This window comes from Enterobacter cloacae complex sp. BZL2005, assembly GCF_049238885.1.
GTDB classification, from domain to species: Bacteria; Pseudomonadota; Gammaproteobacteria; order Enterobacterales; family Enterobacteriaceae; genus Enterobacter; species Enterobacter roggenkampii.
The window spans coordinates 112,925-170,595 of record NZ_JBMKGI010000004.1 but is presented as its reverse complement, the minus strand read 5'-3'; the positions used below and the strand labels follow the sequence as shown (position 1 = coordinate 170,595).

Sequence of the window (57,671 nt, the reverse complement as noted above, 5' to 3'; positions counted from 1 at the left end):
ATGCTTGCGCTGGGTCATCCGATTCTGGGCGACCGCTTTTACGCGCCGCCTGAAGCGCTGGCCTTAGCGCCACGTCTGCAGCTGCACGCGCAGACGCTTACCATCACCCATCCGGCCTTCGGTAACGCGATGACGTTTAAAGCCCCGGTCGATTTTTAAATTCCTGATGTGAATATTTACTGTCAGCTCACTGTCGACGGTAAATATTCACACAGCATATATATCTCCCCTGCTCATCTGAAAACCCGCCCAAGTTCATTCACGATAATTATCTCTTCCTTAAATAACACTCAGTATTTTTAGAAAGACTAAGGTTTGGATTAAAAAATATTAAATTGAACACGATGCAATTTATTACTGATAATCCAGCTCATTTTAAGGAAATACTAACTCTACCCTATCCAAACGGAGTTATTTTTCTACTCAACAGCCACACTTAGTTTACTCATTGATTCACAAGGAAGTGTATGAACCGTTCGTATAACATCGTCTGGAATTGCGCCAGAAATATGTACATCGTTGCCTCGGAGTTTTCAAAAGGGGACAGCAAAGTTAAATCCTGCGTACGCGCCGGAAGCGCGATCGCAACGTTTATCTTGTCAGGTGTTGTGAGTACCGCACACGCCAGTGACACGACGTTTGTTGCAGCCCCGGGTAATAACACCATCAGTGGTGAATATTCAACGACGAGCCCTAATACCTCGGCGGTATCCGCCTCTGGCTCTGATGTCATCGTCACCGATAACGGCGCCTTAACGATATCCACAACCGGGGATGCAGGCATGGGGCTATCCGTGTCGAATGGAGCGAAAATCACGCTCGATGATTCGGGATCCACAATCCGCACTTCCGGGGAAGGCAGTCATGCGATAACCATTGTCGGTGATAACTCAGAAGCCATGTTGAACAACCTTACCGTTTCGACGGAAGGCGAGATCGCCTCTGCCGTATTGTTTAGCTCTAATGCAAAAGGCACCATTGACGGGGGGAGCTATACGGCGACGGGAGAGGGTTCTTATGGTGTTGAGATATTGAATGGCGCAGACCTGACGATAAAAAACGCGACCATTACGACTTCCGGGTATGGCATGGCTCGGGCTATTGTTAACCGATATGCCACCCTTTCATTAGACAATGTGAATATAAACACCACGGGAGATTTTGGTAATGCAGGTATATATAACGACGGTGAATTGACCGGCTCAAACGTCACGATTACCACTAACGGAAGTCAGAGCTTTGGTATTCAAAACTATACCAACACATTTAATTTAGCGGCATCCCACGTTGAAACTTACGGTGAGCAGTCAGTTGGCATAATGAATACCGGACGCGCAGAACTCACTGATACTCATATCGTCACTCATGGGAAAAATGCTGACGCAATATCCTCTGACGGGGCAAAGAGCACATTCGTACTGAATAACGGTTCAGCGATCGCGTCCGGAGAAAATTCGCGGGCAGTGGCGATGACTCACGGTGGAACCCTTGAGGCGAACAGCACAGATATCACCAGCGAACAATCTGCTGCCATTGCCTTAGAAAGCGCCAGCAGCGCGACCGTCACCCACAGCAACGTTTCCGGTAGCAATGTCGCCTTCTCGTTCAGCGGTGGAAAAAATGTCGCTACGATTGACGGAGGGAGCATTACGGCAACCGCGTCAGGAGGAAGTGCTTTTGCGGTGGATTCCGGATCTGCCGATATTAACGTGAAGAATGTGCAAACGATGAACGCAGACAATCTGCTCACCGTGGCCAATACCACTGATGCAGTCACCCTTCGCGCTGAAAACAGCAAGCTGTCCGGCGCCGTTAAGGCCAGCGGTGATAACGTCAGCATGACGCTGGATGCGAACAGCCAATGGCTGCTGACGGCCGATTCCAGCGTCGGTAATCTTACCAGCAGCGGACGCATCACACTCGGCGATGAAAACGGCAGTACTGGTACACTCAATGTCGGTAATCTCACCCTTCGGGCTAACAGCCAAACTGATGTCTATCTTGACGCAAACGCGACCGATGCGCCGATTGTCGCTCAGAATGCGACGCTTGATGGCACACTAAATATTACAGGTTACGGTAGTGCCAGCACGCTTTCCGCGGATAGCGCCTTCACGGTGATTGACGCTGAAAATGCAATCAATGGCAATTTTACCAACCTCACCGTCGCGGGCATGGCATCTGGCTCCGTTGACTTCATCACCTTTAGCGGCACCATTGATCCCGCCGACGTGACCAATTACGTCCTGACACCGTCATTAACCTGGTATGCCAGCCAGAACCCAGCGGCAACAGCGGCTCACGGCACATTCACTCTGAACAATCCTGACGGCAGCTTTACGCTGAGCACGGCGCTTGTCGATCAAAATGCCGAAGCCACGACCGGATGGGACGGAAAATCGCTGACCAAAGAGGGGCAAGGTACGCTGATCCTTAATGCCGTAAACAGTTACAGCGGCACAACGGATGTCAACCAGGGCACGCTCTGGCTGGACGAGGCCGGCGTTATCGGCGTACAAAACAGCGAGCAGGCCGTGAATGTCGCGGCAGGCGCCACGTTTGGCGGTTCCAGCGGTGTGGTGAACGGCAATGTTAATAGCAAGGGCACCGTTCAGTTCAACGACACCCTAACGATCAATGGCGATCTGAGCAACGCAGGCAGCATTGTCAGCGGCAATATTGAAGGAACCAATGGTGCGACGACCGGCAACACGCTGATCGTAAACGGCGATTACACCAGCAACCAGGGTTCTGTGACGCTAAATACGCAGTTAGGCGACGACACGTCTCCAACCGATATGCTTAACATTACGGGGAATACGTCCGGGAACACCACCCTGTACATTAACAACGTTGGTGGTCAGGGCGCACTGACCCAAAACGGTATTGAAGTGATTCAGGTCGGCGGTGCATCAAACGGCACCTTTGTTCAGGGTAATCAGGTCCAGATTAACGCCTACGAATACCGCCTGTATCAGGACTCAGGGGACTGGTATCTTCGTTCCCAGGCCACGAGTGATAATGGCGACGTAACGCCTCAGTATCGTGCCGATATCGGTTCATACCTCAGCAACCAGTGGCTGGCTCGCGATCTGCAAATGCAGACCCTGTCAGACCGAGAAGGCAGTCAGTTCAAATCGGAAAACGGCACGACATGGGCGCGTTTCAAAGCAGGTAAGAACCAGTCTACTGCGGCAGAGAGCAATATTGATATCGACAGCAACTATTCCCAGTTCCAGATTGGGGGCGATGTTGCCGCCTGGAACAACGGCGAACAAAGCCTGGTGGTCGGGGTTATGGGTAGCTATATCAACGCCAGCAGCGACAGCACTGGCAATAAAGGTGCTGACGGCAGCCGCTTTAGCGCTGACGGTAAAGTCGATGGCTATAACCTCGGAGTCTATGCAACGTGGTTTGCCGATGCCCGACAGCATCAGGGTTTCTATGTCGACAGTTGGTATCAGTATGGGATGTACCACAACAGCGTAGATAACGGTGATGTTGGCTCAACGGATTACGATTCAAACGCCAACGCCGTTTCGCTGGAAACAGGCTACCGCTACGATATCGCACTCGGCGACAACACGCTGAGCCTCACGCCGCAGGCACAGGTCGTCTGGCAGGATTACAGTGCGGATGACATCAAAGACAGCAGCGGCACGACGATTGATGGGCAAAACGGCGAAAGCTGGACCACCCGTTTAGGCCTGCGCATTGACAGCAAGATGAATAAGTCGAACGACGCGGTTATCCAGCCGTTTGCGGAGGCCAACTGGCTGCATACCTCTGAAGACACGGCAGTCAACTTTGGTGACACACAGATCAAACAGGACCTTCCTGCCGATCGTGCGGAGCTGAAAGCGGGTATTCAGGCAAATGTGAGCAAGCAATGGAGCGTTATTGCCCAGGTCTCCGGACAGAAAGGTGATAATGATTACAGCGATGTAAACGGTAGCCTGAACGTGCGCTACAGCTGGTAACGCTGTATAAAGGGCCTGGCAGCTCATGCTGTCAGGCCCTTCATCATTCTAAAAAGGGGCTTATTTGAAGCCTTTCTTCTCTTTAATCAGCTCGTACGCTTTCTGAATTTCCTGCGCTTTTTGCTTCGCCATCTCCATCATTTCAGGCGGTAAGCCTTTTGCAACCAGCTTGTCTGGATGGTGCTCGCTCATGAGCTTACGATAGGCACGTTTGATGGTGGTCTGATCGTCAGAGGGTTTTACGCCAAGCACGTTGCAGGCATCTTCCAGCGTCGGACCACGCTGCGCCTGCTGCCAGGCACCGCCAGAAGACTGCTGGTGATACCCGCCGCCAAACTGCGCGCCACCCTGCATCATGCGCAGGAACTGATCGAACTGCATATGGGAGATACCCAGCTCTTCCGCAATCACGTATAAAACATCGCGTTCGTTAGGGTGAAGCGAGCCGTCGGCGAAGGCCGCCTGAATCTGAATTTCCAGAAACATCCGAATTAAATCAAAACGGCCGAAGCAGATGCTGCGGAACTGGCGCATTTTTTCGCGAAGCGGGTAGTTATCGGATTTCCCGATGCGAAACGCATTTTGCGCCTCCAGGCGGGAGTCACCGTGCAGATTCATGCGATCCATAAAGACGCTGGCAATCTGAATATCGGCTTCCGTGACGCGCCCTTTGGATTTGGTTAAATGCCCCATCACCTCAAAAGTGGTGGAGAAAAAGAGTGACTGGCGCTCGCGCTGGTTGGCAAACCAGGCCATTTTACGGCTGCGCGCCTTATCAAACATATGGCCAATAATAAGCCCCAGCACTATTCCCCAGAACCCGGCACCCATGATGATGGCGAACGCAACGCCGATTATTTTACCCCAATACTGCATATACTCCCCGGATAGTCATATTCCTGGCCGACGCAACGTCATCATCACTGTGTTCAAGTCACGGTCAATTGAAGGACATCGCCTATAATTTGCTTTATCATACTCGTCATTCGATAGCGAGCCTAACACTCTGGCACGCAAACGGGCAGGATTAACGCTGGTACTGCGCAGATGAGTAAGATAGTCTCTGAGCGTTTGTAAGCCGTAGCCACTGATGACGGAACAATAAAATACAACGTATGAAAAAACGTATCCCCACCCTCCTGGCCACAATGATTGGCACCGCCCTGTACAGTCAACAGGGGCTGGCGGCCGATCTCGCCTCGCAGTGTATGCTTGGCGTCCCAAGTTATAATCGCCCACTGGTGAGTGGCGATACCAATAGCTTGCCGGTAACCATTACTGCCGACAGTTCAAAAGGGACTTACCCTGACAATGCCACCTTTACAGGCAATGTCGATATTAACCAGGGCAATAGCCGCCTGCAGGCAGATGAAGTGCAGTTGCACCAGAAGCAGCCGGAAGGTGCGGCCGAGCCGGTACGAACGGTGGATGCGCTGGGTAATGTGCACTATGACGACAATCAGGTCATCCTGAAAGGTCCGAAAGCCTGGTCAAACCTGAATACCAAAGACACTAACGTCTGGAAAGGTGATTACCAGATGGTGGGTCGCCAGGGGCGCGGTGACGCAGACCTGATGAAACAGCGCGGTGAAAACCGCTATACGATCCTGGAAAATGGCACGTTCACGTCGTGTCTGCCGGGTTCAAATACCTGGAGCGTGGTCGGGAGCGAAGTTATCCATGACCGCGAAGAGCAGGTCGCAGAGATCTGGAACGCCCGCTTCAAGGTGGGTCCGGTCCCCATATTCTACAGCCCTTATCTGCAGCTTCCCGTGGGTGACAAACGTCGCTCCGGTTTCCTGATCCCGAATGCCAAATACAGCACCACGAACTACTTTGAGTTCTACCTGCCGTATTACTGGAACATCGCGCCTAACATGGATGCGACGATCACGCCGCACTATATCCACAAGCGCGGTAACGTCATGTGGGAGAACGAGTTCCGCTATCTGACTCAGGCAGGTGCGGGTCTGATGGAGCTGGATTATCTGCCGTCGGATAAAGTCTTCCAGGACGAGCATCCCACTGAAGGTGATAAGCACCGCTGGATGTATTTCTGGCAGCATTCCGGGGTGATGGATCAGGTGTGGCGTTTCAACGTCAATTACACCAAGGTCAGTGACCCGAACTACTTTAACGATTTTTCGTCAAAATACGGTTCGAGTACCGACGGTTATGCAACGCAGATCTTCAGCGTTGGCTATGCGGTGCAGAACTTCGATGCGACGGTAACCAGTAAGCAGTTCCAGGTGTTCTCAAGCCAGACGGCGAGTACCTATGGTGCCGAACCGCAGTTGGACGTTAACTGGTACCAGAATGACGTAGGGCCATTTGACACCCGTATTTATGGCCAGGCAGTGCATTTTGTAAACACCAATTCCTCTATGCCGGAAGCCACCCGTGTTCACCTGGAGCCCGTCATTAACCTTCCATGGTCGAATGACTGGGCTAGTCTGAACACGGAAGCTAAGCTGATGGCGACACACTATCAGCAGAAAAACATAGATGATTACAACGCGAACCCAAACAATACCGGTCACCTGGAAGAATCAGTAAACCGTACGCTTCCTCAGTTCAAAATGGACGGTAAGCTGATCTTCGAACGCGATATGGATCTTCTGGCGGATGGCTATACCCAGACGCTGGAGCCACGTATGCAGTATCTGTACGTGCCTTATCGCGATCAGAGCAATATCAATAACTACGACTCTTCTTTACTGCAGTCTGACTACAGTGGCCTCTTCCGCGACCGTACCTACGGTGGCCTTGACCGCATCGCATCAGCGAACCAGTTAACGACCGGGGTCACATCGCGCGTTTATGATGATGCTGCCGTTGAACGTTTTAACGTTTCTGTTGGTCAAATCTATTATTTCACCGAGTCTCGCACGGGCGATGACAACATTAAGTGGGAGAAAGATAATAAGACGGGTTCGCTGATTTGGGCTGGCGATACCTACTGGCGTATGACCGATCGTTGGGGCCTGCGTGGTGGCGTTCAGTATGACACCCGTCTCGACAATATCGCTAACAGCACGGCGGCTATAGAATATCGCCGGGATGAAGATCGGATGGTGCAATTGACTTATCGTTATGCCAGTCCCGAATATATTCAGGCGACATTACCAAACTATGGTACTGCCGAGCAGTATAAAGACGGTATTTCGCAGGTGGGTGGCGCAGCGAGTTGGCCTATCGCCGACCGTTGGTCAATCGTAGGCGCTTACTACTTTGACACTAACACCAATAAAGCTGCTGACCAGATGTTGGGGCTGCAATATAACTCCTGCTGCTACGCGCTGCGTGTCGGTTACGAACGTAAGCTTAACGGCTGGGAAAACAATCAGAGCAAATACGATAACGTGATTGGCTTTAACTTCGAGTTACGCGGCCTGAGTTCCAACTACGGTCTGGGTACGCAGAAAATGCTGCGCTCGAACATTCTGCCTTACCGCAGTTCCTTGTAATGTGCTTGATTTGCAACGTAATCCGCTTTGCGGTTAATTGAAATGGAAAAAGTATGAAGAACTGGAAAACGCTGCTGCTCGGTGTCGCTATGGTTGCGAATACCAGCTTCGCGGCCCCCCAGGTTGTTGATAAAGTCGCTGCTGTGGTTAACAACGGCGTCGTGCTTGAAAGTGACGTTGACGGTCTGATGAAATCGGTGAAGCTCAATTCGGGCGAAGCGGGTCAGCAGCTTCCGGATGACGCCACGCTGCGCCATCAGATCCTGGAACGCCTGATCATGGATCAGATCGTTCTTCAGATGGGGCAGAAAATGGGTGTGAAGGTTACTGACGAGCAGCTCGATCAGGCCATCGCTAACATCGCAAAGCAGAACAATATGTCTTTAGACCAGATGCGCAGCCGTCTGGCCTATGACGGCATCAGCTACGCTACCTACCGTAACCAGATCCGTAAAGAGATGCTGATTTCGGAAGTGCGTAACAACGAAGTGCGTCGCCGCGTTACTATCCTGCCTCAGGAAGTGGACGCGCTGGCAAAACAGGTGGGTAACCAGAACGATGCAAGCACAGAGCTGAACCTGAGCCACATTCTGATCCCACTGCCAGAGAACCCTACGTCCGATCAGGCTGCGGAAGCAGAAAGCCAGGCGCGTTCAATTGTCGAACAGGCGCGTAACGGCGGTGACTTTGGCAAGCTGGCCATCACCTACTCCGCAGACCAACAGGCGCTGAAAGGCGGCCAGATGGGCTGGGGACGTATTCAGGAGCTGCCATCCCTCTTTGCTCAGGCACTGAGCACGGCTAAGAAAGGCGATATCGTCGGTCCAATCCGTTCAGGCGTGGGCTTCCACATTCTGAAAGTGAACGATCTGCGCGGCCAGAGCCAAAATATCTCCGTTACCGAAGTTCACGCTCGCCACATTCTGCTGAAGCCGTCACCAATCATGACTGACGATCAGGCGCGTGCGAAGCTGGAACAGATTGCGGCAGATATTAAGAGCGGTAAAACCTCGTTTGCGAAGGCAGCAAAAGAGTTCTCTCAGGATCCTGGCTCTGCTAACCAGGGTGGCGATCTGGGCTGGGCAGCGGCGGATATTTACGATCCTGCCTTCCGTGACGCGTTGATGAAGCTGAACAAAGGCCAGATCAGCGCGCCGGTACACTCTTCGTTTGGCTGGCATCTGATCGAGCTGATGGACACTCGTAACGTTGATAAAACGGATGCAGCACAGAAAGACAGAGCCTACCGCATGCTGTTTAACCGTAAGTTTTCTGAAGAAGCAGCCACCTGGATGCAGGAACAACGCGCCAGTGCTTACGTGAAAGTGCTGAGCAACTAATGAAACAGCATCGTGTTGTTATCACGCCCGGCGAACCCGCCGGGATTGGGCCTGACCTCGTTGTCCAGCTTGCCCAGCGCAGCTGGCCAGTAGAACTGGTTGTCTGCGCCGATGCAACACTGTTACAAGACCGGGCAGCGCTGCTCGGTCTGCCTTTAACGCTCATCCCTTACGTTGAAGGTCAACAGCCTGCACCGCAGCAAGCCGGTACCCTCACCCTTCTTTCTGTTCCCCTTCGTACGCCGGTCATTCCTGGCCAGCTCAGCACGGAAAACGGCCACTATGTCGTTGAAACCCTTGCGCGCGCCTGCGACGGTTGCCTGAAGGGCGAATTTGCCGCCCTGATTACCGGCCCCGTCCACAAAGGCGTCATCAACGAAGCGGGTATACCGTTTACCGGGCATACGGAGTTCTTTGAAGAGCGCTCGCACAGTCCGAAAGTGGTGATGATGCTGGCGACGGAAGAAATGCGCGTTGCGCTGGTGACCACCCATCTGCCGATCAAAGCGATTCCGGATGCGATCACGCCTGAACTCCTGCGCGAGATCATCGGGATTTTGCATCACGATCTGCAGACAAAATTTGGGATCCCGCAGCCGCATGTGCTGGTCTGCGGCCTGAATCCGCACGCCGGCGAAGGCGGGCACATGGGTACCGAAGAGATCGACACCATCATTCCGGTACTCAACGAAATGCGGGCGAAGGGGATGAATCTCAGCGGTCCGCTGCCTGCTGATACCCTTTTCCAGCCGAAATACCTGGATAATGCCGACGCCGTGCTCGCGATGTACCACGATCAGGGCCTGCCCGTGCTAAAATACCAGGGCTTTGGCCGCGGCGTGAATATCACCCTCGGTTTACCCTTTATTCGAACGTCCGTTGACCACGGTACTGCGCTGGATCTGGCAGGCCAGGGGAAGGCGGATGTCGGCAGTTTTATTACGGCGCTTAATCTCGCCATCAAAATGATTGTTAATACTCAATGACTAATCGAGTCCATCAGGGCCACTTAGCCCGTAAACGTTTCGGGCAAAACTTCCTTAACGATCAGTTCGTGATCGAAAGCATTGTCTCGGCTATTAATCCACAAAAAGGCCAGGCGATGGTCGAAATCGGCCCGGGCCTTGCCGCACTGACCGAGCCGGTAGGCGAACGCCTCGACGAACTGACCGTCATCGAACTGGACCGCGATCTGGCCGCACGCCTGCAAACGCACCCGTTCCTCGGGCCGAAGCTGACCATCTATCAGCAGGACGCCATGACCATGAACTTCGGCGAACTGTCAGAAAAAATGGGTCAGCCGCTGCGCGTATTCGGCAACCTGCCGTATAACATCTCCACGCCGCTCATGTTCCACCTCTTTAGCTATACTGATGCCATTGCCGACATGCACTTCATGTTGCAAAAAGAGGTGGTTAACCGCCTGGTTGCAGGCCCGAACAGTAAAGCGTATGGTCGTTTAAGCGTGATGGCGCAATATTACTGCAACGTGATCCCGGTACTCGAAGTACCGCCGTCAGCGTTCACACCACCACCGAAAGTGGATTCAGCGGTTGTGCGCCTTGTGCCGCACAAAACGAAACCGTACCCGGTAAAAGATCTGCGTGTACTGAGCCGCATCACCACTGAAGCCTTTAACCAGCGTCGTAAAACGATCCGTAACAGCCTCAGCAATTCCTTCACCGTTGAGGTGTTAGCTGAGCTTGGGATCGACCCGGCAATGCGTGCGGAGAACATCTCCGTAGAGCAGTACTGCAAGCTGGCTAATTACATCAGCGAAAATGCGCCGCCGAAGGAGAGTTAAGCCATGATTGATTCGCCCCGCGTATGTGTCCATGTACAAAGCGTTTATGTTGAATCACAGTCCTCACCGGATGAAGAACGTTTTGTCTTTGCTTACACCGTGACCATTCGCAATCTGGGGCGGACGCCCGTGCAGCTGCGCGGGCGCTACTGGCTTATCACCAACGGCAATGGCCGCGAAATCGAAGTCCAGGGGGAAGGTGTGGTCGGTGAACAGCCTCATATCGCCCCTGGCGAAGAGTACCAGTACACCAGCGGCGCGGTGATTGAAACGCCGATGGGTACCATGCAAGGCCATTATGAAATGGTCGACGTCGATGGCAATGATTTCCGCGTTGCCATTCCTGTGTTCCGTCTCGCCGTAACCACACTCATTCATTAATCTAATGTCTACATATCTGATTGGCGACGTTCACGGTTGCTACGATGAACTGATCGCATTATTAAAACAGGTCGACTTTACGCCAGGACAGGACACACTCTGGCTGACGGGCGATTTAGTCGCGCGTGGCCCCGGCTCCCTTGAAGTATTACGTTTCGTCAAATCGCTAGGCGACAGCGTGCGCATGGTGCTGGGCAATCACGATTTGCATCTGCTGGCGGTGTTCGCCGGGATCAGCCGCAACAAGCCTAAAGATCGCCTCACCCCGCTGCTGGATGCGCCAGATGCCGACGAGCTGATTAACTGGCTGCGCCGTCAGCCGCTGCTGCAGGTCGACGAAGAGAAAAAGCTGGTCATGGCGCATGCCGGGATCACCCCACAATGGGATCTTGAGACGGCGAAAACCTGTGCGCGTGACGTTGAGGCGGTGCTGGCGAGCGACTCCTATCCTTTCTTCCTCGATGCCATGTACGGCGATATGCCGAACCACTGGAGCGAGGATCTCAGCGGTCTGGCGCGTCTGCGCTTTATTACCAACGCCTTCACCCGCATGCGTTTCTGCTTCCCGAACGGACAGCTGGACATGTATTCCAAAGAGACGCCGGAGAGCGCGCCCGCTCCGCTAAAACCGTGGTTTGCCATTCCGGGGCCGGTGACAAGTGAGTACAACGTGGTATTTGGTCACTGGGCTGCACTGGAAGGAAAAGGAACGCCGGAAGGGATCTACGGTCTGGATACCGGATGCTGCTGGGGCGGAGAGTTAACCTGCTTACGCTGGGAAGATAAAACTTACTTTGTTCAGCCGTCCAACCGACAGCTGGATTTAGGGGGAGACGAGGCGGTTGCCTCCTGATATGCACTTCCCTCTCCCGGCCGGGAGAGGGAAAAAATCACTTAACGACGTTCCAGAATCTCGAAGCAGTAGCTGTGAGAATTCTGTGCATCCGCGTCGTGGAATTCACTGAATACCGATTCCCACTCGTCCGGATCGTAGTCAGGGAAATGGGTATCCCCTTCCACTTCCGCATCAATGTGGGTCAGATACAGCTTCTGCGCTTTTGGCAGGAACTGCTCGTACACGCGCCCGCCGCCAATCACCATGATCTCTTCGGCATTGCCGCATGCAGCAATCGCCTCGTCGACTGATTTTACCCATTCGACGCGATCGTCAGTGCCCGGCTGGCTGCTGATAACGATATTTTTACGGCCCGGCAATGGACGACCAATCGACTCCCAGGTCAGGCGGCCCATCACTACCGGCTTGTTTAACGTAGTACGTTTAAACCATGCGAGATCGGCAGGCAGGTTCCACGGCATGGCATTTTCCATACCGATAACGCGGTCCACCGCCAGCGCTGCAATCAGACTGATCATTGAAAATTTCCCGGATGCAAAAAATTGCCGCCACTATACGGAAAGCTTAATCTTTCGTCGACTGGCGGCAGGGTAAAGATAAAGAAATTTTTTATTATTGCTGGCAACTCCACTTCACGCGGAAGGTTTACTCTCCGGTTCGTCAGCCGGATCCCCGGTATGCTTGCCCTCTTCCGTTCCCTGCCAGCCGTGACGCTGGATCAGCGACAGGTGATTACGGTCCTCGTTAATGATTTCCGTCAGCATCGCGCTGGTGCGTTTAAACACCGCCGCACGCTCGGTGGCCGTACTCCCGGCCATCGCCGCCATCTCTTCCACCATCTCAGTATTAAAGCGGCGGAACAGGTCCGCACGCTCGCGCGCTTCGTACGCGCCGAGCCCCAGATTTTCCAGCGCCATGCGGCCAGACTTCAGCGCGCCTTCAAAGGTTTCACGCTCCGGTGCTTCTACCCCCGCCTGCCGCAGCCGGATATAGTGATCCACATCGCGGGCGCGGGAAATGATGGTCAGATTCGGGAAATGTTCTTTCGCCATTTCCACCATCTGCATGCTGGTCTCCGGATCGTCAATGGCGTTAATCAACACCTCCGCTTTTGCCGCCCCGGCAGATTCCAGCAGATCGACGCGGGTCGCATCGCCGTAAAACACCTTCATATCAAATTTTCGCAGGGTATCGACATGGTCGGGGTCGTGATCGAGGATAACCATTTTCACCCCGCTGGACAGCAGCAGACGGCCAACGATCTGCCCGTAGCGGCCAAATCCGGCAATAATGACGCGCGGCTGCTCTTCGTCAATTTCATCGGCTTCGCGCTCCTGCTCGCTACCCGATTTTTCCAGACGCGTCAGCACCACCAGCAGAATAGGCGTCGCGGCCATCGACAGCGCGACCGCGAGCGTCAGCGCTTTCGCCCATTCTGGGTCGAGGACGTTTGCCATCTGTGCTGCGCCAAAGACCACAAACGCAAATTCGCTCCCCTGCCCCAGCAGAACCGCAAACCAGTTGCGCTGCTTATTCGGCACCTTGAGCGGACGCGCAATCAGCCACAGCATCGCCATTTTAATGATCAGGAAGCCGACCAGCAGGACGACGATCCGCAGCGGATGCGTCACCAGCGTGCCGAAGTCGACGGACATCCCCACGCCGATGAAAAACAGCCCCAGCAGCAAGCCTTTAAACGGCTCGATATCGCTTTCCAGCGCGTGACGGTATTCAGAACTCGCCAGCAGAACGCCCGCCAGGAAGGCCCCCATCGCCATCGACAGCCCGGCCTCCTCCAACAGCAGACCGAAGCCAAACACCAGGAACAGCGCCACGGCGCTGAACACTTCGCGAAGGCCCGAGCGGGCAACGAACCGCAGCAGCGGACGGGTGACGTAGCGACCAAGCAGCACCACCAGCGCCAGCGCCCCCACCACTTTTAATGCCGACAGCGCAAACGCCCCCAGCGTCGTGGCGGAACCGCTGGCCGCCAGCAGTGGGATCATCGCCACCAGCGGGATAGCGGCAATGTCCTGGAACAGCAGCACCGAGAACGCGCTGCGTCCCATGTGGGAGACCGTCAGATTGCGCTCGTTCATGGCCTGCATGGCAATGGCGGTCGAGGAGAGCGCCAGCGTCATGCCGATAAGCTCTGCCACTTTCCAGTCCATGCCCAGCAGGATGCAGAACCCACCCAGCAGCAGGCCGCAGGCCACCATCTGCAGCGCCCCGCCGCCAAACACCGAGGCGCGAAGCTTCCACAGGCGCTGCGGATCGAGTTCCAGACCAATCACAAAGAGCATCAGCACAACGCCGATTTCAGCGAAATGGAGGATTGCCTCTGCATCCGTCACCAGTCGAAAGCCCCACGGCCCAATGACGCAGCCCGCAATCAGATAGCCGAGAACAGAGCCCAGTCCCAGGCGAACCGCCACGGGCACAATCAGCGCCGCCGCGCCGAGGTATATCAGCGCCTGTATCAGCGTATGGCTATCCATGGTGCGCCTCCTGCCACTCAAGTAAGCGTTGTTTATAATGGCGCGCCTGCGCCTGCAGCGTTTCATCGTCGCAGACAAAGGTGCAGTGCATCGCAAAAGGCGGGAGCCAGTTCAGCCCGCAATAAAGTGCGGTCGCCTGCAGCGGCTGTGCCAGAACCTCAAACCCCGGGAAGGAACCAATATCAAAGTGGCTTTCCCCTCCACCCGTGGTGACCGCCCACATCAGGCTTTTCCCTTTTAGGGCATGGCCATTGTGGCCATACGCCCAGCCGTGGGAGAAGACTTTATCAATCCATAATTTCAGGAGCGGGGGCGTGCTGTACCACTGCATGGGATGCTGCCAGACGATCAGATCGGCACGGGAGAGCGCCTCCTGTTCGGCGGCAATATCGATGTTGAAATCGGGATAGAGTTGATAGAGGGAACGTATCTCGACGTTTTCAAGCGTCCTTACCTGCTCAAGCATCCGCTTATTCGCATGCGAGTGCTGCGGATAGGGGTGCGCATAAATTATGAGTATCATCAAATGGCCTGTCTTCTTCTCTTCTTGTAGCAGTGAGTGTAGACAGTTAACCCGCCCGGTGAAAGGGGCGCAGCAGCCATGAAAAGGAAAGCGCAGCTATTGGTAATCATCATTCGTTGGACGATTTTTCCTCTCCAAAAAATCCAGGATGTGAATATCTCACTTCAATCCATAAAGGAATGAGATATTTTAAGAAAATCTAAAATAATTATTTAATAAATCGATCTATACATAAAACATTGAAAAAAATAATAATTTTACGCTCTTTGTAGCGAGCTCATTCTTTTTCTCCGCATACTGACGTAATTTTAATACGTCGTATCGCGCCTTTCTAATTCAAATGGATGTGTAAATGAGCAACAAACATTTCAGACTCAATAAAACGACTAAAACTCTGGGAAGTCTCTTTCCTGCCCTATTGTTATTCACCCCCGCCGTCGCTTTTGCCAGCACGATTGACCAATCAACCTCAATTCCACAAAACTTCTCCACCGACGCTGAATACGTCATTAATAAAGACGTTACGATAACCTCTTCCGGGAATGAAGCTGCCGTGTCGGTCAATGGGATTGATGTTTCAAACGTTGAAAATATGGGAAATATTTCTGGTTACGGGAATGGACTTGATATTAGCACTGGAGCACAACGTTTAGTAGTGAATAACGAGGAAGGGGCGACAATTTCCTCTACTTCAGCGACAGGTGTTAATATTGATACCATGCAAGGGGACTTGATTAACAAAGGGAATATTACTGCGGCTGAAAATGGTGTTTTCGTCAGTAAAAACTCATCTGCTGTCAGTATTTCCAATACCGCTACCGGTCTTATTAAAGGCAAATCAGGTCTTAATGCTGAAGTAGGTGTTGCCATTCATAACGCTGGCACCATCAAGGGTACAGAAGTTGACGGTATTACCCTGAGCGATGGCAATATTAAGCTCACGAACACGGGTACCGTAGAGGGCCTTCAGCACGGAATCAACGTAACGAATACCGCTAAAGTCGACATCATAAACAGTGGTTCAATCGGTGGCGGCAATACGGCAATCTCCTTTGCCAGTAATAAAAATAATACGCTGGTACTCAATACCGGTTCCTCGTTCAACGGTGATGTGATCTCTACCGGCTCAACGGGAAATAGCCTCACGCTGGTTGGTGCCGGAATAGAAGACAGCAATTTTGTTGGCCTGAATAAGGGAGACGGTTTTGCCTCTGTCAAAATGGAGGGTGAAAGCTGGACGCTGACGGGCGATCTCGACGTGATCGGTTCTGGCGATTCCCTTCAGGTTAACAGCGGTGATTTAACGCTGGCGGGAACCGTCTCTAATAGCGGCAATACGCTGGTTACTAAAGATGCCTCTCTACAATTAGGCAATGGCCAAAAAACAGCTTCGCTCAGTGGCGGCCTGAAAAACAACGGTACGGTAATATTTAATCAGGGCAACAATTCCACTTTCGCCACCGATATGACCGGTAGCGGCAAGGTTGAGAAAGTAGATTCACACACCCTGACCCTCACCGGCAAGAACAGCTACACGGGCGATACTGTTCTGCACGGCGGCACCACCCTGGTCGCTAATGGTGCTACGCTCGGCGTAAAGAACAGTAACGCCACCGTCACCGTTGAAAATGGCGCTACGTTTGCTACTGCGGGTGAAGTGAACAATAACATTCATGTTCTGGCGGGCGGTACGCTGGCGGCATGGAATGCAGTCCAGGGTAACGCCACGCTCAGCGCTGCCGGCGTTGATACTATCAACGGCAACGTGGCTAATGGCGGCAAACTGTTGCTCAGCGCCGCCAATAACAGCGTTGGCAACAATTTCACCATTAACGGCGACTATACCGGCTCCGCGGGCAGCCAGATCGTGTTAAACAGTACGCTCGGTGAGGATAATGCACCAACCGACCATCTCACCATCACCGGGAGCAGCTTTGGCCAATCCGGGGTCAGCGTCAGCAACATGGGGGGGCTGGGCGCGCAAACCGTAAACGGGATGGAAATTGTCAGAGTTGGCGGCAGTTCAGAAGCTCAGCTCACCCTGGCAAAACCGGTTGTTGCGGGTGCGTATGAGTATAATCTTTATCAGCACGGCGACGGAAACTGGTATCTGGAATCGAAGGCAACGCCATCAGACATTCCGGCAGACGATACCGACAACGGCAATAATACCGACAACGGTGGTAATACCGACAACGGCAGTAACACCGACAATGGCGGTAATACCGACAACGGCAGTAACACCGACAACGGCAGTAACACCGACAACGGCAGTAACACTGACAACGGTGGTAACACCGACAACGGCAGCAATAGCGGTCCCGAAGTCATGGCTCCTGAGGTCGGCGCTTACTTAGGTAACTACCTTGCCGCGCAGAGCATGTTCCTGCACAAGCGTGACGATCGCGATCAGATCACCTTCCGTAACGAGGAAGATCTTAACACCTGGATGTACGTCAAAGGCCGCTACCATGAAAACAATGCGGGCGGTGACAAAGTCAGCTATGACACCACCACCACTGTCCTTCAGGTAGGCAGCGACTTCATGAGTAAGCCAATGGACAACGGCATCCTGCGTGCGGGTGGCATGTTCGGGGCAGGCCAGGCGAAGACCCACTCTGATGCAAAACACAACGTACGTGATGCGCAGGGCAAAGTGGATGGCTTTAACGTCGGCCTGTATGCAACCAGGCAGGAAGATCAGAAGCTGCGTCTGGGCAGCTACGTTGATACCTGGGCCGCCTATAGCTGGTACAACAATAAAGTGACCAGCAACCGTAATGATGAAGATTACGACAGTGAGGGCTTCGCGGCATCCGTCGAAGTGGGCCATGCATGGGTGATTGATTCAGAAAATGAGCGCACCTGGAAAATCGAACCTCAGGCGCAGGTTATCTACAGCTATCTGGATCAGGAAAACCATACCGATCGCGACGGCGTGCGGATTACCACGCTGGACAACGACGGTCTGTTTGGTCGTCTGGGCGTCAAATCAAGCTACTTCGAACAGAAAGACGTGAAAGCCTGGCAGCCGTACGTTGCCGTGAACTGGCTGAAAGGCGCAGGTCAGAACGATCTGGCGTTTAACGGCGAGACCGTCAGCAACGATACGCCGGAAGATCGCGGTCAGTTAGAGCTGGGCGTCACCGGCAACCTGAACGAAACCACGACGCTCTCCCTGCGCGCCAGCGGCGAGTGGGGTGAGAACAGCTATGCTGCTTATGGCGGTCATATCCTGCTGAACCACCGCTGGTAATCTTTCCTGAAAGACTAAAAGCCGTGGCAAACGCCACGGCTTTTTTTATTAGTTATCCAACTCGCCCATTGATTTCACCTGATCGCGGTTGATCTGCTCGGTCTGACCCGTTTCCGCATTTTTATACGACACCAGACCGGTATCGTCATCGACCTGTGGTTTTCCGTCGGTGACAATGGTTTTGCCATCGGTGGTTTTCACTGCCTGGTTAGAGGAACAGCCCGCGACGGTAAACGTTGCAGTGGCGGCAAGAAGGGTGGCGATCAGTAATTTATTTTGCATGGTGTTTTCCCCTGCTCTCAGTTGAATTTCGTTATCGACCTAACAATTTTAGGCTAACTGACTGAAAGAGGATGAAAAACCAGAAGGTTCTGAAGATGGGGTGAATGCCCGGCAACCGAACGGCACCGGGCATTTTTACTTACTTGCTAATCTGCGCGTGCATTTCCTGAACCGAAATCACCTTCTCGGTAGCATCCGCATTCAGCGCCATGGCCGTTGCGAAACCGCCGTTCAGGGTGGTGTCGTAGTGCACTTTGTACTGCAGCGCGCTGCGGCGAATCAGCTTGGAGTCTTCAATCGCCTGGCGGCCTGCGGTGGTATTGATGATGTAGGTGTATTCGCCATTCTTGATACGATCCTGAATGTGCGGACGACCTTCATGCACCTTGTTCACCAGACGCGGGTTGATACCCGCTTCGCCCAGCACAATTGCCGTACCGTGGGTCGCGTCCAGCTCAAAGCCCTGCTTCAGCAGCTTGGCCGCAAGGTCAACCACGCGCTCTTTATCGCCTTCGCGAACAGAGAGCAGCGCACGGCCCGATTTTCTCATGGTCGAGCTGCTGCCCAGCTGCGCCTTGGCAAACGCTTCTGCGAAGGTGCGGCCCACGCCCATCACTTCCCCGGTTGAGCGCATTTCTGGCCCTAACAGCGGGTCAACGCCCGGGAATTTGTTGAACGGCAGCACCACTTCTTTCACCGAGTAGTACGGTGGAATGATCTCTTTGGTCACGCCCTGCTGTGCCAGCGTCTGGCCTGCCATCACGCGCGCCGCCACTTTCGCCAGCGGAATGCCGGTGGCTTTAGAGACGAACGGGACGGTACGTGCCGCACGCGGGTTGACTTCAATCAGGTAGACTTCGTTGTCTTTCACCGCGAACTGGACGTTCATCAGGCCGCGAACCTGCAGCTCGAAGGCCAGCTTCTGCACCTGCTGGCGCATCACGTCCTGAATTTCCTGGCTCAGGGTGTACGCTGGCAGAGAACAGGCAGAGTCGCCGGAGTGCACGCCCGCCTGCTCGATATGCTCCATGATGCCGCCAATCAGCACCATTTCGCCGTCGCAGATGGCGTCAACGTCCACTTCTACCGCATCGTCGAGGAAGCGGTCGAGCAGCACTGGTGCATCGTTGGAGACGCTCACCGCCGTCTGGAAGTAACGACGCAGGTCGGCTTCGTCGTAGACGATTTCCATCGCGCGGCCGCCCAGGACGTAGGAAGGACGCACCACCAGCGGGTAGCCAATCTCTTTCGCCTTCTCTACGGCCTGTTCGATGGCCGTCACCGTGGCGTTCGCTGGCTGTTTCAGCTTCAGACGGTCAACCGCCTGCTGGAAACGCTCGCGGTCTTCCGCGCGGTCAATCGCATCCGGGCTGGTCCCGATAACCGGTACGCCTGCCGCTTCCAGCGCGCGCGCCAGCTTCAGCGGAGTCTGACCACCGTACTGCACGATAACGCCTTTTGGCTTCTCGATGCGCACGATTTCCAGCACGTCTTCCAGGGTCACCGGCTCGAAGTAGAGGCGGTCAGAGGTGTCGTAGTCGGTGGAGACGGTTTCCGGGTTACAGTTGACCATGATGGTCTCGTAACCGTCTTCACGCAGCGCCAGCGAGGCGTGTACGCAGCAGTAGTCGAACTCGATGCCCTGGCCGATACGGTTTGGACCGCCGCCCAGCACCATAATCTTGTCGCGGTCAACTGACGGATTCGCTTCGCACTCGTCTTCATAGGTGGAGTACATGTACGCGGTGTCGGTAGAAAACTCTGCCGCACAGGTGTCGACGCGCTTGTAAACCGGGTGCAGGTCGTACTGGTCGCGCAGCTTGCGGATCTCCGCTTCGCGCACGCCCGCCAGTTTAGCCAGGCGCGCATCGGCGAAGCCTTTACGCTTCAGCATGCGCAGGAAGTCTGCGTCCAGGCCGTTGATGCCCAGCTCTGCCACTTTCTCTTCCAGACGCACCAGCTCTTCAATCTGTACCAGGAACCAGCGGTCGATGTTGGTCAGGTTGAACACGCCGTCGACGGACAGGCCGGCACGGAAGGCATCGGCGATGTACCAGATGCGCTCCGCACCCGCGTCTTTCAGCTCGCGGCGGATTTTGGTCAGCGCTTCAGGGTCGTCCAGGCTCACTTTCGGGTCAAAGCCGGTCGCGCCCACTTCGAGGCCGCGCAGCGCTTTCTGCAGGGATTCCTGCTGCGTGCGGCCAATCGCCATCACTTCACCGACGGATTTCATCTGGGTGGTCAGGCGGTCGTTGGCGCCGGCAAATTTCTCGAAGTTGAAGCGTGGAATTTTAGTCACAACGTAGTCGATGGACGGCTCGAAGGACGCAGGGGTGCGGCCACCGGTGATGTCGTTCATCAGCTCGTCGAGGGTATAACCCACCGCCAGTTTCGCCGCCACTTTCGCAATCGGGAAGCCGGTCGCTTTAGAGGCCAGCGCGGAGGAACGGGACACGCGCGGGTTCATTTCGATAACAATCAGACGGCCGGTTTTCGGGTTCACGGAGAACTGCACGTTAGAACCGCCGGTTTCCACGCCGATTTCACGCAGTACCGCCATCGAGGCGTTACGCATGATTTGGTACTCTTTGTCGGTCAGCGTCTGGGCTGGCGCAACGGTGATGGAGTCGCCGGTGTGGATACCCATCGCATCGAAGTTTTCGATGGAGCAGACGATGATGCAGTTGTCGTTTTTATCACGCACCACTTCCATCTCGTACTCTTTCCAGCCAATCAGCGATTCATCAATCAGCAGCTCTTTGGTTGGGGAAAGATCCAGACCGCGTTCGCAAATCTCTTCGAATTCTTCGCGGTTGTAGGCAATACCGCCGCCGGTGCCGCCCATGGTGAACGATGGACGGATGATGCACGGATAGCCCACTTCAGCCGCAACGGCCAGCGCTTCTTCCATGTTGTGTGCGATACCGGAGCGCGCGGTGTCGAGGCCGATTTTCTTCATCGCCACGTCGAAGCGGCGACGGTCTTCGGCTTTATCAATCGCGTCGGCGGTCGCGCCAATCATGGTCACGCCGAACTCGGCCAGCACGCCCTGACGCTCCAGCTCCAGCGCGCAGTTCAGCGCCGTCTGGCCGCCCATGGTCGGCAGCACCGCGTCCGGGCGCTCTTTTTCGATGATTTTACGCACCACTTCCCAGTGAATCGGCTCAATGTAGGTTGCATCAGCCATTTCCGGGTCGGTCATGATGGTCGCCGGGTTAGAGTTCACCAGGATAACGCGGTAACCCTCTTCACGCAGGGCTTTACACGCCTGCGCGCCGGAGTAGTCGAATTCACAGGCCTGGCCGATAACAATCGGGCCAGCGCCAAGGATCAGGATGCTTTTTATGTCTGTACGTTTTGGCATTGTCTTCTCGGCTCCTGATTATTTAGCGGTCTTACGGTATTGCTCGATAAGTTCGATGAAGTGATCGAACAGCGGCGCGGCGTCGTGCGGGCCCGGGCTCGCTTCCGGGTGTCCCTGGAAGCTGAACGCTGGCTTATCGGTGCGATGAATCCCCTGCAGGGTGCCATCGAACAGCGACTTATGGGTCACGCGCAGGTTAGCCGGCATTGAGGCTTCATCGACGGCGAAGCCGTGGTTTTGCGCGGTGATCATCACCGTGTTGTTATCGATATCTTTCACCGGGTGGTTACCACCGTGGTGGCCGAACTTCATCTTGACGGTGTTCGCACCGCTCGCCAGCGCCAGCAGCTGATGGCCGAGGCAGATGCCGAATACCGGGATGTCGGTTTCCAGGAAGGACTTGATGGCGGCGATGGCGTAATCGCACGGTGCCGGGTCGCCAGGACCGTTGGACAGGAAAATACCGTCCGGATTCATCTTCAACACGTCTTCGGCAGACGTTTGTGCAGGCACCACCGTCAGGCGGCAGCCGCGGTCAACCAGCATGCGCAGGATGTTGCGCTTGGCGCCAAAATCGTAGGCCACCACGTGGAACGGCAGCTCGCTCTCTTTTTTCGCTTCCGGCAGGTCGCCTTCCAGCGTCCAGCTACCCTGAGTCCAGCTGTAGGCTTCAGCGGTAGTCACTTCTTTCGCCAGGTCCATGCCGTTCAGGCCCGGGAAAGCTTTCGCTTTTTCCAGCGCCAGCGTCGCATCGAGGTTATCACCTGCGATGATGCAGCCGTTCTGTGCACCCTTCTCACGCAGCAGACGCGTTAACTTACGGGTATCGATATCGGCAATCGCCACGATGTTATGGCGCTTCAGGTAAGAAGAGAGATCTTCAGTGTTGCGGAAGTTGCTGGCAATCAGCGGCAGGTCACGAATGACAAGGCCTTGCGCATGTACCTGAGAGGATTCTTCGTCAGCCGCATTGGTGCCGACATTGCCGATATGAGGATAAGTAAGAGTAACGATTTGGCGAGAATAGGAAGGATCAGTGAGGATTTCTTGATAACCGGTCATTGAAGTATTGAAAACGACTTCCCCAACCGCCGAACCCGTTGCCCCTATGGCCCGACCGATAAACTGGGTTCCGTCTTCCAGAACCAATAGCGCTGACTTAATCAAAACACCCTCCAGAGAATATTCACTCACTTTATTTGCATATTAATTCATAACTATGTCATGGATCAATGCAAATGTGTTGCCAGCGGATTTTTGGCAAACGGCGGCATTCTGGAGATTTGGTGGGTAAAAGTCAACTTAAAACCGATATTTTGTTTAGTGTTTTGCGTATCTGACGAGGTGAGTGAAGCTTAAGCGACAAAAAGATCAGGTAAATCACTACGGAAAACGCTTGCGCACCGGGTTTAATGAAAAATGAGTCGGTACAGCATCAAAAAGTGGACCAAATGGTCAAAATTTACATTTCAGTAACGATAATCAAGGGGAATAACTATACTTTCAAGGCTAAAAAAACAAAATGAGCACGAAACAGATAAAATAAAAGGGCAATAAATTATTGCCCTATGCAATCAAATGATTACGACTGCAATAACCACATCACGATGGGTAATAATGCTTACAAATTGTTGAGATCCAGCACATCTTTCATATCAAAAAGACCATTTTTTTTCTCTTTCAGCCACAAAGCGGACCGAACGGCACCATTGGCAAACGTCATTCGGCTGGACGCTTTATGCGTAATTTCGACGCGCTCGCCAATATCGGCGAACATCGCGGTATGTTCGCCGACGATGTCACCCGCCCGGACGGTTGAGAAACCAATGGTGCCTGGCACGCGTTCCCCGGTGTGGCCTTCGCGGGCATAGACCGCACAGTCTTTTAAATCTTTATCAAGTGCATGAGCAATCGCTTCGCCCATCGCCAGCGCCGTGCCGGATGGCGCATCAACCTTATAGCGGTGGTGAGCTTCAACAATCTCAATATCGGTGTAGTTGCCCATCACCTTCGCGGCCTTCTCAAGCAGCTTCAGCATGACGTTAACCCCCACGCTAAAGTTTGCGGCGAAGACAATCGCAATCTCTTTGGATGCATCCTGGATAGCCTGCTTGCCCGCATCGTCAAAACCGGTGGTGCCGATCACCATCCCCTTGCCGTGCTGGCGGCAAAATGCCAGATGCGCGAGCGTCCCTTCCGGGCGGGTAAAATCAATGAAGACATCGAAGTCCTCTTTAACCGCATCCAGGCTGCTTTGTACGGTGACGCCGGTCTTTCCCGCGCCCGCCAGCTCACCAGCATCGGTCCCCAGAAGTGATGAACCGTCACGCTCCAGCGCCGCGCCAAGTGCTACGCCATCCATCTGAAGTGCCGCCTGAATCAGCTGACGGCCCATACGTCCACCCGCGCCCGCAATGGCGACACGGATCTGTGCATCATGCATAGTTATTCTCTTACGTTAAAATGATGTAAACCGTTTTCAGATTAACCAGCCTTTCTGAGCACTGCCAACTGAAAACACCAATAATTAGAATTTAACGTGAAACCGACTTAAATATCAGTAAAAGACATGATTTTGTCGTCACGATAAAGTAACGGGTAAAAAAAAGGCCAGCACAGGAGGTGCTGGCCTTTCATCAGAAAAGGGACTATTCGACTTCGCGGGCGTCGATTCTCAGTTCTTTCGGCACTTCGAAAACAATGTTCTCTTCACGTCCTTCCAGCGGCACCGCTTCGCCGCCGCCCAGCTCCTGCAGGCGGGAAATGACGTTTTGTACCAGAATATCCGGCGCGGACGCACCGGCCGTCACGCCAACGCAGGCCGCGTCTTTAACCCACGCTTCCTGAATATCCGTGGCATCGTCGATCAGGAACGCCGCCTTCCCCATTCGCTGTGCCAGTTCAGCCAGACGGTTAGAGTTGGAGGAGTTCTTAGAACCGACCACCAGCACCACGTCCGCCTGTTCAGCCAGCGCGCGCACCGCTTCCTGACGATTGGTGGTGGCGTAGCAAATGTCATCCTTGCGCGGCCCGACGATTTTCGGGAAGCGCTGACGCAGGGCGTCAATCACGTCTGAGGTATCGTCGACGGAGAGCGTCGTCTGGGTCATAAACGACAGGCGCGCTTCGTTTTTCACGTTCAGCGTCAGGACATCTTCAGGCGACTCCACCAGATACATTCCCCCTTCAGGGTTGCTGTACTGGCCCATGGTGCCCTCGACTTCCGGGTGGCCAGCATGGCCAATCAGGATCGACTCTTCACCACGGCGGCTGGCGCGCGCCACTTCCATATGCACTTTCGTGACTAATGGGCAGGTGGCATCGAACACGGTCAAATCGCGGCTTTTCGCTTCGTTCCGTACCGCCTGAGAGACGCCGTGCGCGGAGAAAATCAGGATCGCACCGTCAGGCACTTCGCTGATCTGCTCGATAAAGATGGCACCGCGATCGCGCAGGCTGTCGACCACGTAGCGGTTATGCACCACTTCGTGACGCACATAAATCGGCGCGCCGTAAATCTCCAGCGCGTTTTCAACAATGCTGATAGCGCGGTCTACACCGGCGCAAAAGCCGCGCGGGTTAGCCAACAGGATCTGCATTTCAGGCCTCCAGTACCGGATCGATTTCCAGCACTTCAACATCAAAATGAACGGTACGCCCGGCAAGCGGATGGTTGAAGTCAACGGTAATCGAGTCGCCGTTGATTTCGCGGATCACGCCAGGCATTTCGCTGCCGTCCATAGCGGTAAAGAGCATAATTGCCCCGATCTCCGGTTCACCCGCGTCCATAAACTCACGACGGGAGAAATACTGGATCAGATCCGGGCTTGGCACGCCAAACGCGGCATCCGGCTCCAGCGAAAAGGCTTTTTTCTCACCCTCTTTCAGACCGAGAAGCTGCTGTTCAAGGCCTTCAGACAGGGAGGTATCACCAAGACGAAACAGGGCCGGTTTGCCGTTATTGCGGGTGGATTCAGCCGTTGAGCCGTCATCCAGCTTCAGCGTAAAGTGAACGAGAACCGCGCTGTTGCTCTGTACGGATTTAGACATGCAAATTGCTCGCTTGTTTTGGGTCACCTGTTGCCCGGTGGCGCTACGCTTACCGGGCCTACGGGAAGCCACAAATTCTGTAGGCCGGGTAAGCGTAGCGCCACCCGGCATTGATGCTTACGCCTGCTCTTTCGCGGCCGGTTTAGGCAAGAAGCCTTCCAGCACGATTAACGCCGCACCGATGCAAATGGCGCTATCGGCGAGGTTAAAGGTCGCGAAGTGCCAGTCGCCGACGTAGAAGTCGATCATATCGACCACAAAGCCGTGCCACAGGCGATCAAACAGGTTGCCCAGCGCGCCGCCAATGATCAGCGCGTAGGCGATGTTATTCAGCTTTTGCGTTGCCTTCGAGCGGTACATCAGCACCGCCAGGATCACGCAGATACCGAGAGCGATACCCGCAAAGAACCAGCGCTGCCAGCCACCGCTGTCGGCAAGGAAACTGAACGCCGCACCGTAGTTGCGCGCGTAGTGCAGGTTAAGCGACGGGAACAGCGGCACCGTCTCCCCCAGAGCAAAGTTCTGGAGGATCAGGAACTTGCTGCCCAGATCGATAATCAGCACCACCACAACCAGCCACAGCCAGCGCAGTCCTGTTGAACAGAGAGTTTTACTCATCAGGCAAACTTACGTTTTTCGCCGTCACCGGCGACGTTGCTTACACAGCGTCCGCAGATGTCTGCGTGTTCCGCCACCTGACCGACATCGGTGGTGTAATGCCAGCAACGCGGGCATTTCTCACCGTCGGCTTTGCTCAGCGCGACTTTCAGTCCTTTGAGCAGTTCGCTCTGCTGAGCATCAGCAGACGCGTCAGCATAATCCGCAACTTTCGCACCGGAGGTCAACAGGACAAATCGTAATTCATCGCCCAGCGCCGTCAGCTTCGCCGCCAGCTCTGGCTCCGCGTACAGGGTCACCGCCGCTTCCAGAGAGCCGCCGACTTTCTTATCAGCACGCGCCTGCTCGATAACCTTGTTCACTTCGCCACGCACTTTCAGCAGCTCGTCCCAGAAGGCATCGTTCATCGCTTCGGTGCTGGAGAGATCGAACAGACCTTCGTACCATTCGCCGGTGAAGACATACTTCTCACGATCGCCCGGCAGGTAACCCCAGATTTCATCCGCGGTGAAGGACATGATCGGCGCCATCCAGCGTACCAGCGCTTCTGCGATATGGAACAGCGCGGTCTGGCAGCTACGACGCGCCACGCTGTCCGCTTTCGCGGTGTACTGGCGGTCTTTGATGATGTCGAGGTAGAACGAGCCCATCTCGATGGAGCAGAAGCGCATCAGGCGCTGCACCACTTCGTGGAAGTCATAAGACTCATAGGCCTTCAGGATATCTTCCTGCGCCGCTTTCGCGCAGCCTACCGCCCAGCGGTCCAGCACCACCATCTCTTCCGGTTTCACCATGTCTTTTGCCGGATCAAACCCGTTCAGGTTCGCCAGCAGGAAGCGCGCGGTGTTACGGATACGACGATAGCTGTCGGCAGCGCGTTTCAGGATCTCGTCAGACACCGCCATTTCGCCGGTGTAGTCGGTCGACGCCACCCACAGACGCAGAATGTCTGCGCCCAGCTTGTTCATCACATCCTGCGGAGAAACGGTATTACCGATAGATTTAGACATCTTACGGCCCTGACCATCCACGGTGAAGCCGTGAGTCAGTACCTGACGGTAAGGCGCTTTACCCTTCATGGCGGTAGAGATCATCAGAGATGACATGAACCAGCCGCGGTGTTGGTCAGACCCTTCCAGATACATATCGGCAGCGTGACCGGCAAACTCCGGACGCACGTCAACCACGGAGGAGTGGGTAGACCCGGAATCGAACCATACGTCCAGGGTATCCGGCACTTTCTCGTAGTTGTCAGCATCAGCGCCCAGGATGTCACGGGCGTCGAGATCCCACCACGCCTGGATGCCGTCAACTTCGACGCGCTTCGCCACTTCTTCCATCAGTTCCAGGGTGTTCGGGTGCAGCTCATGCGTCTCTTTATGCACGAACAGCGACATCGGCACGCCCCAGGTACGCTGACGGGAGATACACCAGTCAGGACGGTTAGCCACCATGGATTCGATACGCGCCTGGCCCCAGTCCGGGATCCACTGCACGCCTTTGATCTCTTTCAGAGACTGCTCGCGCAGGCCCTTCTGATCCATGCTGACGAACCACTGCGGGGTCGCACGGAAGATGATTGGCGTCTTGTGACGCCAGCAGCACGGATAGCTATGCTGCATTTTTTCAACGTGCAGCAGCGCGCCGCTGGTGCGCAGCATGTCGACAATAATGTCGTTCGCTTTGAAGACGTTGATGCCGTCCAGCGCCGGGTAGGTGCCAGGCAGGTAGGAGCCGTCCGGCCCCACCGGGTTAGCGATTTCCAGACCGTACTTCAGGCTGATGTTGTAGTCGTCAGGACCGTGGCCACCGGCGGTATGTACCGCACCGGTACCCGCGTCCAGCGTTACGTGGTCGCCCAGGATCGCCGGAACGTCGAAGTCCAGGAACGGGTGTTTGAAGCGCATCAGCTCCAGCGCGTCGCCTTTAACTGTGCCCAGCACGGTGTAATCGGCGATGTGCGCGCGCTTCAGCACACTTTCAACCAGATCTTTCGCCAGGATAACCGCCTGGCCGTCAATCTGCACCAGCGCGTATTCGAACTCACCGGATAGGGAGATCGCGCGGTTGGCTGGTAGGGTCCACGGGGTGGTGGTCCAGATCACCAGCGAGATCGGGCCGTTAACGGACGACACGCCAAATTTGGCTTTCACCGCATCCTGATCGACGGCATGGAAGGCTACGTCGATAGATGGAGAGGTTTTGTCGTAATACTCCACTTCCGCTTCTGCCAGCGCAGAACGGCAGTCCACGCACCAGTGCACCGGCTTCGCGCCTTTGTGAAGGTGGCCGTTACCGATGATTTTGCCCAGCGCACGGATGATGTTGGCTTCGGTTTTGAAGTCCATGGTCAGGTACGGATGCGACCAGTCGCCCAGTACGCCCAGACGGATGAAGTCAGCGCGCTGACCGTCAACCTGGGTGGCTGCGTATTCGCGGCACTTCGCACGGAACTCAGCGGCGGTGAATTTCTCACCAGGCTTGCCAAATTCCTGCTCAACTTTCAGCTCGATTGGCAGGCCGTGGCAGTCCCAGCCCGGAACGTAAGGCGAGTCATATCCCGCGAGTCCTTTGGACTTCACGATAATGTCTTTCAGAATCTTGTTTACAGAGTGACCAATATGAATGCTGCCATTCGCATAGGGAGGGCCATCATGCAGAATGAAGGTTTTTTTGCCTTTTTTGGCTGCACGAATGATGCCGTACAGGTCATCATCGGTCCAACGCGCCAGCATTCCCGGTTCACGCTTGGCGAGATCGCCGCGCATCGGGAACCCTGTTTCCGGCAAATTCAGGGTTGATTTATAGTCACTCATCAGATTCTCGGTTCCGTATTTATCACGTAGGCAGTTAAGCCGGGTTCAAAGCCCAAAAAACTCGCGGGCTGTTAATTCATCTCGCGCAATTTGCGCTTTGAGTTCATCCAGCGAACCAAATCGCTGCTCGTTGCGTATTTTTTTACGCAGTATCACATCTATATGGCGACCATACAGGTCCATTACAACGTCCAGCAGGTGCACTTCTAGCTGTTGACGCACACCGGCAACGGTCGGACGCGTGCCAATATTGGCGACGCCGTAGAACGGCTTATCGCCCAGTCCTGCCACTTCTACCGCATAGACCCCTTTAACCGGGGAAACCTGACGACGCAGCGGTATATTCGCCGTCGGGAAACCTATCGTGCGGCCCAGCGCATCGCCATGGACCACGCGACCAGAGATGGTGAACGGATGTCCCAGCAGGTTTTCTGCCGTATCCAGTTCATCGTTGGCCAGCGCCTGCCGCACTGCCGTGCTGCTGACGCGCACGCCGCCTTCACAGAAGGTCATCGCGCTGGTGACCTCAAAACCGTACTCCAGACCAGCCTTCTGTAATAGCAAGAAATCACCCTGACGACCAGCGCCAAAGCGGAAATCATCGCCCACGGCAAGAAACTGCACGCCAAGACGCTTCACCAGCAGGTCGCTGACGAAATTTTGTGCTGTCAGCGCGGCAAAGCGGCGATCGAAACGTACGCACAATACATAGTCCACGCCGGACTCAGCCAGATAGCGCAACTTCTCGCGCAGGCGTGTAAGACGGGCGGGAGATTTATCGCCCGCAAACAGCTCCAGCGGCTGCGGTTCGAAAATCATCACTACAACGGGCAGGCCGCGGGCCTCCCCTTCTTTACGCAATCCCTGCAACAGCGCCTGATGACCACGATGCACGCCGTCGAAATTACCAATGGTCAGCACGCACCCGTGCGGGGCTCTGCTGAGATTATGTATGCCGCGTATCAGCTTCATGTCTGGCTCAAAACAGTGAAAATCGCCAAAGTATACCTTGTACAGCGGTTAAGGTTAACCGGCGATTGTTCGTGCAAAACAGAAAGCCGTAATGATTTCATCAGGCTGACCTTTCGCAGCGAAAAAATCTGCTCGCGAACTGCGATTTTTATGCCGAAAAGCTGTATTCACGGACAACAAGCTGGTAGAATCCTGCGCCATCACTACGTAACGTAGCGTCGCCACATTAACGGCGCTTATTTGCACAAATCCATTGACAAAAGAAGGTATAGAGGGCATATTCCTCGGCCTTTGAATTGTCCACATAGATCATATTTGGGAGTTGGACCTTGGCTAATATCAAATCAGCTAAGAAACGTGCTATTCAGTCTGAAAAGGCTCGTAAGCACAATGCAAGCCGTCGCTCTATGATGCGTACTTTCATCAAGAAAGTATACGCAGCTATCGAAGCTGGCGACAAAGCTGCTGCGCAGAACGCATTTAACGAAATGCAACCAATCGTGGATCGTCAGGCTGCTAAAGGTCTGATCCACAAAAACAAAGCAGCGCGTCATAAAGCAAACCTGACCGCGCAGATCAACAAACTGGCTTAATCGCCGCTTGTTGTTGCTTGTTTTAAAAGAACCCGCTTAACGCGGGTTTTTTTATATCTTCAGATTGCCGGTGGCGTAAACAGCGCCGAGTAGTCACGGTTACAGATTCGCTGTACCGCCGGATGCTGAATCATCCTTTCAGCAAAGATGGCGTGATACTCCTCCATCACGTTATCCACTCTGCCTATCTCCGTAATCTTGTCGTCCGAATAGAGATCGTGCGCGTAGAGCGTCGGCGCAACGAAGATGGCGTTGTGCGCTTCACCAAAGGCTTTCATCAGCGCCGCATCGTCAAATTCGCCGAGGATTTCCACGTTCAGCCCCTGCGAGTTAAACCAGTTCAGGAGCTTGCGCCCCAGCATGGAACGTCTTCCCGGCACCAGCAGTCGACGCTCTTCCAGGCAGGCCGGGAAGGGTTTCTCCGGCGGCGGATTAATGCACCAGAAGCTCACGCCGCATTCCCCAATTTTCACCGAGAACAGCCCTTCCTGCTGCGTGGAGTCGATCGGACAATCCGAGATAATCATGTCCAGCTTGTGCTGGCTCAGCTGTTCCAGCAGCATCTCGTGAGTGGATTCAAAGCAGCGCAGGTGGATTTGCTCGTCTTCGACCACCGCCGCATCCAGCACGCCGCTCACCAGCCGTTTGGACAGCGCATCCGCCACGCCAACATCAAAGAGCAGGTTCGACTCTTTGCGGTAGTTGACGATATCCAGCATCTCCTGGCTAAGGGTAAACATTTTGTCCGCGTAGCGGAAAACCAACTCACCCAGCTCGCTGGGTTCAATCCCGCGCCCCTTACGCTTGAACAGCTTGCCCTGCAAACGTTCTTCCAGCGCCTTGATTTGCCCGGTGATGGTTTGCGGCGTCAGGTAGAGCGCCTCTGCAGCCCCGACCACCGAGCCCTGTCTATAGACGTGCCAGAAGTAGTAAAGATGGTTGTAATTCAAATGAGACATCGCGTCTTCGCTCCTTGAGTGTGTTTCGGGAGAAGGATCGCCTCCTCCCGGTGTTCCGTTATGCCTGGACGGCCTGTCCGGACAATTTCACCTTCAACAAGGTATAACCAATTACGGCGGCCAGTAATGACCCGATGAGAATGCCGAGTTTCGCCCAGACGATCAGCTCAGGCGCATGCGCGCCAAACGCCAGCGTCGAGATAAAGATCGACATCGTAAACCCTATTCCACACAGCACGCCGACGGCCATAATCTGCTTAAACGTGGTGCCGTGCGGCAATGACGCCAGCTTCAGTTTCGTCGCCAGCCAGCAAAAGAGGCTAATACCCAGCGGCTTACCGATAAACAGACCGGCAATAATGCCCAGCGGCAGCACGGACGTCAGCCCGTCCAGCGTCACGCCGCCCAGCGAAACCCCGGCATTGGCAAACGCAAACAGGGGCAGGATCATAAAGGCGACCCACGGGTGCAGCACATGCTCCAGCTGTTTGGCCGGCGACTTGCCGTTCTGCGGCTTAAGCGGCACGAAGAAGCCGACGATCACCCCAGCCAGCGTGGCGTGCACGCCGGATTTCAGCACCGCTGTCCACAGCACCATCCCCACGAGGATGTAGATACCGATGCGGCGCACATTAAAGATGTTCAGCAGCGCCAGCACCGCAATCGCTCCGGCAGCCACGCTCAGAGACAGGATCGACAGATCGCTGGTGTAGAACAGCGCGATAATCACAATGGCGCCAAGGTCATCGATGATCGCCAGCGCCATCAGGAAGATTTTCAGCGCAACCGGCACGCGGCTTCCCAGCAAGGCCAGCACCCCGAGCGCAAAGGCGATATCCGTCGCGGCCGGGATCGCCCAGCCGTGACGTGCAACCGGATCCTGCCAGGTGAACGCCAGGAAGAGCAGCGCCGGCACCACCATCCCACCGAGCGCGGCAATGACCGGGAACGCCGCGCGCTGGCGGCTGGCAAGCGAGCCCAGAACCAGCTCACGCTTAACTTCAAGCCCCACCAGCAGGAAGAACACCGCCATCAGCGCATCGTTGATCCACAGCAGCATGTTCTTGTTAATTTCCAGCGCCCCGACCTTCAGCTCAACGGGCGTTTCCAGAAATGCATGATAGAGATCCCGCGTGATGCCAAGATTAGCCAGCACCATCGCGGCCGCTGCGGCAATAATCAGGAGCACGCCACCGGACGCCTCACTGCTAAAGAAACGGTGTAGTAATTTCATTTAAGTTCTCTCTTTTACAACAATACCTCGATAAAACCATAATACCAAGCCAAATAGCTCGGCAAAAACAGATTAATATTGAGTATAGATTCACTTTTACCGAGCAATAACCGTAAATAAAAAAAGCCCGGAATCGCTTCCGGGCTTTTTGAAGATGAAAACCAGCTAACGGATTAGCGGGTCAAATCATCGAAGAATTTTTTGACGCCATCGAAGAAGCTTTTGGAACGCGGGCTGTTTTTCTCACCCGTCGGACCACCAAAGCTTTCCTGCAACTCTTTCAGCAGCTGTTTCTGCTTATCGTTCAGGCCAACCGGCGTTTCCACGACGACGCGGCACAGCAGGTCGCCCTGCGCACCACCGCGAACGGATTTAACGCCTTTCCCGCGCATGCGGAACAGCTTACCGGTCTGGGTCTCGCCCGGGATCTTCAGATTGACGCGACCATCCAGCGTCGGCACTTCGATTTCGCCGCCGAGAGCCGCCATCGCGAAGTTGATCGGCACTTCACAGTACAGGTTATTCCCTTCGCGCTCGAAGATAGCGTGCTGTTTCACCTGCACCTGAACGTACAGATCGCCTGCCGGTGCGCCGTGTTCACCAGCTTCACCCTCACCCGCCAGACGGATGCGGTCGCCCGTATCCACGCCAGCCGGGATTTTAACGGACAGGGTCTTGGTTTTCTCAACGCGACCGTGGCCGTGGCATTTGGTGCACGGATCTTTAATCAGCGTACCGCGACCGTGACAGTGAGGGCAGGCCTGCTGTACCGCGAAGAAGCCCTGACGCATCTGGACCTGACCGGAGCCGTGACAGGTTGGACAGGTCTGCGGCTGAGTACCCGCTTTCGCGCCGCTGCCGTGGCAGACGTCACACTCTTCCAGCGTCGGAATACGGATCTCTTTGGTAACACCGCGAACGGCCTCTTCCAGCGTCAGATCCATGTTGTAGCGCAGATCCGCGCCGCGCGCCGCGCGCTGACGACCACGCCCACCGCCGAAGATGTCGCCGAAGACATCGCCAAAGATATCGCTGAAGTCGGCACCGCCGCCAAAGCCGCCGCCACCGAATCCACCGCCGCCCATGCCGCCCTGTTCAAAGGCTGCGTGACCGTACTGGTCATAGGCTGCACGTTTTTGTGCATCGGTCAGGACTTCGTAGGCTTCTTTGATCTCTTTAAATTTGGCTTCAGCCTCTTTGTCACCCTGATTACGGTCCGGGTGGAATTTCATGGCCAGGCGCTTATACGCCTTTTTGATTTCACGCTCTTCCGCAGTTTTCGGAACGCCTAAAATCTCGTAATAGTCTTGCTTTGCCATTGGTTTTTTTAAGCCCCTTAACATGCGAGCACGGGCGTGGAGAGTTCTCCTACGCCCGTGCCGATTAATTACCCTGCATCAGGGCGATTATTTTTTATCTTTAACTTCTTCGAACTCAGCGTCGACAACGTCGTCGTCTTTCGCATTGTTCGCCGAAGCGTCAGCGCCCGCCTGCTGTTGAGCGTGCTGCTGCTGAGCGATTTCCATCAGCTTCTGAGAAGCCTGTGCCAGTTCCTGCATCTTCGCTTCGATGTCCGCTTTATCTTCACCTTTCAGTGAGGATTCCAGCGCACTCAGTGCAGCTTCGATAGCAGTCTTGTCTTCCGCTGGCAGTTTATCGCCTGCTTCTTCAACCTGCTTACGGGTGCTGTGCAGCAGATGGTCACCCTGGTTGCGGGTCTGAACCAGCTCTTCGAACTTACGGTCGGATTCCGCGTTAGCTTCGGCATCGCGAACCATTTTTTCGATTTCCGCTTCGTTCAGACCAGAAGATGCCTTGATGGTGATCTTCTGCTCTTTACCGCTGTTTTTGTCTTTCGCAGACACGTGCAGGATACCGTCAGCATCGATGTCGAAGGTGACTTCGATCTGTGGCATGCCGCGCGGTGCCGGGTTAATACCGTCCAGGTTGAACTGACCCAGAGATTTGTTATCCGCCGCACGCTTACGCTCACCCTGCAGCACATGGATGGTTACCGCAGACTGGTTGTCTTCAGCGGTAGAGAACACCTGGCTGTGCTTGGTTGGGATGGTGGTGTTTTTGTTGATGAGCGCAGTCATCACACCGCCCATGGTTTCGATACCCAGAGACAGCGGGGTAACGTCCAGCAGCAGTACGTCTTTCACTTCACCGGTCAGTACGCCACCCTGAACCGCAGCACCGATAGCCACTGCTTCGTCCGGGTTAACGTCTTTACGTGGCTCTTTACCAAAGAACTCAGCCACTTTCTTCTGCACCATTGGCATACGGGTCTGGCCACCAACGAGGATAACGTCGTTGATATCAGACACGGACAGGCCAGCGTCCTGCAGAGCAACTTTCAGCGGCTCGATAGAACGGTTCACCAGGTCTTCTACCAGGCTTTCCAGTTTCGCACGGGTCACTTTGATGTTCATGTGTTTAGGACCGGTCGCGTCTGCAGTGATGTACGGCAGGTTCACGTCGGTCTGCTGAGCGGAAGACAGTTCGATCTTCGCTTTCTCAGCGGCTTCTTTCAGGCGCTGCATAGCCAGCGGGTCGTTACGCAGGTCAATGCCCTGATCTTTCTTGAACTCGTCAACGAGGTAGTTGATCAGACGGGTATCGAAGTCTTCACCACCCAGGTGGGTATCACCGTTGGTTGCCAGAACTTCGAAGGTTTTTTCGCCGTCAACTTCGTCGATTTCGATAATAGAGATATCGAAGGTACCACCACCCAGGTCGTAAACCGCGATAGTACGGTTGCCGACTTCTTTATCCAGACCGTAAGCCAGAGCAGCCGCGGTTGGTTCGTTGATGATACGTTTTACTTCCAGACCTGCGATACGGCCAGCATCTTTGGTTGCCTGACGCTGAGCATCGTTGAAGTATGCAGGAACGGTGATAACAGCTTCAGTTACCGGCTCACCCAGGTAATCTTCCGCGGTTTTCTTCATTTTTTTCAGCACTTCAGCAGAAATCTGCGGTGGTGCCGTTTTGGTGCCTTTCACATCAAGCCATGCATCGCCGTTATCTGCCGCGATGATTTTGTAAGGCATGATGGAAACGTCACGCTGAACTTCTTCGTCCTGGAAGCGGCGACCGATCAGGCGTTTAATCGCAAACAGAGTGTTTTGCGGGTTTGTCACTGCCTGACGTTTAGCCGGCTGACCAACCAGAGTTTCACCGTCCTGGGTATAAGCAATGATAGAAGGCGTGGTGCGATCGCCCTCGGCGTTCTCCAGCACGCGTGCAGTAGTGCCATCCATAATCGCTACACAAGAGTTGGTAGTACCCAGGTCGATACCAATAATTTTACCCATCTAAACGTCTCCACTAAAAATTCAGTCAACATGTGGTTGTGTACCTGTAATAAGGGCAGAACGTGCTTTTTCAACTGCCCAGATTTGATTTTTTTCAGGTCCACACACTGCGGTTGACTACAAGATGGGGTCGCGACGGCATCCATCAAGGGGCAAGCATAAAAAAAATTTTAATTTCACCCTGATGAGATCATAGACGCCATCGATTGCGCCCATTATGATGCCGCGCCCCGTCAGGGAGAACTGACGCGGGTTTAACCATTTCACCATATTAATGATGATTTTTTTGAGGACTTATGGGCAACACTAAGTTGGCTAATCCGGCTCCGCTGGGCCTGATGGGTTTTGGCATGACCACTATTCTGCTGAACCTGCACAATATCGGGATGTTCCCGATGGATGGCATCATCCTGGCGATGGGCATTTTTTATGGCGGTATCGCGCAAATCTTTGCGGGCCTGCTGGAATATAAGAAAGGCAATACCTTCGGCTTAACCGCCTTCACCTCTTACGGTTCTTTCTGGCTGACCCTGGTCGCCATTCTGCTGCTGCCTAAAATGGGCATGGCAGACGCGGCAAACGCCCACTTCCTGGGCGTCTACCTGGGCCTGTGGGGCGTCTTCACCCTGTTCATGTTCTTCGGTACTCTGAAAGGCAACCGCATGCTGCAGTTCGTCTTCCTGAGCCTGACCGTGCTGTTTGCCCTGCTGGCAATCGGTCACCTGGTGGATAACGAAGGCATCGTTCACGTTGCCGGCTGGATTGGTCTGGTTTGCGGCGCAAGCGCTATCTACCTGGCAATGGGTGAAGTGCTGAACGAGCAGTTTGACCGCACCGTGCTACCGATTGGTGAAAAACACTGATCCCTCTGTCGTGCCCGCCTGGCGGGCACGACATCCCCCCGCCTGACGAAGCCAAAATCCCAATACCAGCCCCATCACCGACAGCGCCAGCACGTACCAGGCCGGAGCCATGGGAGACACGCCCATCAGGACCGTCACCGCAATCGGCGTCAGCCCACCGAAAATGGCATACGACACGTTGTAGGAAAATGAGATCCCGGTGAAGCGAACCTCCGGCGGGAACGCGCGCACCATGACGTAAGGCACCGCGCCGACAACGCCCACGCACAGCCCTACCACGCCGTACAGCAGGAACAACTGTTCAGGATGGCTGCCTGCCAGATGGTAAAACGCCCAGCTTGAAGCGGCCAGTAACAGGCTGCCGACAATAAAGGTAACGCTGGCCCCGAAACGATCTGCCGCCAGCCCGGCGGCCAGACAGCCAAAGCAGAGCATGATTGTCGCGATACTGTTCGCCTGTAGCGTCACGGCTGGGGCGAAACCGTACTGCTTTTGCAGCCACACCGGAGACATCAATATCACCACCACAATCCCGGCCGAGAGTAGCCAGGTGAGCAGCATCGACACCACCACCGCCTTTTTATGACGTACCACAACCGCCTTCACCGGCAGCTCCTGCGCCAGCGCTTTACGCTGCTGCATCTCGAGGAAAATCGGTGTCTCCTGCAGCCAGCGGCGCAGGTACATCGCCACCAGGCCAAACGCCCCGCCCAGCAGGAACGGAATACGCCAACCCCAGTCGTGTACGGCCTGCTGCGTCATGCTGGTATTCACAATGGTGGCGACCACCGAGCCGAGCAGGATCCCGATGGTCAGCCCCGCGGTTAAGGTTCCACAGGCGATACCAATGCGGCGCGCCGGAACATGCTCTGCGACAAACACCCACGCGCCCGGCACTTCACCGCCAATCGCCGCGCCCTGAAGCACGCGCATCAGCAACAGCAGCAGCGGCGCGAGAATGCCCATCGAGGCATAGGTGGGCAGCAGACCAATGGCCAGCGTGGGGACCGCCATCAGCAGGATGCTGAGGGTAAACATCTTTTTACGCCCGACCAGATCGCCAAAGTGGGCCATAATAATGCCGCCCAGCGGACGCGCCAGATACCCGGCAGCAAAAATGCCGAAGGTTTGCACCTGACGCAGCCACTCCGGTATATCTGCCGGGAAGAAGAGCTCCCCCACTACGGCAGCGAAGAAGACGAAGATAATGAAGTCGTAAAACTCCAGCGCACCGCCTAAGGCCGCGAGCGTGAGGGTTTTGTAGTCCTGTCGATTCAGAGGTCGGGTGTTATGTGACATAGCGAACCATTATGCGTGTATTGTGGATTTATTTTTACAGCAATCGTAAAGAAAAAATTACTATACCGTAAAACCGTTACCACGCTATCGCCGCTTCAGCTTATGTCACATATTGATTAATTTCAGGAGATTGTTTCGCGACGCGCGTTTTTAGGACGAAAAGCTGCTACCACTTTCTCATCGGTTTCGACATACGGGCCGTCAAGCAGCTGTATACAATACGGTACACTTGCAAAGATGCCGTGAACGATGACGCTGCCGTCTTCCGCTTTTAGCCCTTCCAGCGTCTCTTTGATCGACTTCGGCTGGCCCGGCAGGTTCAGAATCAACGCCTGCTTGCGGATCACCCCTACCTGGCGGGAAAGAATGGCCGTCGGGACAAAGTGTAGACTGATCTGGCGCATCTGTTCGCCGAAGCCCGGCATTTCACGATCGGCAATCGCCAGCGTCGCGTCCGGCGTCACATCACGGCGCGCGGGCCCGGTTCCGCCGGTGGTTAACACCAGGTGACAGCTCATCTCATCCACCAGCTCACACAGGGTCTGCTCGATAATCGGCTGTTCGTCGGGAATCAGGCGAGTCTGGATCTCAAACGGGGTAGTCAGTGCACTGGCCAGCCACGCTTCCAGAGCGGGGATGCCTTTATCCTGGTAAACACCGCTGGAGGCGCGGTCAGAAATCGACACTAAGCCGATGCGTAAGGTATTCATATCCATTCCATTCAAAGAGTACTGATTAAAGGGAATGATACACGCAGAGAGGAAATTCAGACAGGGTACGAAAGCAGTCGCGTGACCGGGAGCCCGGTCACGCGGAATGATTACAGCAGGTCGCCGATCATTTTTTCCAGTTTTTCCTGGTCAACAGCAAACTTACGGATACCGTCCGCCAGTTTGTCTACGGCCATTGGATCCTGGTTGTGCTGCCACAGGAACTCGGATTCAGTGATGCGCTCTGGGCGTGCTTTCACTTCACCGGTGTAGGACAGTTTACGCTCCAGAGTACCTTCGCTTTCAGCCAGCTCTTTCAGCAGTGCAGGCGCGATGGTCAGGCGGTCACAGCCAGCCAGCTCGATGATTTCACCGACGTTACGGAAGCTTGCGCCCATAACCACAGTCTCATAGCCATGCTGTTTGTAGTATTCGTAGATTTCAGTCACAGAAATCACGCCTGGATCTTCAGCCGGTGCGTACTCTTTCTTATCGGTGTTGGCTTTGTACCAGTCCAGAATACGACCCACGAACGGAGAAATCAGGTATACGCCAGCTTCTGCACATGCACGCGCCTGTGCGAAGGAGAACAGCAGGGTCAGGTTACAGTTGATACCCTCTTTTTCCAGCTGCTCTGCCGCGCGGATACCCTGCCAGGTAGAAGCCAGTTTGATCAGGATACGATCGTTGCTGATGCCCGCATCGTTGTACAGTTTGATCAGACGTTTTGCTTTCGCGATAGACGCTTCGGTGTCGTAGGAGAGACGCGCGTCCACTTCGGTAGAGATACGGCCCGGAACCAGTTTCAGGATCTCCAGACCGATGTTCACGGCCAGTTTATCAGTAGCGTCCACAACCTGCTGCGCGCGGTCGTTGCTCTGCGCTTTCGCCCAGGTCACAGCCTCGTCAATCAGTTTGCGATACTCAGGGATCTGTGCGGCGTTAAGGATCAGAGAAGGGTTAGTTGTGGCATCCTGCGGCTGGTACAGCTTCATTGCCGCGATATCTCCGGTGTCAGCTACGACAGTGGTGAACTGACGAAGGGAGGTCAATTTATCCGTCATGATAGTGTTTCTCTTTTAACGTGCCCTGGATAATTCACGCTACCGACAGCATGCCTGCAGCGGAAAAATGACAGGTTTACTTGTTAGGGGGATGTAACCGGTCTGCCCTGATGATAACACGACGGAGGGGTAGCGCAACCGCAGACAGTGCGCTTAGGCAGAGTATGATAAACTCAGAATATTAACAGGCTGCTAAGCAACAGCATGCCCAATCAGTGGTAGCGCTTACATATTCACGTTGGCATCAACAAGAGGGACGTTAATGCCTGATTTCTTTTTCTTTATTAACGAAGTCCTCTGGGGTTCGATAATGATTTACCTGCTTCTGGGAGCAGGTATTTGGTTTACGCTACGCAGTGGGTTTATCCAGTTTCGCTATATTCGCAAGTTTGGCAGAAGTCTGAAAAACAGCGTCACGCCCCAGCCGGGCGGATTAACGTCGTTTCAGGCGCTCTGTACCAGCCTTGCGGCACGCCTGGGTAGCGGGAATCTGGCGGGGGTAGCACTGGCCATCAGCGCCGGTGGGCCAGGCGCGGTCTTCTGGATGTGGATGACGGCACTTCTCGGTATGGCCACCTCCTTTGCCGAAAGTTCGCTTGCGCAACTCTACAAAGAGAAAGATAAGCGCGGCCAGTTTCGCGGTGGTCCAGCCTGGTACATGGCGCGTGGCCTGGGGATGCGCTGGATGGGCGTCCTGTTCTCGCTTTTTTTACTGCTCGCGTACGGTCTTATTTTTAATACCGTCCAGGCGAACTCGGTCGCCCATGCCATGCGCTATGCCTTCTCCTGCCCCGAGTGGCTCGCGGGTCTCGCTTTAGCTTCGATCGTTCTGCTTACCATTTCATTCGGTCTCAAGGGTATCGCTCGCCTGATGCAGTGGCTGGTACCCATTATGGCGCTGCTCTGGGTTGCCGCGAGCCTGTTCGTCGCCGCACTGCATCTCGACCAGGTGCCGGGCGTGCTTGCCACCATCGTCAAAAGCGCCTTTGGCTGGCGCGAAGTGGCTTCCGGCGCGCTGGGCTACACCTTCAGCCAGGCGCTGATGGCGGGTTTTCAGCGGGGCATGTTCTCCAATGAAGCCGGTATGGGGTCAACCCCCAATGCGGCAGCCGCCGCCTCTTCCTGGCCGCCACACCCGGCCGCACAAGGTATTGTGCAGATGATTGGCGTCTTTACCGATACCATTATTATCTGTTCCGCCAGCGCCATGATTTTGCTGCTGGCAGGCCCCGTACCCCACGCGTCGGGAACCGTCGGGATACAGCTTCTTCAGCAGGCGCTGGTGACCCTGACCGGCGGCTGGGGAGCCGGATTTGTCTCGCTCATCCTGATCTTATTTGCCTTCAGCTCGATAGTGGTGAATTACCTCTACGCCGAAAATAACCTTATTTTCCTGAAACTCGACTCCCGCGCCGCGATCGGAACTCTGCGTCTGGGGGTTATCCTGATGGTGGTAGCAGGCTCCCTGCTCAGTATGCCGCTGGTCTGGCAACTGGCCGATATCATTATGGCGCTGATGGCAATCACTAACCTCACGGCGATCCTGCTGCTCTCGCCCGTGGTGACCCTGATTGCCAGAGACTATCTGCGTCAGCGCAAACTCGGCGTTCCGCCGGTCTTTGATCCCGCCCGCTATCCCGATATCAAGGCGCAGCTTGCCCCCGGCACGTGGGATGATTTGCCACGGCAATAACAGCTATCGATCAATTCAGGGCGATTTTTTGCTAAAGTCGCTCTAAATTTCCTGCAAGGACTGGATATGCTGATTCTGATTTCACCTGCAAAAACGCTCGACTACCAGAGCCCGCTCGCCACCGAGCGCTATACCCAGCCTGAACTGCTGGACTACTCGCAACAGCTGATCCGCGAAGCGCGTAAGCTCTCTGCGCCGCAAATCGCCTCGCTGATGAGCATCAGCGACAAGCTGGCCGATTTGAACGCGACCCGCTTTCACGAGTGGCACCCGGATTTCACCCCTGCCAACGCTCGCCAGGCGATTCTGGCGTTTAAAGGCGATGTGTACACCGGCCTGCAGGCGGAAGATTTTAGCGAAGCCGATTTTGATTTTGCCCAGCAGCATCTGCGCATGCTGTCGGGCCTGTACGGCGTACTGCGCCCGCTGGATCTGATGCAGCCTTATCGTCTGGAGATGGGGATTCGCCTGGAGAATGCCAAAGGCAAAGATCTGTACCATTTCTGGGGCGATATCATTACCGATAAGCTGAATGCGGCGCTGCGCGCGCAGGGCGATAACGTGGTGATTAACCTGGCATCCGATGAATACTACAAGTCGGTGAAGCCGAAAAAACTGGATGCCGACATCATCAAGCCGGTATTCCTCGACGAGAAAAACGGCAAGTTCAAAGTGATCAGCTTCTACGCCAAGAAAGCGCGCGGTCTGATGAGCCGCTACATCATTCAGAACCGCCTGACGAAGCCGGAGCAGCTAACCGCCTTCAACAGCGAAGGCTATTTCTTTGACGAGGCGTCGTCAGGGAAAGGCGAGCTGGTATTTAAGCGCCACGAGCAGTAAAAACAAACCCCGCCCGCTGGCGGGGTTTTGCATTAGTAGTGTTTCCAGTCCGGACCTGGACGGCGATCGTCATGATGGTGGTCACGCTCGCGATGCTCATCGTGAGGACGCCAGCGGTTATCGCGCCAGTCATAATGCGCCTTCCACCAGTCATGGTCGCGCCAGCGGCCACCGTCCCAGTAGTGCCCGTTATTATCCCGGTCGCCAATCTGCAGTTTGACCGCAGGTACGAGGGTAATTTCAGATGCCTGAACCGCCATGGGAGCGACCAGCATCAGTGAAAGCGCAATCAGCGCAGGTTTCAGTTTTGACATCGGTGACTCCTTATTATCGTTGCCCAACGTGGGCCGTTGTAAGGAGATTACGCGAGGGGAACGGGGGATGTTATTCTCTGCAATCCTAAACGCTAAGTGACCGCATTTATTGGGAATTTCTGCTTTTTCCCTGCTATTTTTCTCCTTAATTTCTTCACAAAAAAAGCCGGGTGGCGCTTCGCTTACCCGGCCTACGGTTTGTTCGTCTTTGTTGGCCCGGTAAGGCGAAGCCGCCACCGGGCAACACAATCACGCACGCGTCATCATCAGTTGTAGGTCGGGTAAGGCGTAGCCGCACCCGACAAAAATCACGCGCGGGTCATCATCAGCTTACGCAGCGCCGCAAAGTCCGCCGGCAGCTCATGGGACAGCAGCGGCAGATCGGCACGCTCGGCCAGTTCTTTCGGCAGCGGCAGCGTTTCGCCCAGGATCGCTTCCACGCTCTCTTTGAACTTCGCCGGATGTGCGGTTCCCAGGAACAGGCCGTATTCACCCGGATTAAGCTGATCGCGCAGCGCGCGGTAAGCAATCGCCGCGTGCGGTTCAGAGGTATACCCCACCGCCTTCAGCTCGCGCATGGTGGATTTGGTGGTTTCATCCGTTACCGCAGCATAGCCCAGGTCACCCAGGCGCCAGATCTTACGGCGGAACAGCTCTTCCACGCGCGGCCAGTTGTTCGGCTGAGACACATCCATCGCATTGGAGAGGGTCGCCTGCGTGGCGTTCGGCGCCCACTTCCCGTCTTTCAGGAAGCGCGGCACGGTGTCATTGGCGTTGGTGGCGGCGATAAAGCGTTTCACCGGCAGACCCAGGGATTTCGCCAGCAGGCCAGCCGTCAGGTCACCGAAGTTACCGCTCGGCACGGAGATCACCAGCTGGTTACGCGCGTCCTGCGGCAGCTGCGCCACCGCTTCGAAGTAGTAGCAGATCTGCGCCAGCAGACGGCTGATGTTGATGGAGTTGGCGGAGTTCAGACCCAGCGCCACCTTCAGCTCTTCGTCGTCGAAGGCCTGCTTGACCAGCGCCTGGCAGGCATCGAAATCGCCGTCAATTGCCACGGTTTCAATGTTGCCGCCGAGGGTGCAGAACAGTTTCTCCTGCAGCGGGCTGATTTTGCCTTTCGGATAGAGGATCACCACGCGGACGTTTTTCAGGCCGTAGAACGCGTGGGCGACCGCCGCGCCGGTATCCCCGGAGGTCGCGGTCAGTATGGTCACCGGCTTGTCGCCACTGATGTGGGTCAGCATCTGCGCCATAAAGCGGCCGCCGAAGTCTTTGAACGCCAGCGTCGGACCGTGGAACAGCTCCAGGCAGCCAACATCAGGCTCAACCTGCTGAACCGGCGCCGGGAACGCGAATGCCGCGCGTACGCGCTCTTCCAGCAGCTCCTGCGGAATTTCATCGCCGATAAACGCGGACAGAATTTTGGTGCTGCGGGTGACAAAATCCTGCTTCAGCAGGTCATCAATCTCGGTCAGCTGGAATTCCGGCAGGTCATGCGGGAAGAACAGCCCCTGATTTTTGCCCAGACCCTGAGTCACCGCCTGCGCGAAGCTGACCTGCTCGTTATGATCTTTAAGGTTGTAGAGTTTCATTAATTATCCCAGTACTCGTGCGCCAGCCGTGTCCAGACGGCAAATATGAACAAAGCCTTCCTGATTTTGCAGGTAGTGTTTAGAGAGCCAGTCCGCCACGCGCTGCGCAGTGTTAGGCTTGTCGCACAGGGCGAACAGCGTCGGGCCGGAGCCGGAGATGCCACACGCCTGCGCGCCGATATCCATGGACGCCTGTCGCGCCTCGTTAAAGCCGGGCAGCAGCTTCGTGCGATACGGCTCGGCAATGACATCCTTCATCAGTTTGGCCGCCAGCTGCGGCTGACGGGTGTAGCAGGCGTGGATAAAGCCCGCCAGATGACGCCCGTGGGCGATACAGTCCTGACGGCGATACTGCGCGGGCAGGATCGCACGCGCTTCCGCGGTTGATACCTTGATACCCGGATAGGCCAGCACCCACAGCCATTCATCAAACCCTGGCACCTGCTGGCTGATGATGCCATTTTCTTCGATCATCAGCTGCATGCCGCCGAGGAAGCATGGCGCGACGTTATCATAATGAATGCTGCCGGAGATACGCCCTTCCAGCTCGCCCATTAAGGCAAGCAGGCGGTTGTTGTTCAGCGGCTTGCCGCAGTGCTCGTTCATCGCTACCAGCGCGGCGACCACCGAGCAGGCGCTGGAACCCAGCCCGGAGCCAATCGGCATACTTTTTTCCAGCGTCATGGCAACCGGCACGTTTTTACCGATCTCCTGACAGAAACGCTCCCAGCACTGATAGACGATATTCTCGCGTGGCTCAGACGGCAGTTTGCTGGCGAAGCGGCCTACGTTATTCAGGCTGAAGCTGTCTGCCGCTTCCACCGTCACCGTATCGCCCAGCAGCGAACCGTCCACCGGCGTCACCGCCGCACCCAGCACGTCAAATCCGACGCTCATATTCGCGCTGGAAGCCGGGGCATAAACTTTGACCATGTTAAACTCCTAACTTCCATGACAGGGTACGCAGCAGATCGGCAAAGACACCCGCCGCCGTAACATCGTTCCCTGCGCCATAGCCGCGAAGCACCAGCGGCAGTGGCTGATAATAGTGGCTGTAAAACGCGAGGGCGTTTTCGCCGTTTTTGACTTTGTACAGCGGGTCGTTGCCATCCACTTCGGCAATCTTCACCCGGCACACGCCATCTTCTTCAATGTTGCCAACATAGCGCAATACCTTACCTTCATCACGGGCTTTCGCCACGCGGGCGGCAAACGCGTCGTCAAGCTGCGGCAGCCTGGCCATAAAGGCGCTGACGTCACCGCTGCTGTCAAATTCTGCCGGCAGGACCGGCTCAATCACAATGTCGGAAAGCTCAAGCTCACGGCCCGTTTCGCGCGCGAGGATCAGCAGCTTGCGCGCCACGTCCATACCGGAAAGGTCGTCACGCGGATCCGGCTCGGTATAGCCCAGCTCGCGCGCGGCGCGGGTGGCCTCCGAGAGGCTCATCCCCTCATCCAGCTTGCCGAAGATAAACGACAGCGATCCGGAGAGAATGCCGGAGAAACGCTGCAGCTCATCGCCCGCGTTAAGCAGGTTCTGCAGGTTCTCGATAACCGGCAGGCCTGCCCCCACGTTGGTGTCGTAGAGGAACTTGCGGCGCGACTTGCTCGCCGCCAGACGCAGCTGGTGATAGTAATCCATCGACGAGGTGTTGGCCTTTTTGTTCGGCGTCACCACGTGGAAACCTTCGCGCAGGAAGTCCGCGTACTGGTCGGCCACCGCCTGGTTCGAGGTACAGTCGACGATGACCGGGTTAAGCAGATGATACTCTTTTACCAGACGGATCAGGCGACCCAGGTTGAACGGCTCTTTTGCCTCATTCATCTCGGCCTGCCAGTTTTCCAGGTTCAGGCCGTGGACGTTGGTCAGCAGCGCTCTGGAATTCGCGATCCCGCAGACGCGCAGGTCGATGTGTTTCTTCTTAAGCCATTCCTGCTGACGCTTCACCTGCTCCAGCAGCGCGCCGCCGACGCCGCCCAGGCCAATCAGGAACAGCTCGATGACCTGATCGGTGTTGAACAGCATCTGGTGAACCACACGAACGCCGGTGGTGGCATCGTCGTTATCCACAACAACAGAAATTGAACGCTCTGACGAGCCCTGGGCAATCGCCACGATATTGATATTGGCGCGCGCCAGCGCGGCAAAGAATTTGGCGGAGATACCGCGCAGGGTGCGCATACCGTCGCCCACCACGGAGATGATCGCCAGACGCTCCTGAATCGCGAGCGGCTCCAGCAATTCTTCTTTCAGCTCCAGATAGAACTCTTCCTCCAGCGCGCGGCGGGCGCGAAGGCAGTCAGCCTGCGGCACGCAGAAGCTGATGCTGTACTCGGAGGAAGACTGGGTGATCAGCACCACCGAAATACCGTTGCGGGACATGGCCGCAAACACGCGTGCCGCCATGCCGACCATCCCTTTCATCCCCGGACCCGAGACGCTGAACATCGCCATGTTGTTCAGGTTGGAGATGCCTTTCACCGGCAGTCCGTCCTCATCGGTACTCGCGCCAATCAGCGTACCCGGCGCCTGCGGGTTACCGGTGTTTTTAATCAGGCAAGGGATCTGGAACTGGGCAATCGGGGAGATGGTACGCGGGTGAAGTACTTTGGCGCCGAAGTAGGAAAGCTCCATCGCTTCCTGGTACGACATCGACTTCAGCAGCCTGGCGTCCGGTACCTGGCGCGGATCGCAGGTATACACGCCGTCAACATCAGTCCAGATCTCACAACAGTCCGCGCGTAAGCAGGCGGCCAGCACGGCGGCGGAGTAGTCGGAACCGTTACGGCCCAGCACCACCAGCTCGCCCTTCTCGTTACCGGCGGTGAAGCCTGCCATCAGGATCATGTGGTCAGCGGGAATTTTGCTGGCGGCGATACGGCGGGTTGATTCGGCAATATCAACGGTGGATTCGAGGTAGTGGCCCACCGCCAGCAGTTTTTCAACGGGATCGATCACGGTCACGCTATGGCCGCGCGCTTCCAGCACGCCGGCCATGATGGCGATAGAGAGTTTTTCACCGCGACAAATCAGCGCTGCATTGATGCTGTCCGGGCACTGACCGAGAAGGCTGATGCCGTGCAGGACATGTTTAATTTGCGCGAATTCTTGTTCAACAAAAGACTTCAGCTGCGCATGCGGGAAGCCAGGCAGCGCTTCTGCCAGGCCTTGCAGTAAGTCAGCGAAGATACGCTCTGCGTCGCTGATGTTCGGAAGTGCATCCTGACCACCGATGGTTTTTTCAATCATCGCCACCAGATGGTTCGTGATTTTTGCCGGGGCAGAGAGCACGGTCGCAACCTGCCCCTGCCTGGCGTTGCTTTCCAGGATATCGGCAACACGCAGAAAACGTTCTGCATTTGCCACTGATGTACCGCCGAACTTCAACACTCGCATGGTTCTACCTCGTTTCCTTTAGCCGAAAAAAAAGCCCGCACTGTTCAGGTGCGGGCTTTTTTCTGTTTTTCCTGTACGCGTCAGCCCGCATCGTTACCAGTGGTAATGATGATGGTTGTGGTAATGGTGGTGATGCTGATGCGTTTCATGGATGTTGTGTACTCTGTCATTATTATCTGTCTGTGCTGTCTTCTTTTAGGGTTAAAGGATCGGGCCCCTTAAGTCAATGGATTTTTAATTTGATCACATTTTGGGAGACTCTCAGGTCCCGCTGCGTGCCGCTTTATTTTCATCCGATTACCCCAAACGCAACCCGTTCAGACAGACTTATTCGCCATAGTAAAAACTTATGGCAGTATTTTACTCGGCCAATTTTTTTTCAATATCGTGCAGCAAACGGTGCAACATGGCGGTGTCCCGTTGCTCAAGACGACCAAGACGCTGCTGCAGCCAGTCGGCCATTTTCTGATCGTCCGCGACGCCAAGGCTCGATAACAGCCCCTGCACGCGAGTTCGCAGCGCGGCCAGCTGATTTTCATTTGCCGCTTCTGGCTGAGGTTGAGGGATTTGCATTAGGGAGGCTAATTGATAGCAATAGACCATGACCGCCTGGCCCAAATTCAGGGAAGGATAATCGGCCACCATCGGCGCACCGGTAAGAACGTCCGCCAATTCCAGCTCTTCGTTGGTTAATCCGGAATCTTCACGTCCAAATACCAGCGCGGCTTTCTCCAGCCACTGGCTTTTCTCTTCGAGCATGGGTACCAGTTCAGCAGGCGTGGCGTAATAGTGGAACTTCGCCCGGCTGCGCGCGGTGGTTGCAACGGTAAACGAAATGTCATGCAGCGCGTCGGCAAGCGTAGCGTAAGTGGTTATATTATCGAGAATATCTCCCGAACCGTGCGCCACCCACCGGGCGGCTGGCTCCAGATGGGCCGTGCTGTCCACAATACGTAAATCGGTAAAACCCATGGTCTTCATCGCACGCGCCGCTGCGCCTATATTTTCTGCTCTGGCTGGTGCAACCAGTACAATCGACAGATGCATTTATGCTCTCTTTTTAATCAGTTAGCCGGTAAAAATGTGATGCACTTCAACATATTACGCAGCGCGAATTTACAAAATTGCAACACAAATCACCGAAATAGCGTTTCATAACAAATTAAAAACGCTAAACTATTCTGTGTCTGAACAATCAGTTAGAATGTTAACAGAACACTATTATCCCTATGTTTTATAATGATAATAGTAACATGAATACTCTATTCTGATTGGATTCGCTTCGTTTATAAATCAATGTCCGCAACTAGTTGGTTTATTGAAAAATTGTGACAAAGGCTAGCATTCGGCTACGATGATTTCATCAAACTGTTAACGTGCTACAATTGAACTTGATATATGTCAACGAAGCGTAGTTTTATTGGGTGTCTGGTGTCACTTAGCCTGTTATGTTGCTGTTAAAATGGTTAGGATGACAGCCGTTTTTGACACTGTCGGGTCCAAAGGGAAAGTACCCAAGACCAAGCTAATGATGTTGTTGACGTTGATGGAAAGTGCATCAAGAACGCAATTACGTACTTTAGTCACGTTAAGCCGATCATGTTAATTTGCGACATGCATCAGGCAGGTCAGGGACTTTTGTACTTCCTGTTTCGATTTAGTTGGCAATTTAGGTAGCAAACATGCAGACCCCGCACATTCTTATCGTTGAAGACGAGTTGGTAACACGCAACACGTTAAAGAGCATTTTCGAAGCAGAAGGCTACGATGTCTTTGAAGCGACCGATGGCGCAGAGATGCATCAGATCCTTTCTGAAAATGATATCAACCTGGTGATCATGGATATTAACCTGCCGGGCAAAAACGGTCTTCTTCTGGCGCGCGAACTGCGCGAGCAGGCGAACGTCGCGTTAATGTTCCTGACGGGTCGTGACAACGAAGTTGATAAAATTCTTGGCCTGGAAATCGGTGCGGATGATTACATCACCAAGCCGTTCAACCCTCGCGAGTTAACCATTCGTGCACGCAACCTGCTGTCCCGCACCATGAACCTGGGCACGGTCAGCGAAGAGCGTCGTAGCGTCGATAGCTACAAATTCAACGGCTGGGAACTTGATATCAATAGCCGTTCGCTGATTAGCCCGAACGGCGAGCAGTATAAACTGCCGCGCAGTGAATTCCGCGCGATGCTGCACTTCTGCGAAAACCCGGGCAAGATCCAGTCCCGTGCAGAGCTGCTGAAGAAAATGACCGGCCGTGAGCTGAAGCCGCACGACCGTACCGTAGACGTCACCATCCGTCGTATTCGTAAGCACTTCGAATCTACGCCAGATACGCCGGAAATCATCGCCACGATCCACGGCGAAGGGTACCGTTTCTGCGGTGACCTGCAGGAGTAATCCCGCAGTTAACGCAATAAAAAACGGCGCATTTGCGCCGTTTTTTTTATTTCCAGATCCGCATCGTATCGTCATCCGGCGATGCAGGTGGCTCAGGCCGCTTCGGCTGTGAAAGTGAATACCAGTCGAGATGTCGGGTCAGGTACATCACGGCGAACAGTGCCAGCGCCAGCACCGCTGACCCCAACAGCAGCGCGCTATCCTCCGAGCGCAGCAAGAACCACATCACCACGTCCAGCCCCAGCAGGGCCAGCACGAACAGCCCGCTACGCTTCCAGCTTTTCAGCACAGCCCGCAGGTACATCCCGTTCATCGCCGCGCCAACCAGACTTGCAACAACCCAGGCTGGCGTAAAGCCGACGTGTTCTGACAGCGCCAACAGCACCAGATAGAACAGCACCAGCGACAGCCCCACCAGCAGATACTGCATCGGGTGCAGGCGCAGCCCGGTCAGAGTTTCGAAAACAAAGAAGGCCATAAACGTCAGCGCAATCAGTAAAATAGCGTACTTTATCGCCCGGTCAGTCAGTTGATACTGATCGGCGGGCGTGGCCACCGTGACGCTGAAAGCGGGGATCGACTCCCACGCCGGAGATTCACTGCCGTTGAACCAGCTCTCAAGGTTGTTCGCAAACCAGCTGCTCTGCCAGTTCGCCTGGAAACCGGAATCACCAATTTTGTGCTTCACCGGCAGATAGTTACCCATAAAGCCTGGATGTGGCCAGTTGCTGTTCAGCGCCATTTCACTGTTACGCCCCACAGGCACCACGGCAAAACTTCCCGTCCCTGCCAGATTCAGCGACATCTCCATGACAAACGTTTTTGGCTCCAGCGCTTTGTCCGTCAGCGGGATATGAATCCCGGAAAGCCCCCCATACACGCCTGAACCCGGCTCTACGCCCAGCGTCTCACCGTTGATACTGGAGACGTTCACCGTGCCAATACCGCGAGCGTCGCCCACGCCAACAACGATAAACGGCTGCCCCAGGGTCATCGCCTCCCCTTTCAGCTGCGTGATTTTTTCGGTGTTGAACCGCGCTTTTATGTTGAGTTTAGTGTTCCAGATCTGCCCGTCATAAATACCGATATTTCGGGACTCAACGTGCTGGTTACCCTCAACCAGCAGAGACTCCGGCAGGATAAAGCGCATATAACTTTTCTTGTATTCGACTTTCTTCTCATCCTCTAACTTGTAGAAGATCTCCGTCACCGGGATAGCAATCAGCGGGCCGACCAGTTTTTGCGGTCCACTGGTACTCTGGCGAAGCGTATTTTCGACATCGTTACGGTAGCTTTCACGCTCTGAAATGAGGTTACTCACCATAAACAGCGGAACTAACAGCAGCAGAATGCACCCCAGCAGGGTGCTGACTTTCCAGAACAGGGGGGATTTCATCATTACGTCTCCTTTGTGATGAGGAGAGCGTAACCAGGCTGTGTGGGGGCAGTTTGAAGTTATGTGAAGGGACGGTGAAGTCTCAGCGTGGCCATCACGCCACCTTCATCACGATTGCGCAATGTAATGTCTCCCTGATGCAGACGAGCCACCTCCCGGACAAAGGCCAGCCCAAGCCCGCTGCTCTTAACCCCGTTCTCCCGCGGCAGGGAATAGAAGCGTTCAAAAATACGATCCTGCGCGTAATCCGGGATCCCGCTTCCGCTGTCGGTGACGAGAAGCTGTATCTGCCCGCGCTCTTCCCGGGCCGCCAGTTCTATGGAGCCGCCCTGCGGCGTAAAATCGATAGCGTTATCCAGCAAATTGCCGAGCGCCTGTTCGAGCAGATCGTGATCGCCTTCAACATAAAGCGAAGCAGGCTGGAGGGTCAGCGCAATCTCTTTTGTCGCCAGCTGCGCCGATCGCGCGTCGGCAAGCCGGGTAAACAGCGAGTCGACCCGGACGGCCTTGGGCGTAATCTCGACCCGATTTTCAAGCCGAGCCTGAGCGAGCAGTTTTTCAACCAGCGACTGCATTCGCGCGTTTTGTACCAGAATATTATCGATGAAACGAGCAGCCACCTGCGGCGGCGGCTGCTCGGAGAGAATTTCTGCCGCGCCGCGTATAGCGGCGATGGGGCTTTTCAGCTCATGGGTCAGCGCATGGACATAGCGTTCAATGTAGTTTTTCCCTTCAAGGCGAATGCGCATATTCTCCAGCGCCTGGGCCAGCTTGTGCAGTTCGCTGCTGCCAGGATTAGGCAGCGGGAGAGGTGTATCGGTGGTTACCGAGTCGGCATAGCGCGATAACGTACCGATAGATCGATTGATCCACCATGCCACAACGAGGCCAATCAGCAGGGCAATGCCGAGCAGCGCCCCGCCTGCCCACAGTATCCGTCGCTCGCTGCGGTGAATCACCGGCGCCATCGCGCTGTTCGGTTTCCCCACGGACAGCACGCCGATAATCTTGCCCTGATCCACAACCGGCGCGGCAACATACATCACCGTGCTCTCCGGATCGTCGGGATGGCTCTGGGTACTGCGCGCGCCGTATTCGCCGCGAAGCGTCAGCCAGACATCGTTCCAGCGCGAGTAATCTTGCCCCACGGCCAGACCGGCGGAATCAAACACGACGAGGCCCTGCGCATCGGTCATGTAGACGTGATACTCGTTACGCACTTTATGGATCCCGCCGATATTGGCGCGGAAAGGGCGCTGATGAAGCTGGGAAAAGGCCTGTGCCAGCTTGCCCTGCTGCGCATGACCCGAAAGCAAATCATCACGTCCGATTTCGGCCAACAGGGTCGCGGTATCGATTAACGTGCCCTCGGTTGCCCTGCGCACGCCGGGCTTCACTTCCTGAACAAAGATCGACAGCACAAACCACGCGGCAATGGCCACGATGAGGAAATATCCCAGCAACAACCGCATCCCAATGCGCATCAGTAAAGGCCCAGACTGTAGCCCATACCGCGATGGGTGCTGATGGGGGACAGTTCCTCGTTCACCGCCCGCAGCTTGGCGCGCAGGGTTTTGATGTGGGTGTCCACGGTACGATCGAAGCTGTCGCCGTCTTCACCCCATACCTTGTCCATGAGCTGCTGACGCGAAAAGACCCGTCCGGGTGCCTGTAACAAGGTTTTGAGCAGCAAGAATTCGTAGCGGGTCAGGGGCAGTGCTTCCCCGCACCAGCTGATTCGCGCGGCAGGTTCGTTCAGTTCAAACTGCCCGATACGCAACGTTTCTGACGGTACAGCGGATTTTTGCATGCGCCTCAAAATCGTCCGCACCCGCGCGCAGACTTCACGAGGGGAGAAAGGTTTCGCAACGTAGTCATCAGCGCCCATTTCCAGGCCAAGCAGCTTATCGACTTCATCACTGCGCGCCGTCAGAAACAGCACAGGCAGCGAGGGATGCTGCGCCAGCAGCCGACGGCAAAGCTCAAACCCGCTGATGTCGGGCAGTCCGACATCCAGAATGGCGAGCGCCGGAACCTGCCGCCGCGCCTCCTCCAACACGGGTAAGCCGCGTTCAAACGCCTTTACCGCGAATCCTTCCTGCTGAAGCATGTAGATCAGCGTATCGGCGATACTGGTTTCGTCTTCAACCAGCCAGACCACAGGTTGTTGCATGATTCATCCCTGAATTACTGCCACGGCATAATCGGCACCGCGCTGATCGCGTTTTTCGGTGAACCTTCCACCACTTTGTCGGAATAGGCCAGGTAAGCCAGCGTATTGCGTTTGGCATCATAGAAACGCACAACCTGCAGCTTTTTGAACACCAGCGAGGTTCGTTTTTGGAATACCACGTCGCCCTGCGCTTTGCCGTTTTTAATTTTATCGCTCAATTCAACCGGGCCCACCTGCTGACAGGAGATCGCCGCATCGGAGGTGTCTTCCGCCAGCCCCAGACCGCCCTTGATACCGCCCGTTTTCGCACGGCTGACATAGCAGGTGACGTTTTTCACGTCCGGATCGTCAAACGCCTCGACCACGATTTTGTGGTCCGGGCCAAACATTTTGAACACGGTATCGACAGAACCAATCTGTTCCGCCTGTGCCACGCGCCCGGCCATCAACATCAGCGCGGTGAAGAGCAAAGTCTTGTATTTCATATTGTTACCATTCTTTAAAATTACACTGAGCGATTATTCAACACTTTAGACAAAAATGTAGCAAGATCACAGGATTAGAATATTTTTGCCCATAATGCCCTACAAAAAGCATGAAAGCGCAAAAAAAACACTGAATGCTAAAACATCAAAAAATGCTATTATCCGCTAACCTGTTATCAGGCACCTGCTGTTTTAAGGATGAGGATAGTATATGGATCAGGCTGGAATTATTCGCGACCTGCTCACCTGGCTGGAAGGTCATCTCGACCAGCCTTTGTCACTGGATAATGTGGCGGCTAAAGCAGGCTATTCCAAGTGGCATCTGCAAAGGATGTTCAAGGATGTCACCGGTCATGCTATCGGGGCCTATATTCGCGCACGTCGTTTATCGAAATCTGCTGTGGCTCTGCGCCTGACCGCGCGCCCGATTCTGGATATTGCCTTGCAATATCGTTTCGATTCGCAGCAGACCTTCACCCGCGCCTTTAAAAAACAGTTCTCGTTGACGCCAGCGCTGTATCGTCGCTCGCCTGACTGGAGCTCGTTTGGCATGCGTCCGCCGCTGCGTCTGGGCGAGTTCGCGATGCCGAAGTATGAAATTATTACCCTGCCGGAAACCCATCTGATCGGCACGACGCAGAGCTACTCCTGTTCGCTGGAGCAGATTTCCGAGTTCCGTCATCAGATGCGCGTCCAGTTCTGGCGCGACTTCCTGAGCCACGCACCGGCGATCCCGCCTATTCTGTATGGTCTCAACGAAACGCACCCAAGCCAGGAAAAGGACGACGAGCAGGAGGTGTTCTACACCACCGCGCTGACGCCAGAGATGGCCAATGGCTACATTCAGGGTTCAAAACCTGTCGTGCTGGAAGGCGGTGAATATGTGATGTTCGCCTATGAAGGGCTGGGAACGGGCGTTCAGGAGTTCATCCTGACCGTTTACGGAACCTGCATGCCGATGCTGAATCTGAATCGCCGTAAAGGTCAGGACATTGAGCGCTACTACCCGGCGCAGGATGCCAAACCGGAGGAAGGCCCCATCAATCTGCGTATGGAATTCTTGATTCCGATACGTCGTTAACGCTGCAGTTCGTCAAGCGCAGGGGCATCGAGATGCGAAATGTCCCCTGCCATCTCCACCACCCAACCTGACGCCAGCCACGCGCTCTCCTGATAATCAATTCGGGAAATAGAGCAGTTGCGCAGACGCAAACGGCGCTCAGCGTAAGCCGGTAGTCCCAGAATGGTGCTCACCAGGCATCCCAACGCAATCCCATGACTCACCAGCAGCGGACGGCTTCCTGCCGGGAGCTTCAGGCATTCCGCCAGGGCGGCATGCATACGTACGCTGAGCTCCTGCATGGATTCGCCCTCAGGAATACGGCCATCTTCGGTACCGTTTACCAGCGTGCGGCGCCAGCCCTCTTCCGTTTCCGTCAGCGTATCGATATGGCGTTTTTCCAGCACGCCCATATCCAGCTCGCGCAGGCGCGGCTCAAGCATGACGTCACAGCCGCAGGCGTCTGCGATGATGCGCGCTGTCTGCTGTGTGCGACCTAAATCGCTGGTAATCACGTGGGTAATGCCCAGCGTTCTGGCGCGTTCCGCCACCTGCCACGCTTGCTGCACACCCTTCTCAGTGAGAGGACTGTCTGACTGGCCTTGAATACGTCGCTCGGCGTTCCACTGCGTTTCACCGTGGCGAACAAGGTATACCTGTAACATGCTTTTTTTCCGTTATACTGCGATGAGTTTTTTTGAATCGAGCTTAATTATGCACCATGTTGTCTCTGCTACCACTAATCCTGCCAAAATTCAGGCAATTCTAAGGGCATTTGACGAGATCTTCGGCGCAGGATCCTGCCATATTGAGGCCATCGGCGTCGAGAGTGGCGTTCCTGAACAGCCGTTTGGCAGCGAGGAAACGCGCGCTGGCGCACGAAATCGCGTGGCAAATGCCAGAGCTGCGGCCCCGGATGCGGACTTTTGGGTGGCGATTGAAGCCGGTATCGACGAAGGCGCAACCTTTAGCTGGGTGGTGATCGAAAGCCGCGAGCAGCGCGGCGAGGCGCGTTCGGCCACCCTGCCCCTGCCGGAGATCATTCTGGAAAAAGTGCGTGCGGGTGAAGCGCTTGGGCCGGTGATGTCGCAGTACACCGGCATTGATGAGATTGGCCGTAAAGAAGGGGCGATTGGCGTCTTTACCGCCGGTGCGCTGACGCGTTCAGGCGTTTATCACCAGGCGGTGATCCTGGCGTTAAGCCCGTTCCATAACGCGATCTATCGTTAGGCGTTTTTCAACAACACCGCTTCCAGCCACTGGCGCAGCTCAACGGGCGCCGACTTCAGGCTGTTCGATCCGCGGGTAATCGTCGCGATGCCCGCGCCGAGCTCATTTTTCAGCTCGCGCTGGCTCATCTCGCCGCGCAGCAGCTCTTCAATGATCCGCACGCGCGTGCCCAGCGCCTCACGCTCGTCCGGCGTGAGCATTAGCTGCATCAGGGGTAAATGCAAATCCTGCTCGTAAGACTGGCGAAGCAGCTCCACAAAACGAAGCCACTCCTGATGACGTTGTTCGGCCATTGCCGAGGAATACGGGGAATGCTGGGTCATGTTATGCTGCCTCTTGTACTCATTAGCGAGTACAGCATAACACAACCTGCGCCGATCAGTAACGTCTCTGCCACTCGGCATCGCTCATCAGGGTATCTTTCTGCCCCATGAAGTAGCGATAGTAGGCGTCATAAGCCAGCACATTCTTCACGTAGCCGCGCGTTTCCGAGAACGGGATGCTCTCGACAAACGCCACGGCGTCGATGCGTCCGGCGCTGTTGCCGAGCCAGGTGCGCACGCGACCCGGTCCCGCGTTGTATGCCGCCGACGAGAAGATGCGGTTGTTGCCGAACTGCTGGTACACATACTGCAGGTAGCTGGTACCGATGTTGATGTTGGTATCCGGATCGAGAAGCTGTGACGGGCTACTGTATCCAGGGATGTTAAACATCTTCACCGTGTGCGTCGCCGTGCCCGGCATAATCTGCATCAGGCCGCTGGCGCCCACCGGGGAACGGACTTTCGGGTTCCAGGCGCTTTCCTGACGGGCAATCGCCATCGCGTAACTTTGCGGGAT

Annotated in this window: 50 protein-coding genes, 1 pseudogene and 1 other annotated feature (2 of these 52 running past the window's edge); of the genes and pseudogenes, 16 read left to right on the top strand and 35 right to left on the bottom strand. The window is 55.1% G+C overall.

Features of this window, described 5'->3' with window-relative positions; translation table 11 throughout:
• Together rluA and ACOTXI_RS10370 are read left to right on the top strand one after the other, a co-directional pair.
• Window positions 1-159, top strand: the 3' end of a protein-coding gene (gene rluA, locus ACOTXI_RS10375; protein ID WP_008502014.1) for a bifunctional tRNA pseudouridine(32) synthase/23S rRNA pseudouridine(746) synthase RluA. It extends 501 nt beyond the left edge of the window; 159 of the gene's 660 nt are visible here — the last part of the coding sequence; its start codon lies off the left edge, out of view; its stop codon occupies window positions 157-159.
• A 308-nt stretch (window positions 160-467) separates the two neighbouring features.
• Window positions 468-3,980, top strand: coding sequence for an autotransporter outer membrane beta-barrel domain-containing protein (locus tag ACOTXI_RS10370; RefSeq protein ID WP_072205865.1), 3,513 nt, complete (start codon window positions 468-470; stop codon window positions 3,978-3,980).
• Window positions 3,981-4,040: 60 nt separating this feature from the next.
• On the opposite strand, the gene djlA is transcribed toward ACOTXI_RS10370, so the two are convergent.
• On the bottom strand, window positions 4,041-4,856 hold the full coding sequence (gene djlA / locus ACOTXI_RS10365; RefSeq protein WP_058654222.1) for a co-chaperone DjlA: 816 nt from the start codon (window positions 4,854-4,856) through the stop codon (window positions 4,041-4,043).
• 239 nt (window positions 4,857-5,095) lie between these two features.
• Here djlA and lptD point away from each other — a divergent pair, with 239 nt between their 5' ends.
• Genes lptD through apaH form a run of 6 tightly spaced genes read left to right on the top strand, consistent with a single transcriptional unit; the run spans window position 5,096 to window position 11,825 of the window.
• On the top strand, window positions 5,096-7,447 hold the full coding sequence (gene lptD, locus ACOTXI_RS10360; RefSeq protein ID WP_008502017.1) for an LPS assembly protein LptD: 2,352 nt from the start codon (window positions 5,096-5,098) through the stop codon (window positions 7,445-7,447).
• A gap of 53 nt (window positions 7,448-7,500) precedes the next feature.
• Complete coding sequence (surA, locus tag ACOTXI_RS10355; RefSeq protein ID WP_008502018.1) at window positions 7,501-8,787, top strand: peptidylprolyl isomerase SurA; 1,287 nt, start codon at window positions 7,501-7,503, stop codon at window positions 8,785-8,787.
• Window positions 8,787-9,773, top strand: coding sequence for a 4-hydroxythreonine-4-phosphate dehydrogenase PdxA (gene pdxA / locus ACOTXI_RS10350; RefSeq protein ID WP_008502019.1), 987 nt, complete (start codon window positions 8,787-8,789; stop codon window positions 9,771-9,773). The genes surA and pdxA overlap by 1 nt, the downstream gene beginning before the upstream one ends.
• Entirely contained in the window at window positions 9,770-10,591 is an 822-nt protein-coding gene (gene rsmA / locus ACOTXI_RS10345; protein ID WP_008502020.1) for a 16S rRNA (adenine(1518)-N(6)/adenine(1519)-N(6))-dimethyltransferase RsmA, read from the top strand. The genes pdxA and rsmA overlap by 4 nt, the downstream gene beginning before the upstream one ends.
• Before the next feature lie 3 nt (window positions 10,592-10,594).
• Window positions 10,595-10,972, top strand: a complete 378-nt coding sequence (gene apaG / locus ACOTXI_RS10340) for a Co2+/Mg2+ efflux protein ApaG (RefSeq protein ID WP_008502021.1) — start codon at window positions 10,595-10,597, stop codon at window positions 10,970-10,972.
• A gap of 4 nt (window positions 10,973-10,976) precedes the next feature.
• Window positions 10,977-11,825, top strand: a complete 849-nt coding sequence (gene apaH, locus ACOTXI_RS10335; protein WP_008502022.1) for a bis(5'-nucleosyl)-tetraphosphatase (symmetrical) ApaH — start codon at window positions 10,977-10,979, stop codon at window positions 11,823-11,825.
• A 41-nt stretch (window positions 11,826-11,866) separates the two neighbouring features.
• Here apaH and folA read toward each other — a convergent pair whose 3' ends face one another.
• The 3 genes from folA to kefF form a co-directional block, all read right to left on the bottom strand.
• The gene (gene folA, locus ACOTXI_RS10330) at window positions 11,867-12,346 is read right to left on the bottom strand and encodes a type 3 dihydrofolate reductase (protein WP_008502023.1); all 480 of its coding nucleotides are present in this window, start codon (window positions 12,344-12,346) and stop codon (window positions 11,867-11,869) included.
• A 114-nt stretch (window positions 12,347-12,460) separates the two neighbouring features.
• Window positions 12,461-14,326, bottom strand: a complete 1,866-nt coding sequence (gene kefC, locus ACOTXI_RS10325; protein ID WP_008502024.1) for a glutathione-regulated potassium-efflux system protein KefC — start codon at window positions 14,324-14,326, stop codon at window positions 12,461-12,463.
• A complete protein-coding gene (gene kefF / locus ACOTXI_RS10320) occupies window positions 14,319-14,849 on the bottom strand; it encodes a glutathione-regulated potassium-efflux system oxidoreductase KefF (protein ID WP_008502025.1) in 531 nt (176 codons plus the stop codon). The genes kefC and kefF overlap by 8 nt, the downstream gene beginning before the upstream one ends.
• Before the next feature lie 352 nt (window positions 14,850-15,201).
• On the opposite strand from kefF, the gene ACOTXI_RS10315 reads away from it, so the two are divergent.
• Entirely contained in the window at window positions 15,202-18,105 is a 2,904-nt protein-coding gene (locus ACOTXI_RS10315; RefSeq protein ID WP_181008250.1) for an autotransporter outer membrane beta-barrel domain-containing protein, read from the top strand.
• 48 nt (window positions 18,106-18,153) lie between these two features.
• Here the strand turns inward: ACOTXI_RS10315 and ACOTXI_RS10310 are convergent, their stop codons facing one another.
• The 10 genes and pseudogenes from ACOTXI_RS10310 to ACOTXI_RS10265 form a co-directional block, all read right to left on the bottom strand.
• Window positions 18,154-18,387, bottom strand: a complete 234-nt coding sequence (locus ACOTXI_RS10310; protein WP_021240552.1) for a YgdI/YgdR family lipoprotein — start codon at window positions 18,385-18,387, stop codon at window positions 18,154-18,156.
• Between the two features lie 139 nt (window positions 18,388-18,526).
• Complete coding sequence (gene carB, locus ACOTXI_RS10305; protein WP_008502028.1) at window positions 18,527-21,751, bottom strand: carbamoyl-phosphate synthase large subunit; 3,225 nt, start codon at window positions 21,749-21,751, stop codon at window positions 18,527-18,529.
• A gap of 18 nt (window positions 21,752-21,769) precedes the next feature.
• Complete coding sequence (gene carA, locus ACOTXI_RS10300) at window positions 21,770-22,918, bottom strand: glutamine-hydrolyzing carbamoyl-phosphate synthase small subunit (protein WP_010427050.1); 1,149 nt, start codon at window positions 22,916-22,918, stop codon at window positions 21,770-21,772.
• Window positions 22,919-23,372: 454 nt separating this feature from the next.
• Window positions 23,373-24,194, bottom strand: a complete 822-nt coding sequence (dapB, locus tag ACOTXI_RS10295; RefSeq protein ID WP_058654224.1) for a 4-hydroxy-tetrahydrodipicolinate reductase — start codon at window positions 24,192-24,194, stop codon at window positions 23,373-23,375.
• A 205-nt stretch (window positions 24,195-24,399) separates the two neighbouring features.
• Window positions 24,400-25,350, bottom strand: a complete 951-nt coding sequence (gene ispH / locus ACOTXI_RS10290) for a 4-hydroxy-3-methylbut-2-enyl diphosphate reductase (protein ID WP_023293312.1) — start codon at window positions 25,348-25,350, stop codon at window positions 24,400-24,402.
• Window position 25,351: 1 nt separating this feature from the next.
• A complete protein-coding gene (gene fkpB, locus ACOTXI_RS10285) occupies window positions 25,352-25,801 on the bottom strand; it encodes an FKBP-type peptidyl-prolyl cis-trans isomerase (RefSeq protein ID WP_008502033.1) in 450 nt (149 codons plus the stop codon).
• A 117-nt stretch (window positions 25,802-25,918) separates the two neighbouring features.
• Window positions 25,919-26,419, bottom strand: a complete 501-nt coding sequence (gene lspA, locus ACOTXI_RS10280) for a signal peptidase II (RefSeq protein WP_008502034.1) — start codon at window positions 26,417-26,419, stop codon at window positions 25,919-25,921.
• Complete coding sequence (gene ileS / locus ACOTXI_RS10275) at window positions 26,419-29,235, bottom strand: isoleucine--tRNA ligase (protein WP_008502035.1); 2,817 nt, start codon at window positions 29,233-29,235, stop codon at window positions 26,419-26,421. Before ileS ends, lspA begins: the two co-directional genes overlap by 1 nt.
• Before the next feature lie 45 nt (window positions 29,236-29,280).
• Window positions 29,281-30,207, bottom strand: a complete 927-nt coding sequence (gene ribF / locus ACOTXI_RS10270) for a bifunctional riboflavin kinase/FAD synthetase (RefSeq protein ID WP_058654225.1) — start codon at window positions 30,205-30,207, stop codon at window positions 29,281-29,283.
• A 7-nt stretch (window positions 30,208-30,214) separates the two neighbouring features.
• A pseudogene (locus tag ACOTXI_RS10265) lies at window positions 30,215-30,421 on the bottom strand (DUF2575 domain-containing protein); the annotation flags it as partial.
• 115 nt (window positions 30,422-30,536) lie between these two features.
• On the opposite strand from ACOTXI_RS10265, the gene rpsT reads away from it, so the two are divergent.
• Window positions 30,537-30,800 carry a 30S ribosomal protein S20 gene (gene rpsT / locus ACOTXI_RS10260; protein WP_008502037.1) on the top strand — a complete coding sequence of 88 codons (264 nt, stop codon included), beginning with the start codon at window positions 30,537-30,539 and terminating at the stop codon, window positions 30,798-30,800.
• A gap of 59 nt (window positions 30,801-30,859) precedes the next feature.
• Here the strand turns inward: rpsT and nhaR are convergent, their stop codons facing one another.
• The 4 genes from nhaR to dnaK form a co-directional block, all read right to left on the bottom strand.
• The gene (gene nhaR / locus ACOTXI_RS10255; RefSeq protein WP_008502038.1) at window positions 30,860-31,759 is read right to left on the bottom strand and encodes a transcriptional activator NhaR; all 900 of its coding nucleotides are present in this window, start codon (window positions 31,757-31,759) and stop codon (window positions 30,860-30,862) included.
• A gap of 58 nt (window positions 31,760-31,817) precedes the next feature.
• Window positions 31,818-32,993 carry a Na+/H+ antiporter NhaA gene (gene nhaA, locus ACOTXI_RS10250; protein ID WP_008502039.1) on the bottom strand — a complete coding sequence of 392 codons (1,176 nt, stop codon included), beginning with the start codon at window positions 32,991-32,993 and terminating at the stop codon, window positions 31,818-31,820.
• Between the two features lie 173 nt (window positions 32,994-33,166).
• Window positions 33,167-34,312: a molecular chaperone DnaJ gene (gene dnaJ, locus ACOTXI_RS10245; protein ID WP_008502040.1), complete on the bottom strand. Its 1,146-nt coding sequence runs from the start codon at window positions 34,310-34,312 to the stop codon at window positions 33,167-33,169.
• An 87-nt stretch (window positions 34,313-34,399) separates the two neighbouring features.
• Complete coding sequence (dnaK, locus tag ACOTXI_RS10240; protein ID WP_008502041.1) at window positions 34,400-36,313, bottom strand: molecular chaperone DnaK; 1,914 nt, start codon at window positions 36,311-36,313, stop codon at window positions 34,400-34,402.
• Window positions 36,314-36,609: 296 nt separating this feature from the next.
• Between dnaK and satP the strand changes: the two genes are divergently transcribed.
• Window positions 36,610-37,176 (top strand): acetate uptake transporter, encoded by a 567-nt coding sequence (gene satP, locus ACOTXI_RS10235; protein WP_008502042.1) that lies wholly within the window; start codon window positions 36,610-36,612, stop codon window positions 37,174-37,176.
• Here satP and ACOTXI_RS10230 read toward each other — a convergent pair.
• The 3 genes from ACOTXI_RS10230 to tal form a co-directional block, all read right to left on the bottom strand.
• On the bottom strand, window positions 37,153-38,475 hold the full coding sequence (locus ACOTXI_RS10230) for an MFS transporter (protein WP_008502043.1): 1,323 nt from the start codon (window positions 38,473-38,475) through the stop codon (window positions 37,153-37,155). The two genes, satP and ACOTXI_RS10230, sit on opposite strands and share 24 nt — an antisense overlap.
• 122 nt (window positions 38,476-38,597) lie before the next feature.
• Window positions 38,598-39,185: a molybdopterin adenylyltransferase gene (gene mog, locus ACOTXI_RS10225; RefSeq protein WP_008502044.1), complete on the bottom strand. Its 588-nt coding sequence runs from the start codon at window positions 39,183-39,185 to the stop codon at window positions 38,598-38,600.
• Between the two features lie 110 nt (window positions 39,186-39,295).
• The gene (gene tal, locus ACOTXI_RS10220) at window positions 39,296-40,249 is read right to left on the bottom strand and encodes a transaldolase (RefSeq protein WP_008502045.1); all 954 of its coding nucleotides are present in this window, start codon (window positions 40,247-40,249) and stop codon (window positions 39,296-39,298) included.
• Window positions 40,250-40,511: 262 nt separating this feature from the next.
• On the opposite strand from tal, the gene ACOTXI_RS10215 reads away from it, so the two are divergent.
• Together ACOTXI_RS10215 and yaaA are read left to right on the top strand one after the other, a co-directional pair.
• Complete coding sequence (locus ACOTXI_RS10215) at window positions 40,512-41,942, top strand: alanine/glycine:cation symporter family protein (protein ID WP_021240561.1); 1,431 nt, start codon at window positions 40,512-40,514, stop codon at window positions 41,940-41,942.
• 66 nt (window positions 41,943-42,008) lie between these two features.
• A complete protein-coding gene (gene yaaA / locus ACOTXI_RS10210; RefSeq protein ID WP_008502047.1) occupies window positions 42,009-42,782 on the top strand; it encodes a peroxide stress protein YaaA in 774 nt (257 codons plus the stop codon).
• A 32-nt stretch (window positions 42,783-42,814) separates the two neighbouring features.
• On the opposite strand, the gene ACOTXI_RS10205 is transcribed toward yaaA, so the two are convergent.
• From ACOTXI_RS10205 to yjjY, 7 genes are all read right to left on the bottom strand, one after another.
• Entirely contained in the window at window positions 42,815-43,096 is a 282-nt protein-coding gene (locus ACOTXI_RS10205) for a DUF2502 domain-containing protein (RefSeq protein WP_058654227.1), read from the bottom strand.
• Between the two features lie 308 nt (window positions 43,097-43,404).
• On the bottom strand, window positions 43,405-44,691 hold the full coding sequence (gene thrC, locus ACOTXI_RS10200; RefSeq protein WP_023345407.1) for a threonine synthase: 1,287 nt from the start codon (window positions 44,689-44,691) through the stop codon (window positions 43,405-43,407).
• A 3-nt stretch (window positions 44,692-44,694) separates the two neighbouring features.
• Window positions 44,695-45,624: a homoserine kinase gene (gene thrB, locus ACOTXI_RS10195; protein ID WP_058654228.1), complete on the bottom strand. Its 930-nt coding sequence runs from the start codon at window positions 45,622-45,624 to the stop codon at window positions 44,695-44,697.
• 1 nt (window position 45,625) lies between these two features.
• Entirely contained in the window at window positions 45,626-48,088 is a 2,463-nt protein-coding gene (gene thrA, locus ACOTXI_RS10190) for a bifunctional aspartate kinase/homoserine dehydrogenase I (protein WP_058654229.1), read from the bottom strand.
• Window positions 48,089-48,112: 24 nt separating this feature from the next.
• Window positions 48,113-48,230: a sequence feature (Thr leader region), on the bottom strand.
• Window positions 48,169-48,237 (bottom strand): thr operon leader peptide, encoded by a 69-nt coding sequence (gene thrL / locus ACOTXI_RS10185; protein WP_015572623.1) that lies wholly within the window; start codon window positions 48,235-48,237, stop codon window positions 48,169-48,171. It overlaps the preceding feature by 62 nt.
• Window positions 48,238-48,448: 211 nt before the next feature.
• Window positions 48,449-49,135: a tRNA/rRNA methyltransferase gene (locus ACOTXI_RS10180; RefSeq protein ID WP_008502053.1), complete on the bottom strand. Its 687-nt coding sequence runs from the start codon at window positions 49,133-49,135 to the stop codon at window positions 48,449-48,451.
• A 399-nt stretch (window positions 49,136-49,534) separates the two neighbouring features.
• Window positions 49,535-49,675, bottom strand: coding sequence for a protein YjjY (gene yjjY / locus ACOTXI_RS10175; RefSeq protein WP_085928893.1), 141 nt, complete (start codon window positions 49,673-49,675; stop codon window positions 49,535-49,537).
• 95 nt (window positions 49,676-49,770) lie between these two features.
• Between yjjY and arcA the strand changes: the two genes are divergently transcribed.
• Entirely contained in the window at window positions 49,771-50,487 is a 717-nt protein-coding gene (gene arcA / locus ACOTXI_RS10170) for a two-component system response regulator ArcA (protein ID WP_003856501.1), read from the top strand.
• 46 nt (window positions 50,488-50,533) lie between these two features.
• Here arcA and creD read toward each other — a convergent pair whose 3' ends face one another.
• Genes creD through creA form a run of 4 tightly spaced genes read right to left on the bottom strand, consistent with a single transcriptional unit; the run spans window position 50,534 to window position 54,541 of the window.
• Window positions 50,534-51,886: a cell envelope integrity protein CreD gene (creD, locus tag ACOTXI_RS10165; protein ID WP_046091623.1), complete on the bottom strand. Its 1,353-nt coding sequence runs from the start codon at window positions 51,884-51,886 to the stop codon at window positions 50,534-50,536.
• A gap of 56 nt (window positions 51,887-51,942) precedes the next feature.
• On the bottom strand, window positions 51,943-53,367 hold the full coding sequence (creC, locus tag ACOTXI_RS10160) for a two-component system sensor histidine kinase CreC (protein WP_058654231.1): 1,425 nt from the start codon (window positions 53,365-53,367) through the stop codon (window positions 51,943-51,945).
• Complete coding sequence (gene creB / locus ACOTXI_RS10155) at window positions 53,367-54,056, bottom strand: two-component system response regulator CreB (RefSeq protein WP_021240572.1); 690 nt, start codon at window positions 54,054-54,056, stop codon at window positions 53,367-53,369. The genes creC and creB overlap by 1 nt, the downstream gene beginning before the upstream one ends.
• Before the next feature lie 14 nt (window positions 54,057-54,070).
• Window positions 54,071-54,541 carry a protein CreA gene (creA, locus tag ACOTXI_RS10150; RefSeq protein ID WP_021240573.1) on the bottom strand — a complete coding sequence of 157 codons (471 nt, stop codon included), beginning with the start codon at window positions 54,539-54,541 and terminating at the stop codon, window positions 54,071-54,073.
• Between the two features lie 211 nt (window positions 54,542-54,752).
• Here creA and robA point away from each other — a divergent pair, with 211 nt between their 5' ends.
• Window positions 54,753-55,622 carry an MDR efflux pump AcrAB transcriptional activator RobA gene (gene robA, locus ACOTXI_RS10145; RefSeq protein ID WP_008502056.1) on the top strand — a complete coding sequence of 290 codons (870 nt, stop codon included), beginning with the start codon at window positions 54,753-54,755 and terminating at the stop codon, window positions 55,620-55,622.
• Here robA and gpmB read toward each other — a convergent pair.
• Window positions 55,619-56,266, bottom strand: coding sequence for a 2,3-diphosphoglycerate-dependent phosphoglycerate mutase GpmB (gpmB, locus tag ACOTXI_RS10140; protein WP_008502057.1), 648 nt, complete (start codon window positions 56,264-56,266; stop codon window positions 55,619-55,621). The two genes, robA and gpmB, sit on opposite strands and share 4 nt — an antisense overlap.
• A gap of 49 nt (window positions 56,267-56,315) precedes the next feature.
• On the opposite strand from gpmB, the gene yjjX reads away from it, so the two are divergent.
• Window positions 56,316-56,831 carry an inosine/xanthosine triphosphatase gene (gene yjjX / locus ACOTXI_RS10135; protein WP_008502058.1) on the top strand — a complete coding sequence of 172 codons (516 nt, stop codon included), beginning with the start codon at window positions 56,316-56,318 and terminating at the stop codon, window positions 56,829-56,831.
• Here the strand turns inward: yjjX and trpR are convergent.
• Together trpR and sltY are read right to left on the bottom strand one after the other, a co-directional pair.
• Window positions 56,828-57,154 (bottom strand): trp operon repressor, encoded by a 327-nt coding sequence (trpR, locus tag ACOTXI_RS10130; protein WP_021240574.1) that lies wholly within the window; start codon window positions 57,152-57,154, stop codon window positions 56,828-56,830. The genes yjjX and trpR overlap by 4 nt on opposite strands.
• A gap of 55 nt (window positions 57,155-57,209) precedes the next feature.
• Window positions 57,210-57,671 carry the final stretch of a murein transglycosylase gene (sltY, locus tag ACOTXI_RS10125; protein ID WP_058654232.1) on the bottom strand. 1,476 nt of this gene lie beyond the right edge of the window, so 462 of the gene's 1,938 nt are visible here — the last part of the coding sequence; its start codon lies off the right edge, out of view; it ends in the stop codon at window positions 57,210-57,212.

Excerpts from the sequence above, each read along its gene's own strand:
- ACOTXI_RS10370 (WP_072205865.1), top strand. The coding sequence starts at position 468 with ATGAACCGTTCGTATAACATCGTCTGGAATTGCGCCAGAAATATGTAC.
- ACOTXI_RS10310 (WP_021240552.1), bottom strand. The coding sequence starts at position 18,387 with ATGCAAAATAAATTACTGATCGCCACCCTTCTTGCCGCCACTGCAACG.
- nhaR (WP_008502038.1), bottom strand. The coding sequence starts at position 31,759 with ATGTCTCATTTGAATTACAACCATCTTTACTACTTCTGGCACGTCTAT.
- ACOTXI_RS10215 (WP_021240561.1), top strand. The coding sequence starts at position 40,512 with ATGCCTGATTTCTTTTTCTTTATTAACGAAGTCCTCTGGGGTTCGATA.
- robA (WP_008502056.1), top strand. The coding sequence starts at position 54,753 with ATGGATCAGGCTGGAATTATTCGCGACCTGCTCACCTGGCTGGAAGGT.
- nhaA (WP_008502039.1), bottom strand. The coding sequence starts at position 32,993 with ATGAAATTACTACACCGTTTCTTTAGCAGTGAGGCGTCCGGTGGCGTG.
- gpmB (WP_008502057.1), bottom strand. The coding sequence starts at position 56,266 with ATGTTACAGGTATACCTTGTTCGCCACGGTGAAACGCAGTGGAACGCC.
- dnaJ (WP_008502040.1), bottom strand. The coding sequence starts at position 34,312 with ATGGCAAAGCAAGACTATTACGAGATTTTAGGCGTTCCGAAAACTGCG.
- apaG (WP_008502021.1), top strand. The coding sequence starts at position 10,595 with ATGATTGATTCGCCCCGCGTATGTGTCCATGTACAAAGCGTTTATGTT.
- rsmA (WP_008502020.1), top strand. The coding sequence starts at position 9,770 with ATGACTAATCGAGTCCATCAGGGCCACTTAGCCCGTAAACGTTTCGGG.
- satP (WP_008502042.1), top strand. The coding sequence starts at position 36,610 with ATGGGCAACACTAAGTTGGCTAATCCGGCTCCGCTGGGCCTGATGGGT.
- thrC (WP_023345407.1), bottom strand. The coding sequence starts at position 44,691 with ATGAAACTCTACAACCTTAAAGATCATAACGAGCAGGTCAGCTTCGCG.
- yaaA (WP_008502047.1), top strand. The coding sequence starts at position 42,009 with ATGCTGATTCTGATTTCACCTGCAAAAACGCTCGACTACCAGAGCCCG.
- trpR (WP_021240574.1), bottom strand. The coding sequence starts at position 57,154 with ATGACCCAGCATTCCCCGTATTCCTCGGCAATGGCCGAACAACGTCAT.
- surA (WP_008502018.1), top strand. The coding sequence starts at position 7,501 with ATGAAGAACTGGAAAACGCTGCTGCTCGGTGTCGCTATGGTTGCGAAT.
- creA (WP_021240573.1), bottom strand. The coding sequence starts at position 54,541 with ATGAAATACAAGACTTTGCTCTTCACCGCGCTGATGTTGATGGCCGGG.
- creC (WP_058654231.1), bottom strand. The coding sequence starts at position 53,367 with ATGCGCATTGGGATGCGGTTGTTGCTGGGATATTTCCTCATCGTGGCC.
- ACOTXI_RS10205 (WP_058654227.1), bottom strand. The coding sequence starts at position 43,096 with ATGTCAAAACTGAAACCTGCGCTGATTGCGCTTTCACTGATGCTGGTC.
- djlA (WP_058654222.1), bottom strand. The coding sequence starts at position 4,856 with ATGCAGTATTGGGGTAAAATAATCGGCGTTGCGTTCGCCATCATCATG.
- lspA (WP_008502034.1), bottom strand. The coding sequence starts at position 26,419 with ATGAGTAAAACTCTCTGTTCAACAGGACTGCGCTGGCTGTGGCTGGTT.
- arcA (WP_003856501.1), top strand. The coding sequence starts at position 49,771 with ATGCAGACCCCGCACATTCTTATCGTTGAAGACGAGTTGGTAACACGC.
- thrA (WP_058654229.1), bottom strand. The coding sequence starts at position 48,088 with ATGCGAGTGTTGAAGTTCGGCGGTACATCAGTGGCAAATGCAGAACGT.
- thrB (WP_058654228.1), bottom strand. The coding sequence starts at position 45,624 with ATGGTCAAAGTTTATGCCCCGGCTTCCAGCGCGAATATGAGCGTCGGA.
- fkpB (WP_008502033.1), bottom strand. The coding sequence starts at position 25,801 with ATGTCTAAATCCGTACAGAGCAACAGCGCGGTTCTCGTTCACTTTACG.
- kefC (WP_008502024.1), bottom strand. The coding sequence starts at position 14,326 with ATGGATAGCCATACGCTGATACAGGCGCTGATATACCTCGGCGCGGCG.
- kefF (WP_008502025.1), bottom strand. The coding sequence starts at position 14,849 with ATGATACTCATAATTTATGCGCACCCCTATCCGCAGCACTCGCATGCG.
- apaH (WP_008502022.1), top strand. The coding sequence starts at position 10,977 with ATGTCTACATATCTGATTGGCGACGTTCACGGTTGCTACGATGAACTG.
- pdxA (WP_008502019.1), top strand. The coding sequence starts at position 8,787 with ATGAAACAGCATCGTGTTGTTATCACGCCCGGCGAACCCGCCGGGATT.
- creD (WP_046091623.1), bottom strand. The coding sequence starts at position 51,886 with ATGATGAAATCCCCCCTGTTCTGGAAAGTCAGCACCCTGCTGGGGTGC.
- ACOTXI_RS10315 (WP_181008250.1), top strand. The coding sequence starts at position 15,202 with ATGAGCAACAAACATTTCAGACTCAATAAAACGACTAAAACTCTGGGA.
- ACOTXI_RS10180 (WP_008502053.1), bottom strand. The coding sequence starts at position 49,135 with ATGCATCTGTCGATTGTACTGGTTGCACCAGCCAGAGCAGAAAATATA.
- creB (WP_021240572.1), bottom strand. The coding sequence starts at position 54,056 with ATGCAACAACCTGTGGTCTGGCTGGTTGAAGACGAAACCAGTATCGCC.
- ileS (WP_008502035.1), bottom strand. The coding sequence starts at position 29,235 with ATGAGTGACTATAAATCAACCCTGAATTTGCCGGAAACAGGGTTCCCG.
- tal (WP_008502045.1), bottom strand. The coding sequence starts at position 40,249 with ATGACGGATAAATTGACCTCCCTTCGTCAGTTCACCACTGTCGTAGCT.
- ACOTXI_RS10230 (WP_008502043.1), bottom strand. The coding sequence starts at position 38,475 with ATGTCACATAACACCCGACCTCTGAATCGACAGGACTACAAAACCCTC.
- dapB (WP_058654224.1), bottom strand. The coding sequence starts at position 24,194 with ATGCATGATGCACAGATCCGTGTCGCCATTGCGGGCGCGGGTGGACGT.
- dnaK (WP_008502041.1), bottom strand. The coding sequence starts at position 36,313 with ATGGGTAAAATTATTGGTATCGACCTGGGTACTACCAACTCTTGTGTA.
- yjjX (WP_008502058.1), top strand. The coding sequence starts at position 56,316 with ATGCACCATGTTGTCTCTGCTACCACTAATCCTGCCAAAATTCAGGCA.
- ispH (WP_023293312.1), bottom strand. The coding sequence starts at position 25,350 with ATGCAGATCCTGTTGGCTAACCCGCGCGGCTTTTGCGCCGGTGTAGAC.
- lptD (WP_008502017.1), top strand. The coding sequence starts at position 5,096 with ATGAAAAAACGTATCCCCACCCTCCTGGCCACAATGATTGGCACCGCC.
- mog (WP_008502044.1), bottom strand. The coding sequence starts at position 39,185 with ATGAATACCTTACGCATCGGCTTAGTGTCGATTTCTGACCGCGCCTCC.
- folA (WP_008502023.1), bottom strand. The coding sequence starts at position 12,346 with ATGATCAGTCTGATTGCAGCGCTGGCGGTGGACCGCGTTATCGGTATG.
- ribF (WP_058654225.1), bottom strand. The coding sequence starts at position 30,207 with ATGAAGCTGATACGCGGCATACATAATCTCAGCAGAGCCCCGCACGGG.
- carB (WP_008502028.1), bottom strand. The coding sequence starts at position 21,751 with ATGCCAAAACGTACAGACATAAAAAGCATCCTGATCCTTGGCGCTGGC.